The organism is Streptomyces sp. NPDC032091, from assembly GCF_055580265.1.
Genome location: NZ_JBVILR010000006.1, coordinates 29,298 through 83,995, shown reverse-complemented (window position 1 = coordinate 83,995; position 54,698 = coordinate 29,298). Strand labels below are relative to the sequence as shown.

The 54,698-nt window shown below is 74.3% G+C and carries 52 protein-coding genes, 1 tRNA gene, 3 pseudogenes and 1 riboswitch (1 of these 57 only partly in view); of the genes and pseudogenes, 19 read left to right on the top strand and 37 right to left on the bottom strand.

Annotation, left to right across the window (positions count from 1 at the left end):
* A protein-coding gene (locus tag ACZ5NJ_RS12305; RefSeq protein WP_468764718.1) for a LysR family transcriptional regulator ArgP crosses the window boundary here: on the bottom strand, positions 1-627 show its 5' portion. The gene continues 327 nt to the left of window position 1, outside the view; the window shows 627 of its 954 coding nt (coding positions 1-627); the start codon lies at positions 625-627; the stop codon falls past the left edge of the window.
* A gap of 69 nt (positions 628-696) precedes the next feature.
* Between ACZ5NJ_RS12305 and ACZ5NJ_RS12300 the strand changes: the two genes are divergently transcribed.
* From ACZ5NJ_RS12300 to ACZ5NJ_RS12285, 4 genes are all read left to right on the top strand, one after another.
* The gene (locus tag ACZ5NJ_RS12300; protein WP_468764716.1) at positions 697-1,320 is read left to right on the top strand and encodes a LysE/ArgO family amino acid transporter; all 624 of its coding nucleotides are present in this window, start codon (positions 697-699) and stop codon (positions 1,318-1,320) included.
* A 186-nt stretch (positions 1,321-1,506) separates the two neighbouring features.
* The gene (locus tag ACZ5NJ_RS12295; protein WP_468764714.1) at positions 1,507-2,544 is read left to right on the top strand and encodes an NUDIX domain-containing protein; all 1,038 of its coding nucleotides are present in this window, start codon (positions 1,507-1,509) and stop codon (positions 2,542-2,544) included.
* Positions 2,545-2,618: 74 nt separating this feature from the next.
* A complete protein-coding gene (locus ACZ5NJ_RS12290; protein WP_468764712.1) occupies positions 2,619-3,050 on the top strand; it encodes a DUF6153 family protein in 432 nt (143 codons plus the stop codon).
* 68 nt (positions 3,051-3,118) lie between these two features.
* Entirely contained in the window at positions 3,119-3,757 is a 639-nt protein-coding gene (locus tag ACZ5NJ_RS12285; protein ID WP_468764710.1) for a DUF305 domain-containing protein, read from the top strand.
* 91 nt (positions 3,758-3,848) lie between these two features.
* Here the strand turns inward: ACZ5NJ_RS12285 and ACZ5NJ_RS12280 are convergent, their stop codons facing one another.
* The gene (locus tag ACZ5NJ_RS12280; RefSeq protein ID WP_468764708.1) at positions 3,849-5,918 is read right to left on the bottom strand and encodes a SpoIIE family protein phosphatase; all 2,070 of its coding nucleotides are present in this window, start codon (positions 5,916-5,918) and stop codon (positions 3,849-3,851) included.
* Between the two features lie 192 nt (positions 5,919-6,110).
* Here ACZ5NJ_RS12280 and ACZ5NJ_RS12275 point away from each other — a divergent pair, with 192 nt between their 5' ends.
* The gene (locus tag ACZ5NJ_RS12275; protein ID WP_468764706.1) at positions 6,111-6,332 is read left to right on the top strand and encodes a hypothetical protein; all 222 of its coding nucleotides are present in this window, start codon (positions 6,111-6,113) and stop codon (positions 6,330-6,332) included.
* A 67-nt stretch (positions 6,333-6,399) separates the two neighbouring features.
* Positions 6,400-7,500 carry a carboxylate-amine ligase gene (locus ACZ5NJ_RS12270; RefSeq protein ID WP_468764704.1) on the top strand — a complete coding sequence of 367 codons (1,101 nt, stop codon included), beginning with the start codon at positions 6,400-6,402 and terminating at the stop codon, positions 7,498-7,500.
* A 7-nt stretch (positions 7,501-7,507) separates the two neighbouring features.
* Here the strand turns inward: ACZ5NJ_RS12270 and ACZ5NJ_RS12265 are convergent, their stop codons facing one another.
* The 7 genes from ACZ5NJ_RS12265 to ACZ5NJ_RS12235 are packed head-to-tail and all read right to left on the bottom strand — an operon-like array spanning position 7,508 to position 11,938.
* Positions 7,508-9,373, bottom strand: coding sequence for a complex I subunit 5 family protein (locus ACZ5NJ_RS12265; protein ID WP_468764702.1), 1,866 nt, complete (start codon positions 9,371-9,373; stop codon positions 7,508-7,510).
* A 33-nt stretch (positions 9,374-9,406) separates the two neighbouring features.
* Positions 9,407-9,796, bottom strand: a complete 390-nt coding sequence (locus ACZ5NJ_RS12260; protein WP_468764700.1) for an NADH-quinone oxidoreductase subunit K — start codon at positions 9,794-9,796, stop codon at positions 9,407-9,409.
* Positions 9,793-10,521, bottom strand: coding sequence for an MnhB domain-containing protein (locus ACZ5NJ_RS12255; protein WP_468764698.1), 729 nt, complete (start codon positions 10,519-10,521; stop codon positions 9,793-9,795). The genes ACZ5NJ_RS12260 and ACZ5NJ_RS12255 overlap by 4 nt, the downstream gene beginning before the upstream one ends.
* Positions 10,518-10,826, bottom strand: a complete 309-nt coding sequence (locus ACZ5NJ_RS12250; protein ID WP_468764695.1) for a hydrogenase subunit MbhD domain-containing protein — start codon at positions 10,824-10,826, stop codon at positions 10,518-10,520. Before ACZ5NJ_RS12250 ends, ACZ5NJ_RS12255 begins: the two co-directional genes overlap by 4 nt.
* On the bottom strand, positions 10,823-11,131 hold the full coding sequence (locus ACZ5NJ_RS12245) for a monovalent cation/H(+) antiporter subunit G (RefSeq protein ID WP_468764693.1): 309 nt from the start codon (positions 11,129-11,131) through the stop codon (positions 10,823-10,825). Before ACZ5NJ_RS12245 ends, ACZ5NJ_RS12250 begins: the two co-directional genes overlap by 4 nt.
* Complete coding sequence (locus tag ACZ5NJ_RS12240) at positions 11,118-11,450, bottom strand: MrpF/PhaF family protein (RefSeq protein WP_468764691.1); 333 nt, start codon at positions 11,448-11,450, stop codon at positions 11,118-11,120. The genes ACZ5NJ_RS12245 and ACZ5NJ_RS12240 overlap by 14 nt, the downstream gene beginning before the upstream one ends.
* Positions 11,447-11,938 (bottom strand): hypothetical protein, encoded by a 492-nt coding sequence (locus tag ACZ5NJ_RS12235; RefSeq protein WP_468764689.1) that lies wholly within the window; start codon positions 11,936-11,938, stop codon positions 11,447-11,449. Before ACZ5NJ_RS12235 ends, ACZ5NJ_RS12240 begins: the two co-directional genes overlap by 4 nt.
* Before the next feature lie 294 nt (positions 11,939-12,232).
* Between ACZ5NJ_RS12235 and ACZ5NJ_RS12230 the strand changes: the two are divergent.
* From ACZ5NJ_RS12230 to ACZ5NJ_RS12220, 3 genes and pseudogenes are all read left to right on the top strand, one after another.
* Positions 12,233-15,121: pseudogene (locus tag ACZ5NJ_RS12230) on the top strand (HAMP domain-containing protein); the annotation flags it as partial.
* A gap of 12 nt (positions 15,122-15,133) precedes the next feature.
* Complete coding sequence (locus tag ACZ5NJ_RS12225) at positions 15,134-17,434, top strand: SpoIIE family protein phosphatase (protein ID WP_468764687.1); 2,301 nt, start codon at positions 15,134-15,136, stop codon at positions 17,432-17,434.
* Between the two features lie 82 nt (positions 17,435-17,516).
* The gene (locus tag ACZ5NJ_RS12220; protein WP_468764685.1) at positions 17,517-18,554 is read left to right on the top strand and encodes a SigB/SigF/SigG family RNA polymerase sigma factor; all 1,038 of its coding nucleotides are present in this window, start codon (positions 17,517-17,519) and stop codon (positions 18,552-18,554) included.
* Here ACZ5NJ_RS12220 and ACZ5NJ_RS12215 read toward each other — a convergent pair.
* The gene (locus ACZ5NJ_RS12215) at positions 18,464-19,768 is read right to left on the bottom strand and encodes a phosphatase PAP2 family protein (protein ID WP_468764683.1); all 1,305 of its coding nucleotides are present in this window, start codon (positions 19,766-19,768) and stop codon (positions 18,464-18,466) included. The genes ACZ5NJ_RS12220 and ACZ5NJ_RS12215 overlap by 91 nt on opposite strands.
* A gap of 198 nt (positions 19,769-19,966) precedes the next feature.
* A tRNA-Pro gene (locus ACZ5NJ_RS12210) sits at positions 19,967-20,043 on the bottom strand.
* Between the two features lie 156 nt (positions 20,044-20,199).
* Here ACZ5NJ_RS12210 and ACZ5NJ_RS12205 point away from each other — a divergent pair.
* Both ACZ5NJ_RS12205 and ACZ5NJ_RS12200 read left to right on the top strand, forming a co-directional pair.
* Complete coding sequence (locus ACZ5NJ_RS12205; RefSeq protein ID WP_468764680.1) at positions 20,200-20,901, top strand: transketolase; 702 nt, start codon at positions 20,200-20,202, stop codon at positions 20,899-20,901.
* A 12-nt stretch (positions 20,902-20,913) separates the two neighbouring features.
* Entirely contained in the window at positions 20,914-21,813 is a 900-nt protein-coding gene (locus ACZ5NJ_RS12200) for a transketolase family protein (protein ID WP_468764678.1), read from the top strand.
* A gap of 15 nt (positions 21,814-21,828) precedes the next feature.
* Here ACZ5NJ_RS12200 and ACZ5NJ_RS12195 read toward each other — a convergent pair whose 3' ends face one another.
* The 8 genes from ACZ5NJ_RS12195 to ACZ5NJ_RS12160 form a co-directional block, all read right to left on the bottom strand.
* On the bottom strand, positions 21,829-22,374 hold the full coding sequence (locus tag ACZ5NJ_RS12195; RefSeq protein ID WP_468764676.1) for a GAF domain-containing protein: 546 nt from the start codon (positions 22,372-22,374) through the stop codon (positions 21,829-21,831).
* Positions 22,371-23,015, bottom strand: a complete 645-nt coding sequence (locus ACZ5NJ_RS12190) for a GTP-binding protein (RefSeq protein ID WP_468764674.1) — start codon at positions 23,013-23,015, stop codon at positions 22,371-22,373. The genes ACZ5NJ_RS12195 and ACZ5NJ_RS12190 overlap by 4 nt, the downstream gene beginning before the upstream one ends.
* Positions 22,993-23,334: a DUF742 domain-containing protein gene (locus tag ACZ5NJ_RS12185; RefSeq protein WP_468764672.1), complete on the bottom strand. Its 342-nt coding sequence runs from the start codon at positions 23,332-23,334 to the stop codon at positions 22,993-22,995. Before ACZ5NJ_RS12185 ends, ACZ5NJ_RS12190 begins: the two co-directional genes overlap by 23 nt.
* 83 nt (positions 23,335-23,417) lie before the next feature.
* A complete protein-coding gene (locus tag ACZ5NJ_RS12180; RefSeq protein WP_468764964.1) occupies positions 23,418-23,867 on the bottom strand; it encodes a roadblock/LC7 domain-containing protein in 450 nt (149 codons plus the stop codon).
* A gap of 47 nt (positions 23,868-23,914) precedes the next feature.
* Positions 23,915-25,651 (bottom strand): sensor histidine kinase, encoded by a 1,737-nt coding sequence (locus tag ACZ5NJ_RS12175; protein WP_468764670.1) that lies wholly within the window; start codon positions 25,649-25,651, stop codon positions 23,915-23,917.
* 216 nt (positions 25,652-25,867) lie between these two features.
* Complete coding sequence (locus ACZ5NJ_RS12170; protein WP_468764668.1) at positions 25,868-27,082, bottom strand: MBL fold metallo-hydrolase; 1,215 nt, start codon at positions 27,080-27,082, stop codon at positions 25,868-25,870.
* A 181-nt stretch (positions 27,083-27,263) separates the two neighbouring features.
* Positions 27,264-28,049 (bottom strand): SGNH/GDSL hydrolase family protein, encoded by a 786-nt coding sequence (locus ACZ5NJ_RS12165; protein ID WP_468764666.1) that lies wholly within the window; start codon positions 28,047-28,049, stop codon positions 27,264-27,266.
* Between the two features lie 164 nt (positions 28,050-28,213).
* Positions 28,214-29,221, bottom strand: a complete 1,008-nt coding sequence (locus tag ACZ5NJ_RS12160) for a LysM peptidoglycan-binding domain-containing M23 family metallopeptidase (RefSeq protein WP_468764664.1) — start codon at positions 29,219-29,221, stop codon at positions 28,214-28,216.
* Positions 29,222-29,224: 3 nt separating this feature from the next.
* Positions 29,225-29,374: riboswitch (cyclic di-AMP (ydaO/yuaA leader) on the bottom strand.
* Positions 29,375-29,695: 321 nt separating this feature from the next.
* Between ACZ5NJ_RS12160 and ACZ5NJ_RS12155 the strand changes: the two genes are divergently transcribed.
* Positions 29,696-30,514, top strand: a complete 819-nt coding sequence (locus ACZ5NJ_RS12155) for a tyrosine-protein phosphatase (protein WP_468764662.1) — start codon at positions 29,696-29,698, stop codon at positions 30,512-30,514.
* Positions 30,515-30,555: 41 nt separating this feature from the next.
* On the opposite strand, the gene ACZ5NJ_RS12150 is transcribed toward ACZ5NJ_RS12155, so the two are convergent.
* The 15 genes from ACZ5NJ_RS12150 to ACZ5NJ_RS12080 form a co-directional block, all read right to left on the bottom strand.
* Positions 30,556-31,971 (bottom strand): aspartate aminotransferase family protein, encoded by a 1,416-nt coding sequence (locus ACZ5NJ_RS12150; RefSeq protein ID WP_468764660.1) that lies wholly within the window; start codon positions 31,969-31,971, stop codon positions 30,556-30,558.
* On the bottom strand, positions 31,968-32,999 hold the full coding sequence (gene hpnH, locus ACZ5NJ_RS12145) for an adenosyl-hopene transferase HpnH (protein ID WP_468764658.1): 1,032 nt from the start codon (positions 32,997-32,999) through the stop codon (positions 31,968-31,970). The genes ACZ5NJ_RS12150 and hpnH overlap by 4 nt, the downstream gene beginning before the upstream one ends.
* Positions 33,000-33,004: 5 nt before the next feature.
* On the bottom strand, positions 33,005-33,628 hold the full coding sequence (locus ACZ5NJ_RS12140; protein WP_468764656.1) for a phosphorylase family protein: 624 nt from the start codon (positions 33,626-33,628) through the stop codon (positions 33,005-33,007).
* Positions 33,628-35,682 carry a squalene--hopene cyclase gene (gene shc, locus ACZ5NJ_RS12135; protein ID WP_468764654.1) on the bottom strand — a complete coding sequence of 685 codons (2,055 nt, stop codon included), beginning with the start codon at positions 35,680-35,682 and terminating at the stop codon, positions 33,628-33,630. The genes ACZ5NJ_RS12140 and shc overlap by 1 nt, the downstream gene beginning before the upstream one ends.
* A gap of 115 nt (positions 35,683-35,797) precedes the next feature.
* On the bottom strand, positions 35,798-36,898 hold the full coding sequence (locus tag ACZ5NJ_RS12130) for a polyprenyl synthetase family protein (RefSeq protein ID WP_468764652.1): 1,101 nt from the start codon (positions 36,896-36,898) through the stop codon (positions 35,798-35,800).
* 53 nt (positions 36,899-36,951) lie between these two features.
* Entirely contained in the window at positions 36,952-38,352 is a 1,401-nt protein-coding gene (gene hpnE / locus ACZ5NJ_RS12125) for a hydroxysqualene dehydroxylase HpnE (RefSeq protein WP_468764650.1), read from the bottom strand.
* 148 nt (positions 38,353-38,500) lie between these two features.
* Positions 38,501-39,451 carry a presqualene diphosphate synthase HpnD gene (hpnD, locus tag ACZ5NJ_RS12120; protein WP_468764648.1) on the bottom strand — a complete coding sequence of 317 codons (951 nt, stop codon included), beginning with the start codon at positions 39,449-39,451 and terminating at the stop codon, positions 38,501-38,503.
* Positions 39,448-40,386, bottom strand: coding sequence for a squalene synthase HpnC (hpnC, locus tag ACZ5NJ_RS12115; protein ID WP_468764645.1), 939 nt, complete (start codon positions 40,384-40,386; stop codon positions 39,448-39,450). Before hpnC ends, hpnD begins: the two co-directional genes overlap by 4 nt.
* A gap of 318 nt (positions 40,387-40,704) precedes the next feature.
* A complete protein-coding gene (locus ACZ5NJ_RS12110; protein WP_468764643.1) occupies positions 40,705-41,487 on the bottom strand; it encodes an ABC transporter ATP-binding protein in 783 nt (260 codons plus the stop codon).
* Positions 41,480-42,415 carry an ABC transporter permease gene (locus ACZ5NJ_RS12105; protein WP_468764641.1) on the bottom strand — a complete coding sequence of 312 codons (936 nt, stop codon included), beginning with the start codon at positions 42,413-42,415 and terminating at the stop codon, positions 41,480-41,482. The genes ACZ5NJ_RS12110 and ACZ5NJ_RS12105 overlap by 8 nt, the downstream gene beginning before the upstream one ends.
* A gap of 96 nt (positions 42,416-42,511) precedes the next feature.
* Positions 42,512-43,357, bottom strand: a complete 846-nt coding sequence (locus ACZ5NJ_RS12100) for a glycosyltransferase family 2 protein (protein ID WP_468764963.1) — start codon at positions 43,355-43,357, stop codon at positions 42,512-42,514.
* 35 nt (positions 43,358-43,392) lie between these two features.
* On the bottom strand, positions 43,393-44,172 hold the full coding sequence (locus ACZ5NJ_RS12095; RefSeq protein ID WP_468764640.1) for a CDP-alcohol phosphatidyltransferase family protein: 780 nt from the start codon (positions 44,170-44,172) through the stop codon (positions 43,393-43,395).
* Positions 44,150-45,211 carry an iron-containing alcohol dehydrogenase family protein gene (locus tag ACZ5NJ_RS12090; protein WP_468764639.1) on the bottom strand — a complete coding sequence of 354 codons (1,062 nt, stop codon included), beginning with the start codon at positions 45,209-45,211 and terminating at the stop codon, positions 44,150-44,152. Before ACZ5NJ_RS12090 ends, ACZ5NJ_RS12095 begins: the two co-directional genes overlap by 23 nt.
* Positions 45,199-45,951: a phosphocholine cytidylyltransferase family protein gene (locus tag ACZ5NJ_RS12085; protein ID WP_468764638.1), complete on the bottom strand. Its 753-nt coding sequence runs from the start codon at positions 45,949-45,951 to the stop codon at positions 45,199-45,201. Before ACZ5NJ_RS12085 ends, ACZ5NJ_RS12090 begins: the two co-directional genes overlap by 13 nt.
* Positions 45,948-47,738 carry a DUF5941 domain-containing protein gene (locus ACZ5NJ_RS12080; protein WP_468764961.1) on the bottom strand — a complete coding sequence of 597 codons (1,791 nt, stop codon included), beginning with the start codon at positions 47,736-47,738 and terminating at the stop codon, positions 45,948-45,950. The genes ACZ5NJ_RS12085 and ACZ5NJ_RS12080 overlap by 4 nt, the downstream gene beginning before the upstream one ends.
* Before the next feature lie 406 nt (positions 47,739-48,144).
* Here ACZ5NJ_RS12080 and ACZ5NJ_RS12075 point away from each other — a divergent pair, with 406 nt between their 5' ends.
* A complete protein-coding gene (locus tag ACZ5NJ_RS12075) occupies positions 48,145-49,395 on the top strand; it encodes a GNAT family N-acetyltransferase (RefSeq protein WP_468764960.1) in 1,251 nt (416 codons plus the stop codon).
* A 131-nt stretch (positions 49,396-49,526) separates the two neighbouring features.
* Positions 49,527-50,129: an isopentenyl-diphosphate Delta-isomerase gene (gene idi / locus ACZ5NJ_RS12070; protein WP_468764637.1), complete on the top strand. Its 603-nt coding sequence runs from the start codon at positions 49,527-49,529 to the stop codon at positions 50,127-50,129.
* A 38-nt stretch (positions 50,130-50,167) separates the two neighbouring features.
* On the opposite strand, the gene ACZ5NJ_RS12065 is transcribed toward idi, so the two are convergent.
* Together ACZ5NJ_RS12065 and ACZ5NJ_RS12060 are read right to left on the bottom strand one after the other, a co-directional pair.
* Complete coding sequence (locus ACZ5NJ_RS12065; RefSeq protein ID WP_468764635.1) at positions 50,168-50,698, bottom strand: ATP-binding protein; 531 nt, start codon at positions 50,696-50,698, stop codon at positions 50,168-50,170.
* 94 nt (positions 50,699-50,792) lie between these two features.
* The gene (locus ACZ5NJ_RS12060; protein WP_468764634.1) at positions 50,793-51,458 is read right to left on the bottom strand and encodes an HdeD family acid-resistance protein; all 666 of its coding nucleotides are present in this window, start codon (positions 51,456-51,458) and stop codon (positions 50,793-50,795) included.
* 80 nt (positions 51,459-51,538) lie between these two features.
* Between ACZ5NJ_RS12060 and ACZ5NJ_RS12055 the strand changes: the two genes are divergently transcribed.
* The 5 genes and pseudogenes from ACZ5NJ_RS12055 to ACZ5NJ_RS12035 all read left to right on the top strand — a co-directional run bounded on the left by ACZ5NJ_RS12055 (position 51,539) and on the right by ACZ5NJ_RS12035 (position 53,876).
* Positions 51,539-52,321: an enoyl-CoA hydratase/isomerase family protein gene (locus tag ACZ5NJ_RS12055; protein ID WP_468764632.1), complete on the top strand. Its 783-nt coding sequence runs from the start codon at positions 51,539-51,541 to the stop codon at positions 52,319-52,321.
* Positions 52,322-52,471: 150 nt separating this feature from the next.
* Positions 52,472-52,594 (top strand): annotated as a pseudogene (locus ACZ5NJ_RS12050) (transposase); the annotation flags it as partial.
* A gap of 24 nt (positions 52,595-52,618) precedes the next feature.
* Positions 52,619-52,732 (top strand): annotated as a pseudogene (locus tag ACZ5NJ_RS12045) (IS5/IS1182 family transposase); the annotation flags it as partial.
* A 110-nt stretch (positions 52,733-52,842) separates the two neighbouring features.
* Positions 52,843-53,235 (top strand): hypothetical protein, encoded by a 393-nt coding sequence (locus tag ACZ5NJ_RS12040; protein ID WP_468764631.1) that lies wholly within the window; start codon positions 52,843-52,845, stop codon positions 53,233-53,235.
* Between the two features lie 425 nt (positions 53,236-53,660).
* A complete protein-coding gene (locus ACZ5NJ_RS12035) occupies positions 53,661-53,876 on the top strand; it encodes a hypothetical protein (RefSeq protein ID WP_468764630.1) in 216 nt (71 codons plus the stop codon).
* Between the two features lie 63 nt (positions 53,877-53,939).
* Here ACZ5NJ_RS12035 and ACZ5NJ_RS12030 read toward each other — a convergent pair whose 3' ends face one another.
* Positions 53,940-54,584 carry a DJ-1/PfpI family protein gene (locus ACZ5NJ_RS12030; protein WP_468764629.1) on the bottom strand — a complete coding sequence of 215 codons (645 nt, stop codon included), beginning with the start codon at positions 54,582-54,584 and terminating at the stop codon, positions 53,940-53,942.
* Positions 54,585-54,698: the final 114 nt, after the last annotated feature.

Here is a 54,698-nt window from a genome sequence, read left to right as displayed (position 1 = left end):
GACGAACGCGTCCTGGAGGTCGTCGCGGCGGTCCGCGACGATGGTCGGCGCCGTGCGCAGGTCCGCCGCGGGCTCCCCGGTCAGGTGGCGGGCCGCGAAGCCGGGGGCGGCGACCGGCAGGTAGCGGACCAGCCCGAGCGCGCGCACGGTGCAGCCCGCCACCGGGTCCGGCGTGGAGGTGACGGCCGCCATCACCTGGCCCTCGCGCAGCAGCGCCGTGGTGTGGGCCTCGTCCTCGCGGTACAGCTCGAGGCAGACGGGCGGGTCCTCCCGCGGGATGCGGCGGAGCACGGGCAGGAACCAGGTGGCCAGCGAGTCGGCGTTCACCGCGACCGGCAGCCGGACCGGGCCCTGCCCGTCGGCGGTCCCCATGCCCAGCTCGGCGCGGGCGTCGCGCTCCAGCCGGGCGAGCTGGCGGGCGAAGCGGACCACCACCTCGCCGGACGCCGTGGCGCGCACGGGCTTGGTGCGCATCAGCAGGACCCGGCCGGTGCGCTGCTCCAGGGCCTTCACCCGCTGGCTGACGGCGGAGGGCGTCACGTGCAGGGCGGCGGCGGCCGCGTCGAAGGTGCCCTCATCGACGACGGCGAGCAGCGTCCGCACCTGTTCCAGGGGAAGCTCTTCCATCACGAGCGCTAAGGGTACGTAAAAATCTTTAGCTGTACTGAGCGGCGCGCGCTGCCTACGGTCGGAGGCATGAACAACGGCATCACCGCAGCGCTCCTGGCCGGTTTCGGCACCGGCCTCTCCCTCATCGTCGCCATCGGCGCGCAGAACGCCTTCGTGCTCCGGCAGGGCGCGCGGCGGCACGCCGTCCTGTGGGTGGTGGCCATCTGCGCGGTGTCCGACGCGGCCCTCATCGCGCTGGGCGTGGCCGGGGTCGGCGCCTTCGTCACGGCCTGGCCGGCCGCCCTGACGGCCGTCGGGATCGCCGGCGGCGGCTTCCTCGTCTGCTACGGGATCCTCGCGGCGCGCCGGGTGCTGCGCCCCGCTCCGGGCGCGGCCCTCACCACCGAGGGTGCCTCCTCCGGCTCCGCCCGCGCGGCCGTGCTGACCTGCCTGGCGATGACCTGGCTCAACCCGCACGTCTACCTGGACACCGTCCTGCTGGTGGGCTCGCTGGCCGCCGACCGGGGCGATCTGCGCTGGGCCTTCGGGCTCGGGGCCGTCCTGGCGAGCCTGACCTGGTTCTCCACCCTCGGTTACGGGGCCCGGCTGCTGAGCGGCCTGCTCGCGAAGCCGGGCGCGTGGCGGGTGCTGGACGGGCTGGTGGCCGCGACCATGGTCACGATGGGCGGCATGCTCCTGGCCCGGGCCTGAAGTCCTCCGGCACGGCACCGCGCGCAGCGCGGCGGGGTCCGGCCGTGGCGTCCCATCGGGGAGGGACGGTCCGCGGCGGCCGGCCTGCGCGGGCCGCGGACGTGGTAGGGATGCGCGGGTACCGCCCGAGGGGCGTGTTCCGTCCTCCGGGCCACCCGGTCCGCCCCACCCCCAGGAGCCGTCACCGTGCCCGACCGACCGTCGCCCGAGGCCCTGCGCGCCTATTACGCGGCCCAGCCGTCCCCGCTGGTCGCCGCGACCGGGATCGTCCTGGACCCCGGCGGGCGGGTCCTCGTACTGACCCCTTCCTACAAGGACGGGCTCGAACTGCCCGGCGGCACGGTGGAGGACACCGAGACCCCGGAGGAGGGGCTCGCCCGCGAGCTGAAGGAGGAGCTGGACCTGGGCGTGCCGGTCGGCCGGCTGCTCGCCGTCGACTCCTGCGCGCCCGGCGCGCTGGGGCGGGCGCTCGTGGTGCTCGTGTACCTGGTGGGGCCGCTGTCGGCCGAACGGGCCGGGGCGCTCTCCTTCCCGGACGGCGAGGTGTCCGAGGCCCGCTGGCTCCCGCCCGAGGAGGCGGTGCGGCAGCTGCCCGCGCGGATCGCGCCGCGGCTGCGCGCCGCGCTGGCCGCGCTGTACTCGGGGTCCCTGGCCCACCTCGTCGACGGCGTGCCGCAGCCCGGCTCCCCGGCCGGGTTCGACCCGGCGGACCGGGCGGCCCGGGAGCAGGCGGGCGGCTACGACGCGGCCGCCCACCGGGCCGCGCGGCCGAAGGCCCTCACCGCGGCGAACGTCCTCTTCACCGACGGGGCCGGCGGGGTGCTGCTGGTCCGGCCCGGTTACGGCGAGCCGGGCCGCTGGCTGCTGCCCGGGGGCGGGGTCGACAGCGACCTCGGCGAGACCCCCCGGGCGGCCGCCGCGCGGGAGGTGCGCGAGGAGATCGGCCTGGACCTCGCCCCGGGCCGCCTCCTGGCCGTCAACTGGTCCCATCGGCCGGGGTACCCGGCGCGGGTGCGGTTCCTCTACGACGGCGGGGTGCTCGACGCGGCGGCGCTGACCCGGATCCGGCTGGAGCCGACCGAGCTGCTGGAGTGGAGGACGGTTCGCCGCCGGGAGCTGCGCGGGCTGGTGAAGCCGCACCTGCGCCGGCAGATCAAGGCCTGCCTCACGGCCCTCGCCGAGGGCACCGGCCCCCTGGAGCTGCACCGGGGGCGGCCGGTCTGACGCCTCCCGCCTCGTCCGGCACATACCCCCTACCCCTTTGGAGTATCACCGGGCGCTCGCATACGATGCCCGGCATGAGGAAGCGAGCGGGACGCGTGCGGAGGCCTTCCGGCCCGTCCGCGCTCCCGCTCCTGGTCCTGGCGGTCCTCACGGGCCTGCTCGCCATGCACGGCCTGGGCCCGGGCGGCCTCCCCCACCCGACGGCCCCCACGACCGCCCACGCCGTGGCCGCCCCCCGTGCCACCGCGCACGCCGCGCCGGGAGACGACGACTGCGCCCATACGGGCGGCCCCGCGCACGACGGCCCCGGCGGCGGGCACGCCCGGCACGCCGACCCCGCCTGCGCGGCCTCCGGCACCAGCGCCGCCCCGGTCCTGCCCGCCCTCGCGCCCGCCGCCGGCGGGGCCCCCGCCGAGGCGGCGGCCGCGCTCGCGGCACCGGCCGGGGCGAGGGCGTACGGGCGCGCGCCGCCCTCCCTCAGCGAACTGCAGCTCCTGCGCATATAGGGCGGCTCCCCGGCGTTCCCGCCGGCCGAGCCCGTTCCGACACGCCCCAGTACAGGAGAAGCACCACCATGCACGTCAAGCGTTCCCCGATCCGCCGTACCGCCGCGCTGGCCGCGGCCGTCACCGCCGCCTTCGTCCTCGCCGCCTGCGGCGGAAAGTCCGACGCCCCCGCCGCCGGGCACGGCGCCGGCCACGACGCCTCCGCCTCCGCGGCCCCGTCGGCGTCCGCACGGGGCGCGGGCCCGAACAACGGCGCCGACACCGCCTTCGCCCAGGGCATGATCCCGCACCACCGCCAGGCCCTGGAGATGGCCTCGCTGGCCGCGACCCGGGCGGAGTCGGCCGAGGTCAAGGCGCTGGCCGACGAGATCCGCAGGGCCCAGGACCCGGAGATCAAGACCCTGTCCGGCTGGCTGACCGCCTGGGGCGAGCAGGTGCCCGCCGCGGAGGGCGGCGGACACGCAGGCCACACCATGTCCGGGATGATGACGGGCGAGGAGATGGACCGGCTCACCCGGGCCTCCGGCAAGGAGTTCGACACCGCGTTCCTGCGGCTGATGGTCAAGCACCACGAGGGCGCCGTGGCCATGGCCAGGACCGAGCAGAAGGACGGCGGCTACCAGCCCGCGAAGGACATGGCCGCCGCGATCATCGGCTCCCAGAGCGCCGAGATCACCCGGATGAACGGCCTCCTCGGCACGGGCTGACCCGCGCCCCGAGGGCCCCGCGGCGCCGCTTGCGGCCGCCGCGGGGCCCTCGTCACACCGCGCCGGGACCCCTCCGGTCACCCCCCCGTGTCTAGTCACCCACCCGTGCGACGAGGAGGGCGATGTCGTCGTCCGCCGCGGCCGGCACCAGGTGGGTGATCAGGGAGTCGCACACGTGGTCCAGCCGGCGCTGCGGGTCCGCGAGGAGTTGCGTGAGTTCGGACAGCCGCTCGTCGAGGTCGCTGCCGCGCGCTTCGATCAGGCCGTCGGTGTAGAGGACGAGGAGGCTGCCCGGCGGCACGTCGACCTCGGTCGGGGTGAAGGCGATGCCCCCGACCCCGAGCGGGACCCCGGGCGGGGTGTCGAGGATCCGGACGGTGCCGTCGGGGAGGGCCAGGGCGGGCGGGGGATGCCCGGCCCGGGTGACGGTGCAGCGGCCGGCGGCGGGGTCGACGACCACGTACAGGAAGGTGGCGAGCATCGGTTCGGCCAGGTCGGCCAGGGCGGCCTCCAGCTGGTGCAGCAGCCGCACGGGCGACAGGTCCAGGCGGGCCAGGGAGCGTACGGAGGCGGACAGCCGGCCCATGACGGCGGCGGCGCCGATGCCGTGGCCCATGACGTCGCCGATCAGCAGGGCGGCCTTGCCGCCGGCCAGGGGCAGCACGTCGTACCAGTCGCCGCCGACCTCGTTGACGTCGCTCGCGGGCAGGTAGCGGTGGCTGACGGCGATGCCCGGGGGCGGGGTGATGTGCTGGGGCAGCATGCTGCGCTGGAGGATGACGGCGGTCTCGTGCTCGCGCTGGTAGAGGCGGGCGTTGTCGATGCTGAGGGCGGCGCGGGCGGCGAGTTCGGCGGCCAGGGTGACGTCCTCGGAGCCGAAGGGGCCGAGCGGGCCGGTGCGGTAGAAACCGGCGACGCCGAGGACCCGGTCCCGGGCCACGAGCGGGGCCATGACGAAGGAGTGGACGCCCGCCTCGACCAGTTGCGCGGGCCGGGCCGTGTGCCGGGCGGCGGTGGCGACGGCCTGCCGGTCGAGCCGGGCCACCAGGAAGGGCTGGCGGCCGGCGAGGGCCTGGGTGTAGGGGGCGGTCGCGGGGAAGAGGAGGGTCCGGCCGAGGGGGGCGAGGATGTCCGTCACCCGGGATCCGCCGAGCGGGGCGCGGCCCAGCCGCCGCAGGGCCACGCCGCCGGTGAGGCCCATGCCGGGCTCGTCCCCGCGGGCCAGGGAGTCGAGGACGTCGACGGTGACGGCGTCGGCGAGGCGCGGCACGGCGAGGTCGGCGAGTTCCTGCGCGGTGCGCTCCAGGTCCAGGCTGGAGCCCATCCGGATGCTGGCCTCGCTGAGCAGGGCGAGGCGGCGCCGGCCCGCCGCCGCCTCGACGTGGTCGCGCTGCTGTTCGGTGACGTCGACGAGGGAGGCGATGACGCCGATGGGCATGTGGGCGGGGTCCTCGACCCGTACGTAGGAGCAGGACCACACCCGGTCCTGGTCCGGTTCGGCCGGGGTCCGCCCGACGCGGCGCAGGTCCAGGACCGGCTCGCCGGTCTCCAGGACCCGGAGCATGGCCTCCTCCATGTCGCGGGCGTTGACCGCGGGCAGGATCTCGGCGAGGCGGCGTCCCACGTGGGCCGACTCCGGCAGCCCGTTCATGGCTTCGAGGGCGGCGTTGACCTGGAGGAAGCGCAGCTGGGTGTCGAGGATGGCGATGCCGACGGGTGAGCGGGCGAACAGGCCGTCCCAGACCGCCGAGGAGCCGCGGATGCGTCGGGCGGCGGGGGCGTCGGCGGCGAAGACCAGGACCGTGGCGGCGCCGGGCCCCTGCCGGTCGGCGACGGGCGAGGCCCATATCTCCAGCTCCATCGGGTGCCCGTCGCGGTGCCAGGCGGTCACCGTGCCCATCACGCCCCGGCCGGTGGCGGCGGTCTCCCACAGGGAGCGGCCGAGGCTGCGGTCGGATCCGGGGTGGAGGAGGTCGGCGATGTTGTGGCCGAGCATCTGCGGCGGCGCGTAGCCGAGCAGCTGCTGCGCGACCTGGTTCCAGCGCACGATCGTGCCGGTGGCGCTGGTGGCCACCAGGGCGACCGGCAGGGAGCCCAGCCAGCCGCCGGCGGCCTGCGCCGCGCTGTCGATCAGGTCGTCGACCTGCATGTCCTCGTCCATCAGGCACGCACCCCACACCCGAGCCCGTTCCACTCCATCGTGGGCCGCTCCGCAGCCCACCGCCTCCCGGCCGGCGACAACGTGGTCCGCCCCGCGTTCGAGACCACGGGGCGGCACGTCGGCGTCTGCCCGGGGGCGGTACGGACAAACGCCGGGGAGTACGTTCGAAGGGGGGTGTGAGGAGGGCGTGTGATGAGTGGCCGGCAGGACAGGAGCGGGGACCGGGAACGGCAGCAGGACCAGGGCCGCGGGCGGCGGGTCCGGGTGCCGGGTCCCGGGCAGCCGAGGACGGGCGGGCGGCCGCGCAGCCCCGGCGAGGTGGCGCACGAGCGGGGCCGGGAGGACGCGACGCTGCGCGATGTGATGCGGGACCTGGAGGACGAGGACCTGGACGCCATGCGCGACGACCGCTGACGCGCCCTCGCGGGACTGCGCTCCCCCGCACCCGGGTATGCGCGGGGTCCGGAGCGAGGAGAGCCCGATGCGTGCGCTGACGATGGGAGTGGAGGAGGAGTTCCTGCTGGTCGACCGGGTCGGCAGGCGTCCGGCGGAGCGGGCTCCGGCCGTGATCGCCGCGGCCGCCGAGGAGCTCGGCGGGCAGGTCCAGACCGAGTTCTACGCCGCCCAGGTGGAGGTGTGCACCCTGCCCGTGGCCGACACGGCCGGGCTGCGGGCGGAGCTGGCGCGGCTGCGGCGCGTCGCCGGTGCGGCCGCGGCGGAGCACGGCTGCCGGCTGGTGGCGACGGGGACCCCGGCCGTGCCGCCGCTGCGGCCGCTGACCGTCACCGACACCGACCGCTACCGCCGCATGGCCCGCGCGTTCGCCTCGCTCGTGGGGCCGTACGACGGCCTGGTGTGCGGCTGCCACGTGCACCTGGGCACCATCGACCGGGCCACCGCCCTGTCCCTGTCCCACCGCATGCGGCCCTGGCTGCCGGTCCTCCAGTCCCTCACCGGGAACTCCCCCTTCGTCCTGGGCCGTGACACCGGGTTCGACAGCTGGCGCTACAAGGCGTTCTCCCGCTGGCCCACCGTCGGCCCCGCCCCGGTGATGCGCGAGGCGCAGTACGAGGCGTACGTGGCCGCGCTCGTCGAGCACCGGGTCCTGATGGACCGGCGGATGCTGTACTGGTACGCCCGCCCCTCCGAGCACGTGCCCACCCTGGAGATCCGGGTCGCCGACGCCAACGCCGACCTCGACACTGTGGTGCTGCTGGCGGCCCTCGTACGGGGCCTCGCCCAAACCCTGCTCACCGAGGCCGAACACCACCAGCCGCCCCCCGAGGTCTCCGACCGGCGGCTGCGCGCGGCGCACGACCTGGCCGCGGCCGACGGGCTCCACGGCTGGGGGCTGGACCCGCTGAACGGCGAGCGGCTGCCCGCCGGCACCCTGGTGGACCGCCTCCTGACCCGAGCGGCGCCGGGGCTGGAGGCCTCCGGGGACCTGGCGCTGGTCGAGGACCTGCTGCGCCGGCTGCGCCACGAGGGCAGCGGGGCCGACCGGCAGCGCGCCGTGCTGCGCCGGCACGGCCGTCTCGCCGAGGTCGTCGACGCCCTCGCCACCGCCACGGCCGCTTCGTGACGGAGGGTCAGGCGCACAGGGTGAACACCACCATCAGCACGGCCAGCCCGGCGGCGAGCCAGGCGACGTAGTCCCCGACGTGCCCGGAGTGCAGGCGCCGCAGCGGCACCACCGCGAGGGCGGTGGCACGGTCGGCGGTCGCCCGTACCGCCCGGGCCGCCGGCCCGCCCAGGGCCGGCCCCCACAGCGCGGCGGCGGCCAGGGCCGCCGCGAGCACGGTGCCGGCCAGGCCCAGCAGGGCCCCGGTGGCCGTCCAGTCGGCCGCGGGCACCGGCGGGCCCGGCGCGGCGGATGTGCCTCCGGTCACCGCGGCGGCGTAGCCGGCCGGGTCGCAGAACCGGGCGGCGGCCTCCGCGACCCGGTGCGCGAGCCCGGGCAGCAGGCCGACGGCCAGCGAGGCGGCGAGCAGCAGGGCGGGGACGACGAGCATGACGCGCGGCACCCGCCGGCTGGGGTCCCGTACCTCGGGCTCCTCGCCGCTTCCGGTGGTCTCGGGGCCCGCGTGCCGTTGCCGGGGCGTCGTCCCGGCGCCGGCGAACACGCGCAGCGCGGCCCGCAGGACGGCGCCCGCCGTGACGGCCGGGACCAGCAGGAACACCGGCAGCAGCCAGGGGGCCTCGCGGGCCGTGGCGTGCTCGGCGACCGCTTTGCCGAGGCCGGTGCCGAAGGGCGGCAGGCCGCCCAGTGCCAGCGCTCCGGCCACGGTCAGGGCTCCGGCCGCCACGAGGTCGCGGCCGCGGCCGTGCAGTCCGTGCTCGTCGACCGAGCCGAACCGGTCGAGGAGTACGCCGACGAGTGCGAACAGGGCGGCCTTGGCCCCGGCGTGGCCGAGGGCGTACAGGGCGGCTCCGGCGGTGCCCGCGGGGGTAAGCAGGGCGGCGGCGCACAGGAACAGCCCCATGTGCCCGACGGTGGAGTAGGCGAGCATCCGTTTGAGGTGCCGCTGCTGCCAGCAGAGCACCCCGCCGGTCAGCGCGGTCAGCGCGCCGAGGACGAGGAAGGTGGTGCGGAAGGCTTCGGCGGGGATGCCGCCGGGGCCGGAGAAGACCGTCCAGTAGACGCGCAGCAGCCCGTAGAGCCCGAGTTCGACCATGACCCCGGACAGCAGCATGCACACCGGGGAGGGGGCTTCGGCGTGGGCGTCGGGCAGCCAGAAGTGGAAGGGCACGGCGGCGGCCTTGACCAGCATGGCGGTGGCGATCAGGGCGAACGCCGCGGCGCCCACCGGTCCGGCCGGCTGTCCGTCGAGCGCCTCGCCGATCCTGGCGAGGGCCAGTTCGCCGGTGCGGGCGTAGAGCAGGCCGATGCCGAGCAGGGCGCAGTACCCGGCGACCGAGCCGGTCAGCGCGAAGGCGAGGGCGCCCTGGAGGGGGCGGGGCTCCTCGACGCGGTAGGCGGTGAGGGCGTACGCGGCGACGCCCATCAGCTCGAAGAAGACGAAGGCGTCGAACAGGTCGCCGGTGAGGGCGAACCCGCACATGCCGGCTTCGAAGAGGAGGAGCAGGGCCGGGAAGGCGCCGCCGCGGCCCTGCTCGGTCTCCGGTTCGTCGAAGTAGCGCCAGGAGTAGCCGAGGGCGGCCAGGACGAGCGCGGCCGCGAGGAGCGCCAGTCCGGTGCCGATGCGGTCGGCGGCGAGGACGATGCCGACGCTGTGGCCGCCGGACGGGGTCCAGCCGGCGACCCAGCCGATGATGCGGCCGTCGCCGGCGGCGGCCCACAGCCCGGCGAGCAGGGCGAGTTGGGCGGTGGCCCAGGCGGTGGCGAGGGCGTCGGCGGCGAGCCGGGTCAGCCACCGGCCGGGGCCGGCGAGCAGGACCGCTCCGAGCAGCGGCCAGGCGACGGTGAGCGGGAGCAGGGCGGGGGCGTGGGGCATGGCGGGGGCGTGGGGCATGGCGGGGGCCGGGCCTCAGCCCTTGAGGCCGGTGAGGGCGTCGGGGTCGGCGGTGCCGTGCCGTTTGGCGGTCTGCAGGACGAGGGCGAGGAGCAGGGCGCTGACGGCGGCGCCGACGACGACGTCGGTCAGGGTGAGGGCGTGGGCGACGGGGTCGGTCACAGGGGTGCCGGGCGGGATGTCGGTGAAGTACGGGGCGGTGCCGCCGCGGCGGTAGCCGACGGCCAGCAGCAGGACGTACGTGCCGGACTGGAGCACGCTCAGGCAGCCGATGGCGTGCACCGCGTGGCGGCTGGTGACCAGGCCGTGGAGGCCGGCCAGGAGGATCCAGCCGGCGGCGAGGTAGGGCAGGGGGTCGGTGGCGGGGCCGGTCGTCGGGGCGGCCGCCAGGTGGGTCGGGGTCATCCGGCTTCGATCTCCAGGGCCTGGTCGAGGAAGGCGGCGAGGAGCACGACGAGGGCGGAGCCGACCTCCACCCCGACGGCCGCGTTGAGCAGGGGCACGATGCCGCCGGAGGTGATCCGGCCCGGCGTGCCCCAGGGCAGGACGTTCTCCAGGTAGGCCGAGCCCCAGGCCAGGCCGGCCAGCCCGAGGGCGGCGAAGGCGCCGGCGGCCATCGCGTCGGCGAGGTCGAGGACGGTCCGGGGCCGGACGGCGCGCAGGGCGCGGTAGTCGGCCGCCAGGTAGGCGACGTGGAGCCCGGTGGCGAGGACGACCCCGCCCTGGAAGCCGCCGCCGGGGGTGAGCTGCCCGTGGGCGACGACGTACACGCCGGTGACCAGGGCGACGGGCAGCAGGACGGTGCCGGCCAGCCGGACGGTGGACAGGACGCGGCCGGGGCGGGGGCTGACGACGTGTTCGTCGCGGGCCCGGCGCAGCACGACCGCGGCGCCGAGGACGGCGGTGAAGAGGATGAACTCCTCGCCGAGGGTGTCGAATCCGCGCTGGTCGAAGTTGACGGAGGCGACGGCGTTCGCGGTCCGGCGGGCCAGGGCGGTGGGGACGGCCCGGTCGGCGTAGGGGTGGAACGGTCCGCCGAACGCGGGCAGGTACCCGCAGGCGGTGCCGTAGCAGAGGGCGATGGCCGCGGCCGCGCACCAGAACAGCAGGGTGCGCGCGGTGCGGCTCACCGGTTCCCGTCCCGGCCGCGCCGCCCCGCGCCGGTGCCGGCGCCCGCGCCCGGGCCCGCGCCGGGCCGGCGGCGGATCCTGCAGACGGTCAGCAGGATCAGCAGCGGGGTGACGACGGTGCCCACGGCCAGCTGGGACAGGGCCACGTCGGGGGCCTGGAGGAAGGTGAACAGGAGCGCGAGGAGCAGTCCGAGCTGGCTGAGCACGACGGCCTGGCGGACGGGGTCGCGGGTGCGGGCGGCCGCGGTGGCGACGGCGGCGACCAGCAGCACGGTGGCGTCGACGAGGAGCCCGGAGGGGGTCACGGCGGGGAGTCCCCGGGGACGCGGCCCTCGTCCACGGCGGTGGAGCGGCCGACCGCGAGGGTGGTGAGGGTGCCGCCCAGCACCGTCAGCGCGGCCACGACCAGCAGTTTGCCCGCCTCGCGGCCGGGCCCGGCGGCCACCGCGAGGGCGAGGGCGCACAGCGGGGCGCCGAGGGAGGAGGCGGGCGACAGGGCGTGCAGCCGCGCGTAGGGCCGGGGCAGGGCCAGCAGGGCGGCTCCCGACAGGAGCAGGACGCCGGTTCCGGCGGCGAGCAGGACGGCGGCGCAGACCTCACGGGGTCCCATCGTCACCCCTCTTCCCCGGCCGCGCCGGGCCGGTCCGGCCGCCGTGGGGGCGGCGCAGGACGCGGGCGAAGACCAGGACGCCGACCGGGCCCAGGACGGCCAGGACCAGGGCGAGGTCCTCGTAGCCGCTGCGGCCGAAGCCCCGCGCGGCCAGGAGCAGGACGGCGGTGGCGGTGGTGCCGGTCAGGGCCAGGCCGGCCAGCCGCTCCGGCGGTGTGCCCCGGCAGCCGGCCACGAGGCCGGGCGGCAGACCGAGGAGGAGCAGCACGGCGGCGGCGCCGAGCCAGACGTTCCACGCCTCTCCCGTGCCCCCGCTCATCCGCGGCCGCCGCTGGTCAGGGCCTTCTCCAGGGCGGTGCGGCGGCCGGGCAGGGTGTGGGCGAGCGCGGTGGGGCCGCCCGGTTCGAGGTCGACGACGTACAGGCCGGGGGTGGCGGAGAGCAGTCCGCAGACCCAGGCCGTTCCGCTGCCCCGGCGCAGGCGCACGGTGTGGAACCGGCCGGTGACGCGGTGGCCGCGCAGGACGCGCGCGGTGGCGGCGGCCAGCCGGCCGGTGTCGGCGAGCAGGGCGCCGGGGAACAGCAGCAGGGCGGTGAGGAGCCGGGCGCGGCCGCCGGTCCGGGCGGCCGCGGCGCGCCGTACCGCGCGGGCGGCCGCGGCGGCCAGGAGGGAGCCGGCGGCGGCGACGGCCAGTTCGGGCCAGGACAGGGTGCTGACGAACAGCACCTGGAGGACGAGGGCCGCCGCCCACCACCCGAACAGCTCCGCCGCGGCCGTGGCCGCCGCACCCGTCGCCGTACCCGCCATCGCGCCCCGCCTCCCCGCCCGTCCGCCCGTGCTTCCGTCCGTCCGACGGGTCCCCGGTGCCCGGTTCCCGCCTGCCGAGCCAGGTCTACCGCCCTGCCCCGCGCGGAGCCCCGGCCGGGCGGGAGGCACGCCGTGCGGCGGGCGTCACCTCACCGGTACGGAGTACGCGCGCCCGGCGCGGGCAAAAGCCCGGACGGGACCCACCCGTGTCACAGTGGAGGCGACGGCTCCTCTTCGGGACTGACCATGGACGAGACAGACAGAACGCTGGAGCAGTTGCTGGCGGGCCTGATGGCGGTCCGCGACGGCAATCTGGACACCCGGCTTCCGGAGGACGCCGGCGGCCTGCCCGGAAACATCGCGGCCGTCTTCAACGGCATGGTCGCCCAGCTGTCCCAGGTCACCACCGAGGTCACCCGGGTGGCCCAGGAGGTCGGCGGCGAGGGGCGGCTCGGCGGGCAGGCGCGCGTACCGCCCGTCGGGGGCGTCTGGCGGGAGCTCACCGACGCCGTCAACAGCATGGCCGGCAACCTGACCTCGCAGGTGCGCAACATCTCCCAGGTGGCCACGGCGGTGGCCCGGGGCGACCTGACGCAGAAGATCAGGGTGGACGCGCGCGGGGAGATCCTGGAGCTGAAGGAGACCATCAACACGATGGTCGAGCGGCTGTCCTCGTTCGCGGAGGAGGTCACCCGCGTGGCCCGCGAGGTCGGCACGGAGGGGAACCTGGGCGGCCAGGCCACCGTCCACGGCGTCTCGGGCACCTGGATGGACCTCACCAACAACGTGAACTCGATGGCCGACAACCTCACCAACCAGGTCCGCAACATCGCGCAGGTCACCACGGCCGTCGCCGAGGGCGACCTGACCCGCAAGATCGACGTCGACGCCCGCGGGGAGATCCTGGAGCTGAAGACGACCATCAACACGATGGTCGACCAGCTGGGTTCGTTCGCCGCAGAGGTGACCCGGGTGGCCCGGGAGGTCGGCAGCGAGGGCCGGCTCGGCGGCCAGGCGGAGGTGGCCGACGTGTCCGGCACCTGGCGCCGGCTCACCGAGAACGTCAACGAGCTCGCGGGCAACCTGACCCGCCAGGTCCGGGCCATCGCCGAGGTCACCAGCGCCGTGGCCCGCGGCGACCTGACCCGTACCGTCGCGGTCGAGGCACCCGGGGAGGTGGGGGCACTCAAGGACAACATCAACTCCATGGTGGAGTCGTTGCGCGCGACCACCCGGGCCAACGAGGAGAAGGACTGGCTCAAGACCCAGCTCGCGCGGATCTCCGGCGGGATCCAGGGCCGGCGCGACCTGACCACGGTGGCCCGCCTGATCATGCGCGAGCTGCCGCCGCTGGTCCACGCCCAGTACGGCTGCTTCTTCCTGGCCCAGGACGGCGCCGACGGCGGCGAGGGCACCGGCGGCCCGGAACTCGTCGCCATCGCCGCGTACGGGCTGCCCGACGACCCGACGGCCGCCTCCCGCCGCTTCCACGTGGGCCAGTCGCTGGTCGGCCAGGCCGCCGCCGACCACCGGGTGCTGGTCGTGGACGAACTGCCGCCGGGCTACGCGCCGGTCCTCACCGGCACGGGCTCCGCCGACCCCTGCACCCTGATCGTGCTGCCCATCGTCTTCGAGGGGCAGGTGCTCGGCGCCCTGGAGCTGGCCTCGCTGCGCCCGTTCGCCCCCCTGCACCGCGACTTCCTGGAGCAGTGCACGGAGCTGCTGGGCGTCAACGTCAGCTCCCTGACCGCCAACGCCCGCACCGACGAACTGCTGGAGCGCTCCCAGCTGCTGACGGCGGAGCTGAGCGCGCGGTCGGGGGAACTCCAGGCCCGCCAGCGCGAACTCCAGCGCAGCAACGCGGAGCTCCAGGACAAGGCGGCCCTGCTGGCCGACCGCAACCGCGACATCGAGCGGAAGAACCACCAGATCGAGCAGGCCCGCCAGGAACTGGAGGAACGCGCCCAGGAACTGGCCCGGGCCTCCCTCTACAAGTCGGAGTTCCTGGCCAACATGAGCCACGAGCTGCGCACCCCGCTCAACAGCCTGCTGATCCTGGCGCAGTTGCTCGCGCAGAACGCCGAGGGCAACCTGACGGAGAAGCAGGCGGACTACGCGGCCGTCATCCACTCGGCCGGCTCCGACCTGCTCCAGCTGATCAACGACATCCTCGACCTGTCCAAGGTGGAGGCCGGGCGGATGGACGTGCACCCGGAGCCGGTGTCCCTCCAGCGCGTCCTGGACTACGTGGACGTCACCTTCCGGCCCGTCGCCGACGAGCGGGGACTGGAGTTCACCGTCAGCCGGGCCCCGTCGGCGGGCGAGGGACTGGTCACCGACGAGGCCCGGCTGCGCCAGGTGCTGCGCAACCTGGTCTCGAACGCCCTGAAGTTCACCCGGACCGGCGGGGTCTCCCTGCGGGTGCAGCAGACCACCCCGCAGGAGGTGCCCGACCCGCTGCGGGGCACGGGCCCCGTCCTGGCCTTCCGCGTCATCGACACCGGCATCGGCATCGCCGCCGAACAGCTGGAATCGGTCTTCGACGCCTTCCAGCAGGGCGACACCGGCGTCGACCGGGCGTACGGCGGCACCGGGCTGGGCCTGTCCATCAGCCGCGAGGTCTCCAAGCTGCTCGGCGGGACCATCACCGCCGAGAGCACGATGGGCCGGGGCAGCTGCTTCACCCTCTACCTGCCGGAGCACGACGGCAGGGCGCAGTCCCGGCCGGCCCCGGGCCGGGCCGCCGAGGAGCAGGACGACGGCGCCCCCGTGGCGCCCCTGGCGGAGCCCGTGGACGAGGAGGGCCTGCGGGACCGGACGGTGCTCCTGGTCGACGACGACAACCGCAACGTCTACGCCCTCACCGAGGTGCTCAAGTCGGCGGGCATGCAGGTGCTGACCGCCGACAACGGCGAGGCCGGGATCCGGCTGCTGGCCGCGCACCCGGAGGTCGACCTGGTCGTCATGGACCTGATGATGGCCGGCCTCGACGGCTACGCCACCACCCGGGCCATCCGCGCCATGCCCCGGCTGGCGGAGCTGCCCGTGGTGGTGGTGACCGCGAAGGCGATGCCGGGCGACCGGGCGGAGGCGCTGGCCGCCGGGGCGTCCGACTACGTGGTCAAGCCCGTGGCGCCCGACCGGCTGCTCACCGCCCTGCGCACCTGGCTGACGCCCCGCTGAGGAGCCGCCGGTATGGCCCTGCCCGAAAGCGGACTGACCTCGGCCGTCACGGACCTGACGGCCGAGGTGGCCGCCCTGCACGCCGACCGGGCCCGGCGCAGCCTGCTGGACCTGGCCTGCGGGGTGCTGATGGCCCAGCTCTCCCTGTCCCCCGCCGAGGCGGCCGACCACCTGGTCCGGCTGGCCGTGTCGACGGGGCTGAGCGCGGCCGACCTCGCGGCGGACATCGTCAACGCGGCCGTCGGCCCGGACGTCGCCCGCGACCCGGTCCCGGGGGCCGCCCCCGAGGCGGTGCCGACGGCTGAGGCCCGCCGGATCCGCCGGGGCACCACCGCGGTGCTGACCTCCGACACGGCCGCCGCGGCGGCGTCGGCGCTGCTGGAGGGCGGGCTGCGGCGGCTCGGCGCCGAGTCCGTGTACCTGTGGCGGCGTACGGAGACCGACTGCCTGGAACTGGCGGGGCAGGCGGGGGCGACCCCGCTGGAGGCCGCGCACTGGCGGTGGGTGCCGCCGGAGACCGGCGGGCCGCTGCACCGCACCCTGACGGTGGGCCTGCCCGCGTGGTTCCCCGACGGGCCGGGAGCGGAGGGCCGGCTGCCCGGTCCGCGCCCCGAGGCGGCCCGGGGGCTGGTCCCCCTCGACCGCGGCGGGCAGGGCGTCGGGCTGGCGCTGGTGGTCTGGTCCGGTGCCCGGCTCCTCGACAGGGAGCTCCGCGCCACCGTCGCCGCCCTGTGCCGGCCGGCCGGGCAGGTCCTCGAACGCACCGACTCCGGCTCCGCCGCGGCGCCCCGCCTCACCGCCGTCCTGTCGGAGCTGGTGCTGCCGGCGATGCTGGTGAGCGTGGCGCTCCCGGCCGGGGACCGGGAGGCCGCGGGCTTCGGCCGGGCCCACACCGTGGACTACCTCAACCCGGCCGCGGTGCGTGCCCTCGACGCCCCGCCCTCGCCCGAGGGGCGGCCCGTCGCCCAGCTCTTCCCCGCCGTCTACGAGGAGCTGGTCGGGCTGCTCGCGCGGGCGAACGCGACCGGCGCCCCGCAGTACGTCCCCGCCCTGCCCGCCGCCCCCACCCACGCCCCGCCGCCCAGGGCCGGGACGCCGGCCGAGCCCCTGATGGCCGAGGTCCGGGTGCTTCCGCTGGGCGGGGGCCGGGCCGCGGTGATGTGGCACGCCGACGACCGGCGCGGCCCGCCGGTGACCCGGGCGCTGGCGCGGCTGGACCAGCTGGCGGTCTTCGAGGAGGACCTCGTCGCGGGCACCACCGTGTGGAGCGCGCACGCGTACCCGGTGTTCGGGCTGCACCCCGAGGACCCGGCGGTGCCGCTGCGGGCGCTGGAGGCGCGGCTGCACCCCGAGGACACCGGCCGGCTGGGCGGTCTGCTGGCCTCGCTGACCGACCGGCACGAGGGCGGGCAGGTCCTGGTGCGGGTGGTGCGGCCCGGCGGCGGGGTGCGCCGGGTCCGGGTGGCGGCCGAGCCGGTGCTGACGGGCAGCGCGCTGACCGGGATCGTCGGCGTGTTCCAGGACGTCTCGGCGCAGCACCACACGGAGGTGGCGCTCACCGCCACCTACGACCAGCTGTCCGCCGCGCGGACCGAGGCGGAGCTGCGCGACCACCTGGTCCTGGGCCTCCAGCACGCCATCGTCCCGGAGGCCCCGGCCCTGGAGACCCCGCCCGGGCTGCGGGTGGCGGCCCGCTACCGGCCGGCCGCCTCGGAGTACCGGGTGGGCGGCGACTGGTACGACGTGCAGTCCCTGCCGGACGGGAAGGTGCTGGTCACGGTGGGGGACATCGCCGGACACGGCATCGGGTCGGCCACCGCGATGATCGCCCTGCGCGGGGCGCTGCACGGTCTGGCCTTCACCGGCCACTCCCCCGGCCGGCTGATGGAGTGGCTCAACGAGGTGGCCCTGCGCACCACCGGGCAGCCCACCGCGACCGCCGTGTGCGCCCTGTTCGACCCGCAGGACCGTTCGCTGTTCTGGTCCGGCGCCGGCCACCCCCCGATCCTGCTGCTGCGCGGCGGGCGGGCCCGCTTCATGGAGGGCGCGCCGAACATCCTGCTGGGCGCGGTGCCGGGGGCCGGGTACGGGGAGACGTACACCGAGCTGCGCTCCGGGGACACCCTGCTGCTGTACACGGACGGGTTCATCGAGCGGCGGCACGTGGGGCTGGACGAGAGCCTGGAGGCGCTGCGCGGAGCGGCGGAGCGGCTGCGGCCGGGGCCGGCGGAGGAGCTGGCGGACCGGCTGATGGCGGCGGTCCTCGGGGACACGGACGACGACACCAGCCTGGTGGTCGTGCGGGTCTCCTGAGGCACCGGGGAAAGGAAAAGGGTCATATCTGTAGGAACGGGTATGAATCATCTGATACCTACACGGGCCGGAGGTCCGTTCCATGACCCGAACCCAGCAGACCAGCACCCGGCAGACCCGCACCCGCCCCGCCGACGAGGCCCCCTGCGCCTGCCGTACCCGCCCGCCGCAGGAGCCCCCGGCGGCACGCCTGGGGGAGCCGGTGGCGGACCTCCTGGCCGAGCCGCTCAAGGCCAGCACCGCCGACGCCAGGACCCTCTCGCGGGCCCTGTTCCGCCGGCTGGCCACCCTGGAGGAGGGCACGCCCGAGTACTCCTACGTGCGCAACACCCTCGTCGAGCTGAACCTCAGCCTCGTCAAGTACGCGGCCCGCCGCTTCCGGGGCCGCAGCGAGCCCTTCGAGGACATCGTGCAGGTCGGCACGATCGGCCTGATCAAGGCCATCAACCGGTACGACGTCACCCGCGGGGTGGAGTTCACCACCTTCGCGCTGCCCACCGTCACCGGTGAGATCAAGCGCTTCTTCCGCGACACCAGCTGGGCCGTGAAGGTCCCCCGCCGGCTCCAGGAGCTGCGGCTGAACCTGGCCAAGGCCTCCGACGAGCTGGAGCAGGACCTGGGCCGGGGCGCCACCGACACCGAGCTGGCCGACCGGCTCGGGCTGACGGAGGCCGAGCTCGCCGAGGGCCGCCGGGCCGCCCAGGTGTACGCCTCTCGTTCGCTCGACGCGCCGGCGCAGGACGACGCCGACTCCGGCACGGCCCAGCGCCCGCTGGGCGAGGAGGAGCCGGTCTACGAGCGCATCGAATGCCTGGAGTCCCTCAAGCCGCTGCTGGCGGAGCTCCCCGAGCGGGACCGGGAGATCCTGTCCCTGCGCTTCGGCCAGGAGCTCACCCAGTCGCAGATCGGCGAACGGCTCGGCATCTCGCAGATGCACGTGTCCCGGCTGCTGACCCGGACCCTGGAGACCCTGCGGACGGGCCTGCTGACGGACGCGCCCCCGGAACCCGCCGAGGACGCCTCCGCGGCTCAGACCAGCTCGGGCTGCGGCTCGCGCCGCGGCTGCGGCACGGCCGCCGGCAGGGGCTCGCGGTCCCACGGCCCGGTCGTGCGGACGTAGCCCCAGACCACCGAGGCCGCCGCCAGGACGAGGAGCGGTCCGCCCAGCCACGGCAGCGCGGCGAGCTCCTGCGACAGGAACCGGTACGAGAGCAGCAGCCCGGCGAAGACGGCGGCCCCGTAGCAGGCGAGCAGCGTTCCGGCCCGCTCCCAGCCGCGGTCGAAGGCGCGCAGGGCCGTTTCGATCGTGAGGGTGAACACGACTCCGGCAAGGATGTCGGCGCCGTAGTGGTAGCCGAATCCGAGGGTCGCCCCGAGCGTGGCGACCAGCCAGAACGCGCCGAGCCACCGCAGGGCCCGCGGTCCCTTGCGGGAGTGGATGAAGATCGCGGTCGCCCACGCCGTGTGCAGGCTCGGCATGCAGTTGCGCGGGGTGAACCCGTCGAAGAGCATCGCCTGCGGGGTGCCGAGCGGCGGCGGGGTGTTCGGCCAGAGATCGGCCAGCGCCCACTGCCCGCCGTCGGTGCCGTAGGCGAGGATCGGCCCGACCACGGGGAAGAGCATGTAGATGCCGGGCCCGAGCAGACCGATCACCAGGAACGTGCGGACCAGGTGGTGGGCCGGGAAGCGGCGCTCGGCGGCCACCCGGCGCAGCTGGTACAGGGCGACGACGACCGCGCCCACCGCGAGCTGGATGTAGACCCAGTCCAGGACGTGCTCGCCGACGGCGCCGGTGGCCCGCACGATCCTCCCGGCCACCCACGAGGGGTTGCCGAGCGCGTGGTCGGCGGTCGCCACGTACTGGTCGAGCACCATCGGGCGGGTCTTCGCGGTGATGTCCAGCCAGGTGTAGCCGGTCTTGCGGCCGGTCACCAGCAGCAGGGCCAGGCCCACGCCCTGGAGCAGCAGGACGCGCTCCCGGCCGGTGCGGCGGGTGAGGGCGATCACGGCGCAGGCCAGGGTGACGATCAGCGCGCCGTTGCCGAACATCGTCGGGACGCCGGCCGCCCAGCGCGCGAGCCAGAAGACCAGGTCGATGCCGACCGCCGCGCCGACGGCGAGGAAGCGCTGCCGCCAGGTGAGCACCACGAGCATCAGCGTCATCGCGGCGTAGAGCACCGTCCCGGACCGGGGCGGGAAGACCACCTCACGCGCCTGGGCGGTGATCGGACCCGGGGTGCCGTAATGGCGCGAGGCGATCTCCAGGGCGACGAGGAACGCGAGACCCACCAGGGCCACGGCAGCCCACAGCACGACCCGGGGCCGGCGCCACACGGAGGGCTCCGTTCCGCCGCCATTTCCTGAAAACACGCGCGATACCGCAGATATCAATTTTTCAGCCGATGTTCATGTTTCGACGTGATCGTTATTAGGCCGAACATGCTATCGGAGTGAGGGGCCCGCCCGGGGCCCGGGTACGCGAAAGGCCGCTCCCTCACGAAGAGAGAACGGCCTCCGACCTGCGTTTCCGCATGGTCGGGACGACAGGATTTGAACCTGCGACCCCTTGACCCCCAGTCAAGTGCGCTACCAAGCTGCGCCACGTCCCGATGCCGCTGACCTGGGGTTTCCCCCGGCTGAACCGGCATGAGAACCATACCGCACTTCCATGGGTGGTCGCGCGCACCTTTCGCGGGGCGGCCGGATCCGACGTGCGGCAGCTGCCCCTTGACCTCAAGTGCGCTTGAGGTCACATGGTTTCCCGCATGACACACGCAACCGCGGACACCGGCTTCCGCCACGAGGACCTGGGCCGCCTGATGGCCCTCATGACCGGGGACGAGAAGCACGGGCCCGCCGCCACCTCCACCCTCGACGTGCTGTGGGTGCTGTACGACCGGGTGCTGCGGGTCGGCCCCGAGAGCGCGCGGGAGCCCGGGCGGGACCGGTTCCTGCTGTCCAAGGGGCACGGGCCGATGGCCTACTACGCCGTGCTCGCCGCCAAGGGCTTCTTCCCCGTCGACTGGCTGCCCGGCTTCGGCACGTTCGACTCCCCCCTCGGCCACCACCCCGACCGCGTCCTGGTCCCCGGCGTGGAGATCGCCAGCGGCTCCCTCGGGCACGGCCTGCCGCTCGCCGTCGGCAGCGCGCTCGGGCTGCGGGTCCAGGGGCTCGACGAGCCCGCCGTCTGGGTGCTGATCGGGGACGCGGAGCTCGACGAGGGCAGCAACCACGAGGCCATCGCCTACGCCGGCGCAGCCGGGCTGGAGGCCCTGCACACCGTGGTCGTCGACAACGACTCCGCCACCCACGGCTGGTCCGGCGGGATCGCCTCCCGCTTCGAGGCCGCGGGCTGGAGCACGGCGACGGTCGACGGACGCGACCACGCGGCGCTGCACGCCGCCTTCACCGCACCGCACCCCGGCCGGCCGCACGCCGTCGTCGCCCGGGTCGAGAAGAAGTACTGAGGGGGAAACGTCATGGACACCATGCGGGAACGGTTCGTCTCGGTCACGTCGGAGCTGCTCGACGAGGACCCCCGGCTGGCCGTGGTGCTCGCCGAGATCACCATGGACGGGTTCCGGCCCGCCCAGCGGCGCCACCCCGACCGGGTGATCAACGTCGGGATCCGCGAGCAGCTGCTCGTGGGCGTGGGCGGCGGGCTGGCCCTGACCGGGCTGCGGCCGGTGCTGCACACCTTCGCCAGCTTCCTGGTGGAGCGGCCGTTCGAGCAGCTCAAGCTGGACTTCGGGCACCAGGACACGGGCGGGGTCCTGGTCAGCTCCAGCGCCAGCTACGACTGGCCCGCCGGCGGGTACACCCACATGGCCCCCGGGGACGTGGCCCTGCTGGACACCCTCGACGGCTGGACCGTGCACGTCCCCGGCCACCCCGACGAGGCGGAGGCCCTGCTGCGCCACGCGTACGCCGCCGGGGACGACCGGGTCTACGTCCGGCTCTCGCAGATGTCGAACGCGGCCCCGCGGCCGGGCGCCGACGGCCTGCGGTTCCAGACGGTGCGGGAGGGCCGCGCCGGCGTAGTGCTCGCCGTCGGCCCGATGCTCGACGGCGTCCTCGCCGCGACCGAGGGCCTCGACGTCACCGTGCTGTACGCCGCCACCGTGCGCCCCTTCGACGACGCGGCCCTGCGCGCCGCCGCCGGAAGGGCCTCGGCCGACGTCGTCCTGGTGGAGCCGTACCTCGCCGGCACCTCGGCGGCCGCCGCCGGGCGGGCGCTGCTCGACGTCCCGCACCGGGTGCTGCCGCTGGGGGTGGGGCGCGCCGAGCTGCGCCGGTTCGGGACGATCGAGGAGCACACGGCGGCCCACGGCCTGGACGCCGCCTCGCTGCGGGGGCGGATCACGGCCTTCCTGCGCTGAGTCCGCGCGGGCCCGTCAGGCGGAGCGGTCCGCGCGCTCCTGGAGCCGCTCCACGAGCTCGGCGGCGAGCGCCTTGACCGTGGTCAGACCGGCCAGCCCCCACCGCCGGGGCACCACGTCCGCCGCGCACACCGTGCCGAGGACGATGCCCCGCCGGTCGGTGAGCGGCGCCCCCAGGTAGGAGCGCACCCCACTCTCGTCGACGACGGCGTTGCCCGCGAAGCGCGCGAAGTCCCGTACGTCCTCCAGGACCAGGGCCCGGCGGCGCACCACGACGTGCGGGCAGTAGCCGTGGTCGCGGGGCAGCACCCGCGCCGGGTAGCCGTGCGGGGCCGCGTCGGGCCCGTGGTGCAGTCCGGCGAAGAACTGGCGTTCCTCGCCGATGAAGTTGACCCCGGCGGACGGGGCGTCCAGGGTCTGCGCGATCCGGCGGGCGAAGGCGTCGAGCTCTTCGTCCACCCGCTCGCCCAGGTTCATCTCGCGCAGCCGGACGACCCGTGCGGGTGCCTCCCGGTCCACGGGGGTGAGCAGCAGGTGGCCGGTGGATTCGTAGCGGTTCACGGTGGTCCCCCCGGTGGGTGGTGGTGTGCGGACGGGTGCGGGGCCGGCGGACCGGCCGCCGCGGCGCGCTGCGCGGTGGACAGCAGGTGGTGGACGAGGGCGGCGAGCGTCCCCGTACCGGAGCCGGTGAGGCGGGCGTCGCAGCGGACGACGGGCACCTCGGGGGCGAGCCCCACGGCCGCGCGGACCTCCTCGGCCGTGTAGCGGTGGGCGCCGTCGAACTCGTTGACGGCGACGATGAAGCCGATGCCGCGCCGCTCGAAGAAGTCCACGGCGGGGAAGCAGTCGCCGAGACGGCGGGTGTCGGCGAGGACGACGGCGCCGAGCGCGCCCGCGCAGAGCTCCTCCCACAGGAACCAGAAGCGCTGCTGGCCGGGCGTGCCGAACAGGTAGAGCACGTGCCGGTCGTCGAGGGTGAGCCGGCCGAAGTCCAGGGCGACGGTGGTCGCCGTCTTGGCCGCCACCCCGTCGAGCGGGTCGGCGGCCTCGCCGGGCCCGCTCAGCAGCTCCTCCGTGCACAGCGGCTCGATCTCGCTGACCGCGCCCACGAAGGTGGTCTTCCCCGCCCCGAACCCGCCCGCGACCAGGATCTTCAGGGTCGCGGGCAGGGCCGGGTCCTCAGAGCCTGCGGCGTAGGCCATCGAGCACCGCCCTCAGCAGGGACTGGTCGTCGGCGGCGAAGGAGCCCCCGCCGCCCGGGAACCTCGGCGCCTGCGTCCGTACCGCCCCGTGCTCCACCAGGTCGGACAGCAGCACCTTGACCACCACCGCCGGCAGCCGCAGCTGGCCGGCGACCTCGGCGACCGTCACCGCCGGCGCGGCCGCGCAGCAGCGCAGGGCGAGGGCGTGTTCGGCGCCGAGCGGGCCCCTCGGCCGGACCCCGGTGGCGCTCACCAGGGACAGCAGGTCGAGGGCGACGGCGGACCGGGTGCGGCCGCCGCTGGCCGTGTACGGGCGCATGACCCGGCCGGCCGAATCATCGAGCCAGGGCGTGTCCCGCAGTACCCCGGCCCCGGTCGCGCGGACCCCCCCGGTCCAGGCCCTCACCGCCCGGCTTCGGCGTCGGCGAGGGCGACCGGGCGGCGGGGCGGGGCCGCCAGGTACGGCCGTACGCTCTTGACCAGCATCGCCATCTCGTAGCCGAGCACGCCCGCGTCGGCCTCCCGGTCCGCGAGGACGGCCAGGCAGGTGCCGGAGCCGGCCGCGGAGACGAAGACCAGCGCGGTGTCGAGTTCGACGACGACCTGGCGGACCTCGGCTCCGTCGCCGAAGCGGGCGCCGGCGCTGCGGCCGAGGGAGTACAGGCCGGAGGCGAGGGCCGCCATGTGGTCGGCGCTGTCGGGGTCGAGGCCGTGCACGCAGGTGACGAGCCCGTCGTTGGTCAGCAGTACCGCGGCACGGGTGTAGGGGACGCGCTGGACCAGGCCGCCGAGCAGCCAGTCGAGGTCCGAGAGGCTGGGTGTCTTCGTCTGCGTCGCCACTTCGCCGGCCATGGGGGTGTGCTCCTTGCTGGGGTTGGTGCGGGTGTTCGCGCGGGGGGTCATGACTGCTGCTCGGACGACTGGGCGAGGCCGAAGCCCCGCTGGAAGGCCGCCATCAGGCCGGGGTCGTGCAGGGGCTGATCGGCGTCCCCGTCCGCGGGGCGGGGGGCGGGTTCCTCGCGCAGTTGCGGCGCGAGGTGCGTCTGAGCCCGCCGCCGGGGCAGCGGCGGGCGGTCCTCGGAGTCCGCCCGGGCGGCGGGCACCCGGCGCGGCAGGGGGACGGGGTGGGCGGGGCCGTGGTCCTCCTGCGGCTCCTGGGCCTGCTGCGGCCCCCGGGCCCAGGCCGGGCTCCGTCCGGCCTCCGCGCCCGGGCCGGTGATCCCCTCCGGGGCGGCGGGCACGAGGCCGAGGTCCAGGCCGGGGGCGGGGGTGGGGCGGGGGGCGCGGGGGGCCGGGTCCGGGGGCCGGACGGGGTGCGCGGCGGGGGCGGGCGCCGGACGGGGCGGGGCGATGCGGGCCGGCTCCAGCGGCGGGGCCGCCTCGGCCGTGCCCCAGGAGGTGGGACGGGAGCCGTCCAGGGCGTCGGCGGCGTCGGGGGCCTCCGCTCCCAGCAGGCCGTGGGGCAGGACGAGCACGGCGAGGACCCCGCCGTAGATGTTGGACTTCAGCTCGACGGCGATCCCGTGCCGCCGGGCCAGCACCGAGACCACGAACAGGCCGATCCGCCCGTCCGCCAGCAGGTGCCGGACGCTGACCTGTTCGGGGTCGCCGAGCAGGGTGTTCATCCGGTACTGCTCCTGCGGCGGCATGCCCAGCCCGCGGTCCTCCACCTCGACGGCGATACCGGCCGTGACCCGCTCGGCCCGCACCACCACGTCGGTGTCGGGGGCGGAGAACACCGTGGCGTTCTCGACGAGTTCGGCCAGCAGGTGCACCACGTCGGCGACGGCGTGCCCGCGCACGGTGCCGCCGGCCGGGGGCACCACCTTGACCCGGGTGTACTGCTCGACCTCGGCCACCGAGGACCGCAGCACCTCGCTGAGGTCGATCGGCCGCGTCCACTGGCGCCGGGAGGCGGCCCCGCCGAGCACGGCGAGGTTCTCGGCGTGCCGGCGGATCCGGGTGGCGAGGTGGTCGACGTGGAAGAGCTGCCGGAGCAGGTCCGGGTCCTCGACCGTGTCCTCCAGCTCGTCGAGGAGCGAGATCTCGCGGTGCACCAGCGACTGGAGCCGGCGCGCGAGGTTGACGAAGACCTCCACCTTGCGGTCGCTGTCGGTGGGCTCCGCCGGGGCGGCCAGCCGTACGAGGGTCTCGTGCGCCTGGTCGCGGGCACCGCGCAGCTCCTGGGCGAGGAGCCAGAACTCGTCCGCCCCGGACGGGCCGGCCTGTGGCGGCGGGGTGGTCCGGCCGGCCCGCGCGGGGCGGCCGGACCGCTCCCCCCGCTCCAGCCGTTCGGCGGCCGTGCGCAGCTCCTGGCGGCCGCGCATGCTGGAGCGCCGCAGGGCCTCGCACCGGTCACGGACGGCCTTGGCCGCGCGCCGGGCCCCCAGCAGGGCGGCGGCGAGGGCGCCGACGGCCAGCAGGGCGCAGCCCGCCAGCACCGGCCACAGCCGCGCGTCCCGTGCCCCGGCACCGCCGCCGAGCTGGAGGGTGAAGATCACCGCGGCGGTGCCGCTGAGCCCGGCGGCGAGCGTGGGCAGCACGGCGGCGCGGACCAGCTGCGGCCTTATCTGCCGGCCGGAGCCCGTGGCGGCGTGTCTCGACGGGGCGTGGCGGGCGGCGCGGAGTCCGGACATCGGCGTCCTCGGTACGTGGGGCCGGCCCCCGGGTCGACTGCCCGGGGGCCGGTGTTGATCACCGGATACCCACGCTAGACCGCGCGCTCCCACGGTCGTTGCCCAGTTGGGGAACTTCGCCGGGCTGCTTCCCGCTCCCGATGGAGCGCTCGTACGACAGCCCGAATGCGCCGGGAGCGCGCACGCCCGGGCGGCTCGGGGCGTGCGCGCCCGGGGTCACGAACCGACGGCCTCCGGCTCCCCGAGGCCGGCCGCCGGGGCCGGTGCCGGGTCGTGGGCGCCCGTCGCGGCGGGGGTGGCCGGGGCGGCCGCGGGGGTCGCGGCGCCCGTGACGAAGGGGCGCCACCAGGGGGCGGCCGGGGCGTCGGGGGCGCCGGGTTCGAAGGGCTGGCCGGGGATCGGCAGGGCGATGGCCGCGCCGGCCGCGCCGGCGGCGGCCACGGTGCCCTCGCCGGGCTCGTCCCACGGGTGCGGGGCCAGGTTGAAGGTGCCCCAGTGGATGGGCAGCATCGTGCCGGCCGGGGCGCCGCCCTGGAGGTCGAGGTGGGCCCGCATGCCCTCCTCGGGGGTCATGTGGATGTCGGGCCAGTACTCCGAGTAGGCCCCGATCTGGATCATCGTGGCGTCGAACGGACCGTGCTCGGCGCCGATCTCCTTGAAGCCGGGGAAGTAGCCGGTGTCCCCGCTGTGGAAGATCCGGTGCTCCTCGCCCGCGACCACCCAGGAGGCCCACAGGGTGAACTGCTGGTTGCGCAGTCCGCGCCCGCAGAAGTGGCGGGCCGGGGTGGCCGTCAGGGAGAGGCCGGCGACCTCGGTGGACTCGTTCCAGTCCAGCTCGCGCAGCCGGCTCGCCGGCACGCCCCAGCGCTCCAGGTGCGCGCCGACGCCCAGCGGGACGGCGAAGACCGTGCCGGTGCCGGCCAGGGCCTTGATGGTGGGCAGGTCCAGGTGGTCGTAGTGGTCGTGGGAGATGACCACCACGTCGACCTCGCCGAGGGAGGCAAGCGGCACCGGTACGGGGTGCAGGCGCTTGGGGCCGGCGAAGGGGAAGGGGGAGCAGCGGTCGCCCCAGACGGGGTCGAAGAGCACGCGGCGGCCGTCGATCTCGGCGAGCACGCTGGAGTGCCCCATCCAGGTCAGGCGCAGTCCGCTCGCCGGCGGCTTGGCCAGCTCGGCGAGGGTGGTGGGGTGGACGGGGATCGGCGCGCCGGGGACGCGCCGGATCCGCTGCTCCTTGTGGAAGTAGATCCTGGCGAACTCCAGCATCGAGCCGGAGGGCCTGGTCCTGGCCCCCACCGGGTTCTGGAAGACGCCGTCGGCGAAGTTCGGCGAGCGCAGGATGCGCTCCAGCCGCGCGCCGGACGGGTCCGCGCCGAAGGCTTCGGGCCGCAGGGCGCGCAGCCGGGGACGCAGGGGAAGGGAGCCGGTCAAGGCGCCTCCTGGGGAGTGCGGGTGGGGTGGGGCGGGGTACGCCCACGACCATCCCAACGCGCACCGGCTTCCCAGGATTCCGCCGCGCGGCCCCCGGTCGGTCCGGTCCGGCCCCGCCGGTCCGCCCGGCCGGCCCGGCCGGCGGCGGGCCCGGCGGGAGGGCCGGGCCCGGCCGTCCGGGCTACAGCGGGAGCAGGTCCGGGCGCTTCGCCTCGACGTTGTCACCGGAGGACTCGCCGCGCAGCCGCCGCCCGATCCAGGGCACGAGGTGCTCGCGCGCCCACTGGATGTTGTCGCGGGTGACGTCCACGGAGCCGCGCGGAGCGGCCGGCGGCCAGGGCTGGTCGGGGTCGGCCGGGACCTCGTAGCCGAGGACCTGCGCGGCGCGCAGGGCGACGCGGGTGTGCCCCTCGGGGGAGAGGTGCAGGCGGTCGTCGTCCCAGGCGCGCCGGTCCTGTACGGTCTTGAGCGACCAGAGGTCGAGCACCGGGCAGCCGTAGCGGTCCGCGATGGCGCGCACGTGGACGTTGTACGTCGCGATCTTGCCGCGCAGGTGCTTGAGGACCGGCACGCCCCGGGTGTCGAAGCCGGTGGTGATCATGACGAGGCCGACGGAGGCCGTGAGGTCGGCCACGGCCGCCTCGAAGCGCTCGGCCACGTCGTCGGGGTCGCTGCCGGGCCGGATGATGTCGTTGCCGCCCGCGCAGAAGGAGACGAGCTCGGGGGCCAGTTCCTTGGCCCGCGGCACCTGCTCCTCCACGATCTGGTCGAGCACCTTGCCCCGTACCGCCAGGTTCGCGTAACGGAAGTCGTGCTCGTCGCGCTGATCCGCCAGGAGTACGGCGAGGCGGTCCGCCCAGCCGAGGTACGAATCCCCGGGTCCCGGGTCCCCCACGCCTTCGGTGAAGCTGTCCCCGATCGCCGCGTACGAGCCGATGGTCTTGAGTGTCGTCTTCGTCGCTGCCACGGGAACCCATCCTTCACCCCCGCCGCCAACCTACGCCAACGTAATGAGGGGTTGACGGACCGTGATCTATACCACGCGGGGGATAAGGAATAAGTACAAGCGGGGCCGGGACCCCCCTCGGGTCCCGGCCCCGCACGCGCCGGCGCTCCGCCGCCGGGGCGGCCTCAGACGCTGACGCCCTTCGAGCGGAGGTAGGCCAGCGGGTCGATGTCGGAGCCGTACGACGGGCCCGTACGGATCTCGAAGTGGAGGTGCGGGCCCGTCACGTTGCCGGTGGCGCCGGAGAGTCCGATGGTCTGGCCGGCGGTGACGGTCTGGCCCGTGGAGACGTTCAGCTGGGACAGGTGGCCGTACTGGGAGTACTTGCCGTCGGCGTGCCGGATGACGACCTGGTTGCCGTACGCACCGCCCCAGCCTGCGGAAACCACGGTGCCCGCGCCGACGGCCCGGACGGTGGTGCCGGTGCTCGCGATGAAGTCCACGCCGGTGTGGTAGCCCGAGGACCACATGGCGCCGGGGGTGCGGTACTGGGTGGAGATGCCGCCGCCGACCGGGGCGACGAAGCCGGCGGCGCTCGCGGGCGCGGACTGCGCGGCGGGCGCGGACTGCTTCATTCCGCGGGACGGGGCGGCGGCGCCCTTCAGCTGCGCGGCGCCGGACGCGCCGGCCGCGCCCGAGCCGGTGGCGGCGGCAGAGGAGGGCGTCGCGTCGGCCGCGTCCTCACCGGCCGCCGGAGTTCCGGTCGAGGATCCCTCGGCCGGTGCCGCAGCCGCCTTGGGAGCGGGGGCCGCGGCCTGCCCGCCGAGGGTCAGACGCAGGCCCGGGTGGATCAGGGAGGGGTCGTCGCCGACGGCCTCGCGGTTGTCCGCGTACAGCTGCTCCCAGCCGCCGGAGAGGCCGCGCTCGGCCGCGATGGTCGAGAGGCAGTCGCCGGACACGACGGTGTACGCGGACGGGGCGGCGGCGGGCGCGGCGGCGGGGGCGGCCGCCGTGAACGCCGCCGGGGCCTGGGCGGGGGCCGCGGCCGGGGTCACGGCGGCGGGGGCGGCCGCGTGGGCGCCGGCGGCGCCCATGAGCGGCAGCGCGAGGGCGGCGCCCCCGGTCCCGGCGAAGGCGAGTCCGCGGGATATGGAACGGGACTTCGGGCGGCGGTGCTTACCCTTTCCGGGCATGACGCATTTCCTCTCCGGCGCCTGCGAGGTGAGCTGTCGGGTTCGGACTGGAGATGTCCGGCCGTACGCGTACGGCTTCACCCCGAGCCGCACCGGATGCGATCCGGTCCGGCGGCCTACCTGGTTCCCCCGCTCCTGCCGCGCGTGGTTGTCGGGTGCGGTTTCCCGGGCGGCGGCAGGATTAGGCGGTCCACCCGGATCGCTCGCGAAGGTAATCCAGCGGGGGCGCGGGCAACAAGCCGTGAATTCCCTGACGGAATAGCAGGTATGAGGGATCAACGGAATTCCGGTCACCCTGCGTCCATTCCGGACCGGCAACGGCCGTTCCGGCCAGGGAATTCGACTTTCGCGATCAGGCACGCACGGTCACCGTATGATCTGGCTCACGGAGTTCGGCCCGATCTCGCGTCCACCCATGGCAAGTTGGTCCCAACCAGAGCAATTCGGACACGCTGCACGCACGGAGGAGCACACGTGACCCAGCAGATACCGCAGGACCTTCCGGCGCACCCCGAACCGGCGCCCGAGATGACCGGAGTGCGCAATTTCCGCGACGTGGGCGGCCTGCCGACCACGGACGGACGGAGGGTCAGGCCGGGACGACTGTTCCGAAGCGGACATCTGGCACATGCCACCGAAACCGATGCGGAATTCCTCACCTCCCTCGGTCTGCACACCGTCTTCGACTTCCGCAACGGTGCCGACCAGGCCGTGGAGGGCCCGGACGTCGCACTCCCGGGCGTGCGCAACGTGAACATCCCGCTCTCGGACCCGGCCGACGGCGGGGAGTTCTGGCGGATGGTCCGCGAGGGAGGCCTCGACCTGCTCCGGGGGCTCCTGGGCGGGGGCAGGGCCGCCGCCCGCATGGCGGCGTCGTACCGCGAGATGGTCCGCGGCCGCACCGCCGAGCACAGCCGGGTGGTGCACGCCCTCGCCGAGGGCAGCGTGCCGGCGCTCCTGCACTGCGCGGCGGGCAAGGACCGGGCGGGGCTGTCGGTCGCGGTCACCCTGCTGGCGCTCGGAGTCGACCGCGAGGCGATCCTGGCGGACTACCTGGTGTCGGGCGCCCCCCACAACCGCTACCGGATGCGGCGCGGCGGCGACGTGCCGGAGGCCCGCTCCGCCGAGGTGGCGGAGCTGCTGGCGCCGCTGTTCGACGCCCGCGCCGAGTACCTCCTCGCCGCGTTCGAGACCATCGACACCCACTGGGGCGGGGTCGACCGCTACCTGGCCGAGGGCCTCGGACTCGCCCCGGCGACGCTGGAGGCACTGCGGGACCGGCTGCTGGACTGAGGCCGCGCGGGGCCCCGGCGGACCGGGGCCCCCACGGCCGGCTAGCGGTTGCCCACCGCCTGCTTGACCAGGGTCCGGCCGAAGTCCCACATCAGCGAGCCCCCGCCGTGCGCCTCGTCCATGACCTCGCGGAAGGCGCCGACGAACCGGTCCACGTCCGCCTCGTCCACGATCAGCGGCGGGATCAGCTTGATGACCTCCAGGTGGTCCCCCGAGACCTGGGTGAGGATCCGGTGCCGGTTCAGCAGCGGCACCACGACCATCTGGGCGAACAGCCCCTTGCGGGCCGCCTGGAGCATCGTCCAGCGGCTGCGCAGGCCCAGCGAGGACGGGCGGCCGAACTCGATGCCGATCATCAGCCCGCGCCCGCGCACCTCGTGCAGCATCTCGTACTCGTCGACGAGCGCGGCCAGCCTCCCGCGCAGCAGGTCGCCCATGGCCCGGGCGTTGGCCACCACCTCCTCGCCCTCCATGACGTGCAGGACCGCCAGCCCGGCCGCCATCGCCTGGGCGTTGGAACCGAAGCTCGCGGAGTGCACGAGGACTCGGTCCATCGACGAGTAGACCTTCTGGAAGATCCAGTCCTTGCCCAGGGTCGCACCGACGGGCACGTAGCCCCCGGACAGGGCCTTGGCCACGCACACCAGGTCCGGTTCCACGCCCGGTTCGTTCTGGTACGCGTAGAAGTCCCCGGTACGGCCCAGGCCCGTCTGCACCTCGTCGGCGATCAGCAGCGCCTTGTGCCGGTGCAGGAGCTCCTGGGCGGCGGCCAGGAACCCCGGCGGGGCGGCGTGCACCCCCTTGCCCTGGATCGGCTCCACGACGAAGGCGGCCACGTCGCCGCGGCGCAGTTCGCGCTCCAGGGCCGCGAGGTCCCCGAGGGCGATCTTCGTGTCGGGCAGCAGCGGCGCGAATCCGTCGCGGAAGCCGCCCTCGCCGTTGACCGACAGCGAGCCCGTGGTGAGCCCGTGGAAGGCGTGGTCGCAGTAGAGGATCCTGGGCCGGCCGGTGGCGTACCGGGCGAACTTCAGGGCGGTCTCGACGGCCTCGGTGCCGCTGTTGCCGAAGAAGACCCGGTCCAGGTGGGGGCTGTGGGACAGCAGCTTCTCGGCCAGCAGCCCGGGCAGCGGCGGGCAGTCGAAGCGGGTCAGGTCGGCGAGGCCGGCGTCCAGGACGTCGTGCAGGGCCCGGCGGACCACGGGGTGGTGGCGGCCCAGGCCCATCACCCCGAAGCCGGCGAGCATGTCGAGGTAGTCGTTGCCCTCGTCGTCCCAGAAGTGGGCGCCCTCGGCGCGCACGTAGACCTTGTCGAAGCCGATGGTGCGCAGCATGCGGGGCAGCTGGTGGTTGAGGTGGCGGGCGTGCAGCTCGTAGCGCTCCCCGCCGCGCCCGGCGAGCAGCGCGGCGAGGTCGAAGCCCCCTCCCCCGCCGGCGGCCCCCGTCCGCGGCGCCGTCATGCCGACGCGTCCCGGTTCCCGGCGATCGTCTCGCGGGCGGCGCGCAGGGACTCCTTGAGGGAGCCCATGGTGGCGAGGACGGCGGTCGGCTCGTAGCCGCAGTGCGCCATGCAGTTGGCGCAGCGCGGGTCCTTGCCCCGGCCGTACTTGCTCCAGTCGGTGTCGTCGACCAGTTCCCGGTAGGTGGGCACGTATCCGTCGCTCATCAGGTAGCAGGGGCGCTGCCAGCCGAAGAGGGAGTAATTCGGAATGGCCCAGGCCGTGCAGGGGAAATCGGCCTTTCCTTCCAGGAAGTCCAGGAAGAGCGGGGAGTGGTTGAGCCGCCAACGGCGCCGGTTCCCGCCCGCGAAGGCCTTCTTGAAGAGTTCCCGGGTCTGTTCGACGCCCAGGAAGTGTTCCTGGTCGGGGGCCTTTTCGTAGGCATAGGCGGGCGAGATCATCATCTCGTCGACCTGGAGGTCGTCATTGAGGTAGTTCAGCACCTCGATGACGGTCTGGGGGGTGTCGGTGTTGAAGAAGGTGGAGTTGGTGGTCACCCGGAAGCCGCGCCGCTTGGCCTCCTTGATGGCGGCGACGGCCTCGTCGAAGACGCCTTCCTTGGCCACGGATTCGTCGTGGCGTTCGCGCAGTCCGTCGATGTGCACGGCGAAGGCGAAGTAGGGGGACGGGGTGAACTTCTCGATCTTCTTGCGGAGCAGCAGGGCGTTGGTGCAGAGGAAGACGTACTTCCGCCGGGCCACCAGCTGCCGGACGATCTCGTCGATCTGCGGGTGCATCAGGGGCTCGCCGCCCGCGATGGACACCATGGGCGCGCCGGACTCCAGGACGGCGCCCACCGCCTGGGCGACGGGCATGCGCTGCTTGAGCACCCCGGCCGGGTGCTGGATCTTCCCGCACCCCTCACAGGCCAGGTTGCAGGCGTAGAGCGGCTCCAGCTCGACGATCAGCGGGAACTTCTCGCGCTTGCGGAGCTTCTGTTCGAGAAGATAGGTCCCGACCCTGATGGACTGTCGCAACGGCATGGCCATCTGGTTCACCTCCTGGGAAGCAGCAACGAACGGTGCCAGTCATGGAAAGCGGGAAGTACGGCACGTAGGACACGGAAGGCAGATATTCCACCGCGCACCGTGCCGATACGGACGAGCTCGTGCTCGGGAGCGTCCACGATCACCCGGACGGCGGCAACGGGGCGGCCCGCGCCGGATGCGGTCCACAGGGTGGCCGCGGACTCCATGTCGACCGCGAGGGCGCCGGAGGCGCGCAGCCGGTCGCGCTCCTGGCCGCGGACGACGTGGTCGGAGCCGGTCAGCGCGCCGGTGTGCACGGTCCGCCCGGGGACGGCGCGGGCCAGGGCCTCGGCGAGCAGGGCGGTGCCGGTACAGGTGACGGCCCCTCGGGGGTCGCGGGTCTCCTCGGCGACGACCAGGTCGCCGGGGTTCATGCCGGGCAGCAGGCCGGCGCAGAAGCCGGTGGCGAGGACGGCGGCGCGCTCCATCCCGGGCCGTCCCAGCGCCCGGGCCACGGCCCGGTCGGCGGCGCGCGGGCCCATGCCGGTCCGCAGCACCGTGCCCCCGGCGCCGCCGAGGGCCGCCCGCTCGATGCGCAGGGCGCAGGCGATCAGCAGCGGCGGCGGGGCCGGGGCCGCCCGGGCGGACATCAGGCCCCCTCGGCGGTGACGGCGGCGGGCGCGGCCCCGCCCGTGTGCCGGGCGGCGGCGGCCGGGGCGAAGGGCTCCCCGTGGAGGTAGCGGCCCAGGGCGGTGAGCGGGAACACCTGCCGGTAGAGGTGGTAGTTGATGGAGAAGTCCCAGGGGAAGCCGGTGCCGGTGAAGTACGGCTCGTCCCAGGTGCCGTCGGCCCGCTGGGTCCGGACCAGGTACGCGAGCCCGCGCCGGACGGCCTCGCCCTCCCGCTCCCCCGCCGCGAGCAGGGCCATCAGCGCCCAGGCGGTCTGGGAGGCGGTGGAGGCGCCCTTCCCGGCCCAGGAGCGGTCCCGGTAGGAGCGCTGGTCCTCGCCCCAGCCGCCGTCCCCGTTCTGCACGGACTCCAGCCAGCCGACGGCCCGCCGGACGGCCGGGTGGCCCGGGGAGATCCCGGCGGCGGTCAGGGCCGGCACCACCGAACCGGTCCCGTAGACGTAGTTGGTGCCCCAGCGGCCGAACCAGCAGCCCTCCGGCTCCTGTTCGGCGAAGAGCCAGGCGATGCCCCGCCGGGCGCGCGGGTCGCCGGCCTTCCCCTCGGCGGCGAGCATCTCCACGACGTGGGCGGTGACGTCGGCGGAGGGCGGGTCGATGACCTCCCCGAAGTCGCAGAAGGGCAGCCGGTTGGGGAGGGGGCTGGTGTTGTCGGCGTCGAAGGCGGCCCAGCCGCCGTCCGCGGACTGCATCCCGAGGGTCCAGGAGACGCCGCGGTCGATGGCGGCCTCCACCTTCCCCGGCTCGGGGTGGCGGATGCGGCGCAGGGCGAGGACCACCTCGGCGGTGTCGTCGACGTCGGGGTAGGTGTCGTTGTGGAACTCGAACGCCCAGCCGCCGGGGGCCAGTCCGGGTCGGCGCACGGACCAGTCGCCGCTGCGGCGGATCTCCTCGCCGAGCATCCAGTCGGCGGCCTTCACCAGCGCCGGGTGGTCGGGGCGGACGCCCGCGTCGGCCAGGGCGATGGCGGCGAGGCAGGTGTCCCAGACGGGGGACTGGCAGGCCTCGACCATGCGGGCGCCGTCCTCGCGCCAGACGGCGAAGCGGTCGAGGGACTCCAGGCCGGCCCGCATCACCGGATGCCCGAGGTCGTAGCCGAGCAGGTGCAGGGCGATGACGGAGTACACGGCGGGGGGCTGGATCCCGCCCCAGCAGCCGTCGTTCTCCTGGCGTTCGACGATCCAGCGGCCGGCGGCGGCCATGGCCGCCTTGCGCAGCCGGCGCGGGGCGACGCGCCGGTAGAGGTGCAGGGCCTTGTCCATCCGCTGGAAGGCCCCGTCCCAACTGGCCGCCGGAGCCAGCGGTTTGACCGGGTACGGGTCGCGGGCGTCGGCGTGCAGCTCGTCGAGGGCGAAGGGGGCGGGGCGGACGGGCCGCAGCGCGGAGACGACGGTCAGGGGGACGATCGTCTGGCGGGCCCAGCAGCCGAAGTCGTAGATGTTCAGGGGCGCCCAGGACGGCAGGAAGACCAGTTCGGGCGGGAGTTCGGGCAGGTGGTCCCAGCTCCACCAGCCGAAGAGGGCCAGCCAGATCCGGGTGAAGACCCGGGCGGAGGCGAGGCCGCCCTGGTCGCGGATCCACGCCGAGGCGAGGGCCATGTGCGGGGCGTCGGGCGGGTCGCCGGCCAGGCGCAGGGCCACGTACGCCTCGATGGTGGCGGAGAGTTCGGGCGGCCCGCCGTGGAAGGTGGCCCAGGTGCCGTCGGGCTGCTGCTCGCCGCGGATGAAGAGGGCGGCGGCCCGGGTGGTCTCCTCGTCCCGGATGCCGAGGAACTGGCGCAGCAACAGGTCCTCGGCGTCCATGGTGACGTTGGTCTGGAGGTCGCCCTTCCACCACCCGGCCGGGTCCTGGCGGTCCAGCAGTTCCCGGACGGCCCGGTCCGCGGCCTCCCGGACGCCCTCCGGCAGGCCGGTGTCCTCGCCGGACGGGCCGGCCGCGGCGGCCGGGGCCGCCGCGGCGTCGTGTCGCGGATCCGCGCCGTCGGTGAGCGCACCGGCGCCGTCGGTCGTCGCTGTCATGGCTTCCCCTTCGTACAGTGCGTCGGCTGTGCCCGGGTCTGCCGTCGGCCGGTGCCGCCCTCAGGAGGGCTGCCCGGCCGGCGACTCGCGATTCATATCCACTTTCCGGCGGGGATCACCTCTTGCGCACGACGACGAAGTCGGCGAGGGCGACGAGCTGCTCGCGCACCCGCTGCGGCATGTCCACCTCGTCGAGGGCCCGGACGGCGATCGCGTGCTGGCGGCGGGCCTCGTCGGCGGTCCACTGGCGGCCGCCGGCGGCCTCGATGAGGGCGGCGCGGTGGGCGAACTCCTCCTCGGAGAAGTTCTCGAAGTCGTTGCTCTTGGCGTCGGCCGCGAGCAGCCGGGCGAGTTCCTCACATGCGGGTCCGCCCGCGGCGAGGGCCGCGACGACGGGCAGGGACTTCTTGCGCTGGCGCAGGTCGCTCCAGGTCTGCTTGCCGGTGGACTCCGGGTCGCCCCAGATGCCGAGGAGGTCGTCGACGGCCTGGAAGGCGAGGCCGAGGTGGTAGCCGTACTCCTCCAGCTTGTCGGCCGTGCGGTCGTCCGCGCCGCCGAGGACGGCGCCGATGGAGACGGCGCACGCGAGCAGGGCTCCGGTCTTGTTCCCTTCCATCTCCAGGCATTCCTGAACGCTGACGCGCTCGCGGTGCTCGTAGGAGATGTCCTGGGCCTGGCCGTCGATGAGCTTGCGGCTGGCGGTGGTCAGCCGGCGGGTGGCGCGGCCGGCCTCGACGGTGCCGAGTTCCAGCAGCACCTCGTTGGCGAGGGCGAAGAGGGCGTCGCCGACGAGGATGGCGAGCGCGGGGCCGTGGACCTTCCACACCGTGTCGCGGTGGCGGCGCTGCTCGTCGCCGTCCATCAGGTCGTCGTGCAGCAGCGAGAAGTTGTGGACGAGTTCGACGGCGACGGCACCCGGGACGCCGACCTCGGCGGCGGCGCCGGCGGCCTCGGCGGAGAGCAGCGCGAGGGCGGGGCGCACGGCCTTGCCGCCGTCGCCGTCCGCGGGATTGCCCTGGGCGTCGATCCAGCCGAAGTGGTAGGCGGCGACGGTGTCCATGGGCGCCGCGAGCCGGTCCACCGCCGCGCGGAGCACGGGGGTCGACAGCGTGCGGCCGCGTTCGAGGAGGGCGAGGGTGTCGGCCTTCTCCACTCCCCCGCCGGCCGAGCCGGCGCCGGCATCCGTGTTCTCGCTAGCCGGGTTCCCCGGGTTCACTGGCTCTCCTCTGGTTCCTGTACGTGCTGTGCTGGTGGTGCTCGTGGTGGTCGTCATACCGCCTCCTGCAGAGGATGTTCCCGGGGGCGGCCGAGAGCGGCGAGCGCGGCGTGTGCCGCGCCGAGGCCGCTGCGGACGGCGCTCTCCATGGTCGCGGGCCAGCCGGTGGCGGTCCACGCACCGGCGAGATAGAGCCCCGGCGTGTCGGTTCGGGGGCCGGGGCGCAGCCGGCCGACGCCGGGGCTGGGGGCGAAGGTGGCGGTGCGCTCGCGGGTGACGAAGAAGTCGCGGACCTTCGCGCCCCGGGCGGCGGGCAGCAGCCGCTCCAGTTCGGGCAGGTACTTGGCGCGCAGGACGGAGACCGGCTCGTCGATGTCGTCCTGGGCGACGGACTGGGACAGGGCCAGGTACTGGCCGCCGTCGGTGAGTCCGGAGGAGTCGGTGCGGTCGAAGACCCACTGCACGGGGGTGCCGAGGGCGGCGAAGAAGGGCTGCCGGAGCACCTTGCGGTCGTAGACGACGTGGACGTTGAGGATGGGGGCGGTGCCGATGTCGAGGAGCTTGTCGGGGTCGGCGAGCGCGCCGGCGGGCAGCAGGCCGTGGGCCTCGCGCTGCGGGACGGCGAGGACGACGGTGCCGGCGTCGAGGGACTCCCCGTCGGTGTCGACCCGCCAGTTCCCGTCGTCGGTACGGGAGATCGCGCTCACGCGGGTGCGCAGTGCGGTGCGGACGCCGGCGGAGTCGAGGGCCTTGCGGGCGAGGGTGTCGTGGAGTTCGCCGAGCGGGACGCGGGCCCAGCCGATGTCGGCGGCGCCGTTCTCGGAGAGCAGTCCGGTCTTGAAGACCATGGCGGCCAGGCCCAGGGAGGACTGCCGGGCGGTGGCATTGAGGGTGGCGATGCCGACGAGGTCCCACAGGGCCTCGATGGTGCGCGGGCTCTGGCCGTAGCGGGCGAGCCAGGTGGCGAAGTCGAGGCCGTCGAGCGCGGGGTCGGCGGGGTCGAGGCGGCGCAGCGCGAGGGCGGCGCGGCCGACGGACGCCCGCTCGGCGAGGGAGAGGTGCGGGTAGCGGGCCAGGGAGGAGGCGAGGTGCAGGGGGACGGGCAGGGCGCTGCGGCGCAGCCGGCCCAGGCGGGGTCCGGAGGGGTGGGCGACGTCGAGGACGGGGACGTCGAGCCGGTCCTGGAGCGGGGCGAGGGCGGCGCCGTCGACGCGGTCGAGGAACCAGCGGTAGGCGGTGCAGCAGCGGAGGTAGACGTGCTGGCCGTTGTCGACGGTCAGGTCGCCGCGCTTGAAGGAGAAGGCGAGGCCGCCGAGGCGGGGGCGCCCTTCGAGGAGGGTGACCCGCAGTCCGGCGTCGGCGAGTTCGAGGGCGGCCGTGACTCCGGCGAGCCCGCCGCCGACGACGACGGCGCGGCCGTCGCCGGCTGCGCCGCCGGTTGCGCTGCCGCTCATGAGGCCTCCCGGGTGGTACGCCGGCCCGCCGGGCCGGGATGTGCTGGGGTGCGGGCGGACCCCGCACGGAGGGACGCGCCCGCGCGCCCGCGGGTTGACCGGGCGGGGCGCGCCGCTGCGCCGGCGGGCGGGGCCGGGGTCCGGGGCATCAGGCGCGCCTCCGGGCGGTCTGGCGGGAGATGGTGCGGGCGTCGAAGCCGGACAGGCCGCGCACGGCCACGTACGCCTTCTCGTGGGTCGGCAGCGAGACGCGTCCGCGCAGGACGGCCATGGGCTCGCGTTCGATGCGGTCGAGCAGGCGGCGGTAGATGCCGGCCATCGCGGCCACGCAGGCGCCGCTGCGCCGGTCGAGCATCGGCAGCAGCCGGTAGCCCTCGGTGAACAGGGCCCGCGCGCGCCGGACTTCGTGGTGGACCAGGCCGGGGAAGTCGGAGCCGGCGGGGAGCCGGCCGCTGCGGAAGCCCTCGGAGCAGCCGAACTTGGCGAGGTCCTCGGCGGGCAGGTAGGTGCGGCCGTTGCCGGCGTCCTCGCGGACGTCGCGGAGGATGTTGGTGAGCTGGAGGGCCAGGCCGAGGGTGTCGGCGTACTCGTCGGCGTGCTCGCCGGGGCCGACCGTGCCGAACACGCCGAGCGAGAGCCGGCCGATGGCCCCGGCGACGCAGCGGCAGTAGGCCTTGAGGTCGTCCCAGGTCTCGTACTCCTCGCCGCGGACGTCCATCAGGACCCCGTCGATGAGCTCGTCGAGGCCGCCGAGGGGGATGGGGAAGCGGCGGGCGGCGTGCGCGAGGGCCACGGCGACCGGGTCGGTGTCGTCCTCGTCGATCTCCTCGGCGCGGATCCGGCCGAGGAGCGCGCGGGTCTCCTCCAGGCGGGCCAGTTTGGCGCCGGGGGCGAGGGTGCCGTCGCCGATGTCGTCGACGCGCCGCGAGAAGGCGTACAGCGCGGACATCGCCTGCCGCTTGTCGGTGGGCAGCAGCCGGATGCCGTACGCGAAGTTGCGCGCCTGGGTTCCGGTCACGGCCTCGCAGTAGCTGTAGGCGGCGAGGACGGGGGCGGACGGAGCGGACGCGTGGTTGGGGCCCTCCACGTTCGGGCTCACCCCTTTCTCGGCGCTGTGCGCAGGACGGCGGCCACCTCGCGGAGGAGCAGGCCTCGGGTGGGCTTGGGCGGACCGGGCAGGACGTCGAAGCCGGCGGCCGAGATCGCCCGCAGGGCGGCTCGCCCCCCTCCCACGAAGCCCGCGAGCAACAGCCGTAGCCTGCCGTGGACGCTCCCCACGAGCGGGGTGCCTTCGTTCAGGAGCCCGTACGCGCGTTCTGTTTCGAAGGCGACCAGGGAGCGTACGGAGGCTCCGGCGGTGGGGGCCGCGAGGTCGGCCTCGGCGACGTGGAAGCGTGCCATGTCCTCAGCCGGGAGGTAGATCCGGTCGCGGCCGAGGTCCTCGGCGACGTCCTGGAGGTGTTCGGCGATCTGCAGGGCGGTGCAGATCGCGTCGGAGCGGCGGATCCGCTCCGGGGTGGCGGTCCCGGTGAGCTCCAGCACGAGGCGGCCGACGGTGTTGGCGGAGAGCTCGCAGTAGGCGAGGAGCTGTCCGTACGTCTCGTAGCGGGCGACCCGCTGGTCCTGGCGGTTGGCCTCGATGAGCCCGAGGAAGTGCTCGGGGCTGAGGCGGTGCTCGCGGGCGACGGGCTGGAGGGCGAGCAGCAGGGGGTGGCGCGGGGGGCCGTCGGTGCCGCCGAAGACGCGCAGCAGGTCGGCCTCGAAGGCGTCGAGCATCGCGAGGCGGTCGTCGGCGGCGTCCGGGTCGAGGCCGAGGAGGACGGCGTCGTGGCCGCCCGGGGCGAGGTCGCCGTCGCCGATGTCGTCGACGAGGCGGGCGTAGCCGTAGACCGCCATGAGGCCCTGGCGCCAGGCGCGGGGCAGGAAGGCGGGGGCGACGGGGAAGTTCTCCGAGGCGGCCTTGGCGAGGGTGGCGCCGGCGTGCGCGCCGGGGGCCGGGGCCGAGGGGGGACGGAGGCCGTGCCCGGGGGTCACCGCCCGCCGCCCGGGGCCGGGACGGCCGCTGTGCCTGGGGGCCGCAGAATTCCCGTAGCCATTGCCGTCACGTCTCCCGTTCTACACTGCCGACCCAAGTCATCCCATTTCGGACACGCCGCGGAGTTTACCGGGGAGTATCCCGGGCGAACCGGCTGCGGGGAATCGTCCCCTCTTGGCGCGATTGAGAACTGGTCCAGCTTACGCTGTACAACACCGCGGGGACCTATCGGGTGCCCATCACGCCCGGAATGTCGGCCGCATGGCGAGGCCCCCGCCGCGGGGAGCGGCAGGGGCCTGGCGCGGCGGCGCGGCCGGTCAGTGGCTGCTGGCCTTCTCGTACGCCGCGACGACCTCTTCGGTGGGGCCGTCCATCAGGAGCTCGCCCTTCTCCAGCCACAGCACCCGGTCGCAGGTGTCGCGGATGGAGTTGTTGTTGTGGCTCACCAGGAAGACCGTGCCGGCCTTCTTGCGCAGCTCGCGGATGCGCTCCTCGGAGCGGACCTGGAACTTGCGGTCGCCGGTGGCGAGCGCCTCGTCGATCATCAGGACGTCGTGGTCCTTGGCGGCGGCGATCGAGAACCGCAGGCGCGCCGCCATGCCGGAGGAGTAGGTGCGCATCGGCAGGGAGATGAAGTCGCCCTTCTCGTTGATCCCGGAGAAGTCGACGATGTCCTGGTAGCGCTCCCTGACCTGCTCGCGGCTCATGCCCATCGCGAGACCGCCGAGGACGACGTTGCGCTCGCCCGTGAGGTCGTTCATCAGGGCGGCGTTGACGCCGAGCAGCGAGGGCTGGCCGTCGGTGTAGACCTTGCCGGACTCGCAGGGCAGCAGGCCCGCGATGGCGCGCAGCAGGGTGGACTTGCCGGAGCCGTTGGAGCCGATGAGGCCGATGGCCTCGCCGCGGTACGCCGTGAAGGAGACGCCGCGCACGGCGTGGACCCGGCGGACGCCGGGGGCGTCGCGCTTGCCGCGGCGCATTATCTTGCTCAGCGCGGCGGTGGCGCTGCCCCTGCCGGAGCTGCCGGTGTTGACGCGGTAGACGATGTGCACGTCGTCGGCGATGACGGTGGGGACGTTGTCCCGGTTGTTCTCAGCCACGGCCGTAACGCTCCTCAGCCTTCCAGAAGTACACGAAACCGCCGAGGCCGATCACGACGGCCCAGCCGACGGCGAAGGCCCAGACGTGCGGCGGCAGGTTGTGCCGGCCGTAGTCGTCGATCAGCGCGTAGCGGATCAGGTCCATGTAGATGGCGGCGGGGTTCCACTGGAGCACGTCCGTGACCCACCCGGGCACGTGCCGGTCCTTGAGCGCACCGCTGATCGAGAACATGACGCCCGAGGCGTACATCCACGTACGGGTGAGGAACGGCATCAGCTGCGCGAGGTCGGGGGTCTTCGAACCCATCCGCCCGAAGATCAGCGCGAGGCCGGTGTTGAAGGCGAACTGCAGCGCCAGCGTCGGGATGACCAGCAGCCAGGACAGCCGCGGGTAGTTGCCGAACGCCACCGTGACGATCAGCACGACGATCATCGAGTAGAGCAGCTGCTGGAGCTGCTGCATCGAGAAGGAGATCGGCAGGGAGGCGCGCGGGAAGTGCAGGGCGCGGACCAGGCCGAGGTTGCCGGGGATGGCCCGGACGCCGGCCATCAGCGAACTCTGGGTGAAGGTGAAGACGAAGATGCCCGTCACCAGGAAGGGGATGTAGACGCCCTTCGGCATGCCCCGGCCCGCGTTCATGATCAGGCCGAAGATCAGGTAGTAGACGAGCGCGTTGAGCAGCGGGGTCGCCACCTGCCAGATCTGGCCGAGCTTCGCCTCGCTGTACTGGGCGACCAGCTTGGCCCGGGAGAACGCCATGATGAAGTGGCGCCGGTCCCAGAGCTGGCGCACGTAGGCGGCCAGGGTCGGCCGCGCGCCGCTGACGGACAGACCGTACTTCGCGGCGAGGTCCGCCGGGGTCAGCCCCGCGTCGTCGGACGGCGGCTTGCTCGTGGCGAGGGCGCCGTCGGGGGTTGTGTCACTCACAAGTTGAAACTTTCCGTCTTCCAGATGCGCAGGTGGGGCATCGGGCCTGGAGCGCCGGACCCGTGGTCGGGGCCCATGGTCCCAGACGCGAGCTTCTCAGATGACAGGCGGTCGGCCCAGTCGCGTCAGCCGCCAGACCGTACGCCACCGCATGGGGCGACGGGGACCGCAGGGGGTGGTCCAGCCCTCCTTGAACCCGCCGAACCAGGCCTTGAGCGCCGGCGCCGAGGGCCTGCGCACGAGCGTCAGCCCGAGCCAGACGCCCAGGTAGACCGGGACCAGCGGGGCGGGCAGGTTGCGGCGGGCGAGCCACACCCGGTTGCGGGCCACCATACGGTGGTAGACGGCGTGCCGCGAGGGCGCGGTGGTCGGGTGCAGCAGCACCATGTCCGCGCGGTAGTCGATCAGCCACCCGGCGTCGAGGGCCCGCCAGGCCAGGTCGGTCTCCTCGTGGGCGTAGAAGAACTCGGCCGGCAGGGTGCCCACCTGCTCGAAGACCTTCGTGCGGACGGCGTTGGCGCCGCCCAGGAACGTGGTCACGCGGGAGGAGCGCATCGGGTCGGAGGCGCGCAGCCGGGGGACGTGGCGGCGCTGGGTCGCACCGGTGTCCGGGTCGGCGATGCGGAAGCTGATGATGCCCAGCTCGGGGTCCTCGGCGAAGGCCTGCCGGCACAGCTCGGCGGTGTCGGTGCGCTCCAGGAGCCCGTCGTCGTCGAGGAAGAGCAGCACGTCCACGTCGCGGCCGGCGGGTCCGAAGGCCTCGATGCCGACGTTGCGGCCGCCGGGGATGCCCAGGTTCTCGGGGAGGTGCACCGTGCGCACCCCCTCGGGCAGGCCGGTGACCTCGACGCCCTGGCCGACGACGACCGTCTCGACGGGGCCGCCCTCCTGCCGGGCCACCGAGTCCAGGAGCGCCTTGAGCTCGTCGGGGCGGTTGCCCATGGTGATGATCACCGCGCCGACGCGCAGCGGGGCGCTCACCGCAGCCTGCTCGACACGAGGATGGACACCAGGTGCAGCACCGTCTGGAGCAGCGCGATGCCGGCGAGCACCGCCACGCCGAGGCGGGAGAAGAACAGGTCGCCGCGGACCTGGTCGAGGACCGCCAGCACCAGGATGAGCAGCGAGGCCTCGATCCCGAGGACCAGGCGGTGGAACTTCAGGGCGGCGGCGGCCCGGCGGGCCAGGGCCATGCCGGAGGAGCGCGGCTCGGCGGCGGACTCCTGGACCACGGGCTTGCCCGCCTGGTGGCGGGCGACGCCGACCAGGTCGGTCTCGGCCTTGATCAGGATCGCGCCGAGGGCCGCCAGGGTGCCCAGGAAGGCCCACAGCCAGTCGATCCGGCCGCCGCCCCACAGGTCGGCGGCGCGCAGCCCGAAGCCGACGAGGACCGCCGCGTCGCACAGGTAGGCGCCGACGCGGTCCAGGTAGACGCCGGACAGCGAGAACTGCTTCTTCCAGCGGGCCACCTCGCCGTCGACGCAGTCGAGCAGCAGGTAGCCCTGGACGGCGAGCACCCCGAGGACGGCGCCCCAGACGCCCGGCACCAGCAGGGCCGGCGCGGCCAGGACCCCGCTCAGGGTCATCACGTAGGTCAGCTGGTTGGGCGTGACCCTGGTGGTGACCAGCAGGCGGGTGATGCGCAGGGAGATCTCGCGCATGTAGAGGCGGCCGCCCCAGTGCTCGCCACTGCGCCGGTCCTTGACGCCCGCCGGGTGAACGACGGGGCGCAGTTCAGCTACGGATGGTCTGGGCATAGTCGGCGTAAGCGTCCCTGATCTCGGCTGCGGACAGGTTGAGGTGCTCCAGGATGGTGAACCGTCCCGGGCGGGTCTGGGGGGCGTACTCCACGGCCGCCACGAACTCGTCGGCGCTGAAGCCGATCTCCTGGGGCAGCACGGGCAGGCCGTGGCGGCGCAGCACCTCGACGAAGAGCCCGGACTGCTCGCGGGCGCCGCGCAGGTGCATGGCGAAGGCGGCGCCGATGCCGACCTGCTCGCCGTGGAGCGCGGAGCGCCCGGGGTGGAGCAGGTCGAAGGCGTGGCTGATCTCGTGGCAGGCGCCGGACGAGGGGCGGCTGTCACCGCTGATCGACATGGCGATGCCGGAGAGCACGAGGGCCTCGGAGAGCACGGTGAGGAACTCGTCGTCGCCGCAGCCGCCGGGGTGGCGCAGGACGGACTCCCCCGCGGTGCGGGCCATGGCCGCGGCCAGGCCGTCCACGGACTCGCCCGTGATCCGGTGCGAGAGCTCCCAGTCGGCGATGGCCGAGATGTTGGAGATCACGTCGCCGATGCCGGCGCGCACGAAGCGCGTGGGCGCCTCGCGGATCACGTCGAGGTCGATGACCATGGCGATCGGCGTGGGCACGCCGTAGGAGCCGCGGCCGTTGTCGTTGTCCAGGATGGACACCGGGGAGCAGATGCCGTCGTGGGAGAGGTTGGTGGCGATGGCCACCATGGGCAGCCCGACCCGCGCCGCGGCGTACTTCGCCACGTCGATGATCTTGCCGCCGCCCAGGCCCACGACGGCGTCGTAGCGGCGGCCCTTTATGTCGTCGGCGAGTTTGACCGCCGAGTCGATGGTGCCGTCGACGACCGGGTACCAGTCGGCGTGCGGCAGGGCCTGCTCCAGACGGGCGCGCAGCGCCTGCCCGGAGCCCCCGCTGATCGCGATCGCGAGCCGGCCGGAGGCGGAGATCCGCTGGTCGGCCAGGATGCCGTCCAGCTGGTCCATCGCCCCGCGGCTGATGTCGACGACGACCGGCGAGGGGATCAGCCGCGTCAGTACTGGCATGCGATCGTCCGGCCCTTGGCGAGGTCGTCGTGGTTGTCGATCTCGACCCACTTCACGTCGCCGATGGGGGCCACGTCGATGGTGAAACCGTCGTTGACGAGCTGCTGGTAGCCGTCCTCGTAGTAGAGGTCGGGGTCGCGCTCGAAGGTGGTCTTCAGCGCCTCGGCGAGGGCGTCGGCGGCCTCCGGCTCGATGAGGGTGACGCCGATGTACTCGCCGGTCGCGTCGGACGGCTCCATCAGCTTGGTGATCTTCCGCACGCCCGCGGCGCCGTCGACCACGACCTTCATCTCCTCGTCGGCCAGGTTCTTGACCGTGTCGAGGGCGAGGATGATCTTCCGGCCGTCGCCGCGGGCGGCGAGGAGGGTCTTCTCGACGGAGACCGGGTGGACGGTGTCGCCGTTGGCGAGGATCACACCCTGCTTGAGGACGTCACGGGCGCACCACAGGGAGTAGGCGTTGTTCCACTCCTCGGCCTTGTCGTTGTCGATCAGCGTGATCGTGACCCCGTACTTGGCCTCCAGGGCCTCGCGGCGCTCGTACACGGCCTCCTTGCGGTAGCCGACGACGATGGCGACCTCGGTGAGGCCGACCTCGGCGAAGTTGCCCAGGGTCAGGTCGAGGACGGTGAGGCTGTCCTCCTGCCCTTCGGGACCGACGGGCACGAGGGCCTTGGGCAGGGTGTCGGTGTAGGGACGCAGACGGCGTCCGGCACCGGCAGCGAGGACAAGGCCGATCATGCGGGTTCTCCTTCGTCGTGTACGGCGGGTGCTCCGGCGGAGACCCAGAAGCGGATGCTCTCCACGAGCACCACCAGAGCCACGAACACGGCCACGGCCGTGAGCGCGACGGGGAACGCGTCACGGGCGAGGACGGCGGCCAGGACCACGGTCAGCAGGACCCTGCCCTCGTGGCCGCCCGTCGTCCGCACCAGCCAGTGCGGCGGAGCGCCCGAGCCACCGCGGATGCGGTAGACCGTGTCGTAGTGATGGTAGGCGACCGCCGCGACCAGTCCGAATGCGGCCGGGAGGGCCCCGGGGACGTCCGCCTTGACGGCCAGGACGAGGACGGTGGAGTACTCGGCGGCCCGGAACAGCGGGGGCAGCAGCCAGTCCAGCGGCCCGCGCGGCGGCACGCCGACCGCGTCGCCGCTGATGAGGGCGTACACCAGGGCGGCGTAGATCACCGTCGTGCTGCCGAAGGGCTCGTACCAGGCGACGGCAACCACCAGCACCGCGCCGAGCACGGCGAAGGGCAGCCGCGGGAGGGGCGTGCGGCGGGAGGCCGCCTTGGCGACCAGCTCCGCGATCGGCCCCGAGTCCGTGAGGTCGGACAGCGCCCGCGCGGCCCGGTCCGTGCGCTTCGCCTTGCGGGTCACCGAGCGCAGGACGCGTCCGGCGGTGGTGTAGAGCGCGCCGAAGGCGCAGCCGACCAGCAGGGCGTAGAAGACGATCCGGGGGGTGGTGGCCGCGGTCAGGACCGCGATCATCGCCCAACGCTCGCCGATCGGCAGGATGATCATCCGCCGGACCCAGACGGTCCAGCCGACGCTGTCGAGCCGGGTGGAGAGGGCGGCCGTGGGGCTGCCGGTGACGGACTTGCCCGCGGCGGTGGCGTCGACGTTGGCCTCGTTGAAGGAGAAGTCGACCACGTGCCGGCAGGTCATCAGGATCATCGAGCCGAGCGCGAGCGCCCAGACGTCATCCCCGTTCCGGGCCGCTCCGAGCGCGAGACCGGCGTAGAAGGAGTACTCCTTCACCCGGTCGAAGGTGGCGTCCAGCCAGGCGCCCATCGTCGAGTACTGGAGCGAGTAGCGGGCGAGCTGCCCGTCGGTGCAGTCCAGGACGAAGGAGACGAGCAGCAGGACGCCGGCGACGACGTAGCCCCAGCGCTCGCCGGTGGCCGCGCAGCCCGCCGCGAGCAGCGCGGTGAGCAGGGACGCGGTGGTGACCTGGTTCGGGGTCAGTCCGCGGCGCGCGCACCAGCGGGCGATGTAGCGCGAGTACGGGCTGATGAAGAAGGTCGTGAAGAACCCGTCGCGGGCCTTGACGGCGCCGCGCAGCCGGACGGCCTCGTCGTCCACGGCCGCGACGGCGGCCAGGGCCTCGGCGCGCTCCGCCTCCCCGGCGGGGACGGCGGCGACCAGGCTGCCGAGCTCGGGCCGCTGGACGGGGGTGCCGGAGGCCTCGACGGAGGCGGCGAGCCGGTCCGCGTACGGCCCGTCGCCGTCCGGGGCCTGCCGCGCGGCCCGCTCCAGGGCCGCGCGGGCCCCGGCCTGGACGGCGAAGGCGCCGGTCACGGCGCAGGCGTCGAAGCGCGGGTCGGTCAGCGCGAGGCGCAGCGCGTGCGCGTGCCCGACGAAGGCGCTGTCGACGACGGCCACCCGCTGCCCGGCCGGCACGGCGGCCAGGGCCGCGGCGGTGTCTTCGGGAGCGGGGACCGGACGGACGTCGAACCCGAGCGAGCGGAGCTCGTCTTCAAGCGGTGATCCGGGGACCGGCAGGCCGGTGAGGATGACGGTCGACAGACGGACTCACTCCTTGCAACGAACGTTCCGGGCGGCGCCTGTGGGCTGCGGCGAAGAAAGCGCGGCGGCACGGCGGCTGCGGCTGTCGGCAGAGGCTATCGGATGAATGGAAGAGGCCATTCATCAGCCTTTCGGCCCCCATCCGTCCGGTTTGAGAGCGGATGTTAGGGTGGACGCCGACTCCGAACGTGGAAGAGGTGGATCGATGACCGTGGCAGCTGTCGCCGCCGTGCGCGGCGAACTCCGGTACGTCTCCCCGTCTTCCCGGGCGTCCGGCCGGGCCTGATCCCTCTCCTTACAGCGACAGGCCCCGTCGGCCGGAGCCCCCGTTCAAGGGTTCACGTTGACCGACACCACCAGCACCACCCACCACGACAGCTCCGCCGACGAGGTCTTCGCGGCGTTCATGGAGCTGCACCGCGGGCTGCCCCGGCAGTCCCCCGGTTCCGACACCACCACCCGGCACCTGCTGTCCCTGTGCGGACCGCTGCCCGAGCGGCCGCGCGTCCTCGACATCGGCTGCGGTCCGGGCCGCAGTGCCCTGCTGCTCGCCGCCGAGGCGGGCGGGGCGGGCCTCGCCGAGGTGACCGCCGTCGACCTCTACGAGCCCTTCCTGGAGGAGCTGCGCACCGCGGCCTCGGCCCGGGGCCTCGACGGGCGCGTCCGCGCGGTGCGCGCCGACATGGGCGCGCTCCCCTTCGAGGACGGCTCCTTCGACCTCGTGTGGGCGGAGGGCTCCGCCTTTGTCCTCGGCTTCGACCGGGCGCTGGCCGCGTGGAAGCGGCTCCTCGCCCCCGGAGGCCGGCTCGTGCTCAGCGAGTGCGAGTGGACCGCCGAGGAGCCCTCGGCCGGGGCCCGGGCCTTCTGGGACCCGCAGTACCCGCTGCGTTCCACCGCCCGCAACACCGCGGCCGTGCAGGCGGCCGGCTACCGGCTGCTGGGCGGCGTCCTCCAGCCGGACTCCGACTGGGACGAGTACTACGGGCCGCTCGGCGAGCGGGCCGCGGCGGCCGTCGCCGCCACCCCCGCCGAGGCGGCCGCGCTGGCCGGCGTCCGCGAGGAGCTCGCCGTACGGGAGCGGCACGGGCACGAGTACGGCTACCGGGGCTGGGTCCTGGCCCCGGTGACCGCCGGGGACGGGGCCCCGGACGGGGGCCGCTGGCGGACCCGGCCCGAGACCCCGGCCGACGCGGCGGCCGTGCGGGGCGTCAACCTGGCGGCCTTCGAGACCCCGCTGGAGGCTGATCTCGTGGACGCGCTGCGCGCCGACGGGGCCTGGCTGCCGAGGCTCTCGTACGTGGCCGAGGGCCCCGACGGGACGGTGGCGGCCCACGCGCTGCTGACCCGGTGCGAGGTCGGCGGCGTACCGGCGCTCGCGCTCGCGCCGGTGGCCGCCGATCCCGCGCTCCAGCGCACGGGCGCCGGCAGTGCGGTCGTACGGGCGCTGCTCGCGGCCGCCGCGGCGCGCGGGGAGGCGTTGGTGCTGGTCCTGGGGCATCCGTCGTACTACCCGCGCTTCGGGTTCGTGCCGGCGTCGCGCTACGGGATCCGGGCGCCCTTCCCGGTGCCGGACGAGGCGATGATGGCCCTGGTACTGGACGATTCCGTTCCGGTGCCGGTGGGCACGATCACGTATCCGTCCCCGTTCGGGATCTGAGGTCCTGACGGACCCTCCGCCCCCCGCCGTGTATCACGCGGCGGGGGGCGGACATGCGCAGACGGCCGAAGTGGGGACAAGCCTCTTTTGTACGGCAGACTGAAGACCGAAGTCCGAAGCGAAGGATGGGTATGCCGACCACATCAGCCACTGACGCCACCAACAGCGCGTCCGCCGGCACCGGCGCTCAAGAATCGATCATGCTCGAACTGGTCGACGAGTCCGGCAACACCATCGGCACGGCGGAGAAGCTCTCCGCCCATCAGCCCCCCGGTCTGCTGCACCGGGCGTTCTCCGTGTTCCTCTTCGACGAGCAGGGCCGGCTGCTGCTCCAGCAGCGCGCCCTCGGGAAGTACCACTCCCCTGGCGTCTGGTCGAACACCTGCTGCGGCCACCCCTACCCCGGCGAGTCCCCGTTCGCGGCGGCGGCCCGGCGCACCCACGAGGAGCTCGGCCTGTCGCCCTCCCTGCTCGCCGAGGCGGGGACGGTGCGCTACAACCACCCGGACCCGGCGTCGGGGCTGGTGGAGCAGGAGTACAACCACCTGTTCGTGGGACTGGCCCAGGCGTCGCTGGACCCGGATCCGGAGGAGGTCGGGGACACCGCGTTCGTGACCGCCGAGGAGCTGGCGAAGCGGCACGCGGAGGTGCCGTTCTCGGCCTGGTTCATGACGGTGCTCGACGCGGCCCGTCCCGCGATCCGCGAGCTGACCGGCGACGCGGCCGGCTGGTAGCCGCTGCGCCGTTCGGGGTGCGGAGTGCGGGACGGGGGTCAGAGGGGGCGGGCCGGGGGCTGCAGCGGCAGGGCGGCCCAGATCACCTTGCCGCCGGTCGAGGTGTGCTCGACGTCGCACACCCCGCCGGCCTCCAGGGTGATCTCGCGGACCAGCAGCAGGCCCCGGCCGCCGGTCTGGCCGAAGTCCGCCTCCAGCGCCTTGGGCCGGTAGGGGTGGTCGTCCTCGACGGCCACCCGGACCCACTCCCGGCCCACCGCCACCTCGACGGCCACCTCCGGGGAGAGCAGGGCGGCGTGCCGGACCGAGTTCGTCACCAGCTCGGAGACGATCAGCAGCAGGGAGTACACGAGGTCCTGCGTGGCCGGCACCCCCTGGCGGCCGAGCAGGTCGCGGACCGCGCGGCGGGCCTGCGGAACGGATTCTTCTACCGCCGGCGCGGTGAAGCGCCACACCCCCTCGTACGTGAGGGGGTCGGCCGGAGCCGCCGTCTCACCTCCCCGGGCCTGCGGGATGCTCCCGCCGTCGTCCATCTTCCGGCCCCCGTCTTCACGCTCGATCGTCTCCACGCGTCAAGAGTGGCGAGCAGCCTGGTCCGGACCGCGCCACTGACCAGAAGTCAGCGGCAATCGGACGCTTTCTGACCACTGGCGTATGACGGAGTCAGTTGTTGGACTGTTCCTGATCCGCCGCGCTCCGCTTGGCAGTGGCTGCCGCGTCCGACGCCTGCACGCCGGCGCCCTCGTCCTCCCTGACCAGCCCCAGGATCCGCCGGGCACCGAGCCCCGCGGCCACCAGGCTCAGCCCGTCGAACAGCAGGGCGAGGGAGAAGAAGGTCCCGATCACGTACAGGCTGCTGCCGGGCCACCGCGCGAGGATCAGGAGGCCGAGCAGGATGCCGAAGGCGCCCTGGACCAGGGACATCCCGAAGTTGCTCCCGCGCACCACCAGGGAGCCCACGAGGCGGAACACCCCGCCGGTGAGGAAGAGGAGCGCGGCGAACATGGTCAGCGCCTCGGCGCTCGCCTCGGGGCGGCGCAGGATCACGAAGCCGGCGGCGAGGTTGACCGCGGCGACGACCACGGCGAGCCAGAAGTAGCTGCTCCCGCGCGACTGGACGGCCTGGGCGAGGCCGACCACGCCGCCGATGAGCAGCAGCCAGCCGAAGAGGAACATCGAGGTCAAGGTGGCCACACCGGCGTAGACCAGGCCCACCAGCCCGGCCAGCACCAGGACCACCCCGAGCAGCGCCAGCAGCCCGAAGCTCCGGTTCAGCTTCTTCTTCTCCTGCTGCGGCTGCTTCCGCGGGACCTTGCGGTCGGCGCCCATGGGCCTGCCACCTCCTCGCACCCCCCGGGGACGGAGTCCCCTTGATCATAGGATCGTCGCCCCGGGATAGCATCCCGCGCATGGACCACGCCGAGGAAGCAGCCCTCCACCACACGGTGGCCGACGGGGTGGCCACGGTCACCATCTCCCACCCCGCGAAGCGCAACGCCATGACGGCCGCGATGTGGCGGGCCCTGCCGGAGCTGCTCCCGGGGCTGGCCGCCGACCCGGCCGTACGGGTGCTGGTCCTGACCGGGGCCGGTGCCACCTTCTGCGCGGGCGCCGACATCTCCTCCCTCACCGGGGGCGAGGATCCGCAGGCCCTGGCGGTGGCAGCGGAGGAGGCCCTGGCCGCGTTCCCGAAGCCGACGGTGGCCGCGGTGCGGGGCTTCTGCGTGGGCGGCGGCAGCCAGCTGGCGGCGGCGTGCGACCTGCGGTTCGCGGAGGAGGGGGCCCGGTTCGGGGTGACCCCGGCGAAGCTGGGCATCGTCTACCCGGCGTCCTCCACCCGGAGGCTGGCCTCGGTGGTCGGGCCCGCCTGGGCCAAGTACCTCCTCTACTCGGCGGAGCTGATCGAGGCGGAGACCGCGCTGCGGGCCGGGTTCCTGCACGAGCTGCTGCCGGCCGGAGAGCTGGACAAGCGGGTGGCCGGGTTCACCCGGATCCTGACGACGCGGTCACGGCTGACGCAGGCCGCGGCGAAGGAGTTCGCGGACGGGCGCACGGACCGGGACGCCTACTGGAGCGGCCAGGCCGCCGCGAGCGGCGACACCGCGGAGGGGGTCGCCGCCTTCCTCGAACGCCGCGCCCCGGTCTTCGGCTGGCACCCGGCCCCGGCGGGGGACGGTCTGTCGTCAAACTGATCTTGGATTGTGGATCATGGTGTGGTGATACGTCGCCATGAACGGTCCGATGCCGAGTGGGAACGCGTGGAGCCGCTGCTGCCCGGCCTGTTTTCGGGCGGCCGCGGCTGGATGACCGGACGGTCCTGAACGGGATCGTGGTGGAAGTTCCGGACCGGGGTGGCATGGCGGGACGTGCCTGAGCGGGACGGGTCGTGGGCCGGCCTCCACACCCGTTTCCGCCGGTGGGCGGCGGACGGGACCTCAACGACTGCACTCAGTTCACCGCCGTGATGGACGCGATACGGGTGCCTCGAACGGGCCCGGCGTGGCAGCCGAGGCGGCCGCCCGCCCGTCTTCGACAAACAGGTCTACGCACGCCGCAACGTGGTGGAACGGCGCTTCAACCGTCTCAAGCACTGGCGCGGCCTCCTGCACCTGGCCGACGTGGAACCCGGTCGCGGTTCGCACGCCGCCGTCGCCCGGCGGCTGGCTTCAGTGCATGAAACCGCGGGTGGAACGGGGCTGTTACCTTCGGCCGCATGAAAGCGCTGGTCTACGACAACGCATTCCGTGAGCGCGCCCGGCGCAAACAGGCCTGGGGTTTTGGACTGCTGGCCGCCTCCGCCGGCATCTGGCTCTGGATCGCCTCCCAGTTGCTGCTCCCCTACCCCGTGACGGGACGCGACGGCGAGTGCCAGTCCCGGGTGTTCTACACGAAGCAGAACGAACGGGGCCGCCCCTACGAGGGCTACGCCGCCGCCGAGGGCACCCGTTGCGCCGCCGAACGCGACTGGGCAGGCCTCCTTGCCCTGCTGCTGCTCTCGCTCCCGACCGCCGTGGTGGGCACGGTCCTCTACACCTCGGGCAGCACCGGGCACCGGCTCAGCGAACACGCCGCAGAGGTCAACCGGCTGAAGGAGTCCTCGACTTAGAAGCCTCTTCGGGGAGGGACTGTCCCGGCTGAGGGTCCGATCGACCGTGTCCCTCGCTGCCCGTCAGGACGCCGCTTCCGGCGTGTGCGCCGTAAAGGTGTCAGCGATGCGACTCCACAGCGGTCGCGCGTCTGAGGGAACCGTCGGCAGCGCGTTCCACCTGTACTGGCTTCCGCCCCACCAGCCCAAGCACGGCAGCATGGAGGCTCATCCAGGCGGGGGTCGGTGAACGTCCTGGTCCAGCCATCTACATCGACGTGAACCTTTGACCGCCGGGGCGGGGCGGAGGCGCTGCGACTGAGCGCCGCAGTTGCCACGAGGCGTTTCAGTTGGTCCGGTGTGTGCTGAGGTGCCCAGTGTGCTGGCGGAACGTGGTTCAGGGGTGTCCACGTGCGGTTGCAATCGTTGATCAAGGTATGACGAACATGCGCACCCTGCTCACTTCTTCTGCACTTTCGGCACTCGTCCTCGGAGCCATGGCCTTGGCTGCGGTCCCGGCCAACGCGGACGGCATCACAGGCGGCGCCTTCAGCCCCATCCCGAGCGGCGCCCACAAGGCCAGCGAGCTGCGTCCGAAGGGCACCATTTTCCCCCTTCCGGCGAACAAGATTGTTGAGATCTCCATGCCGGCATTCCGGTAGCCGCGGGATTCCTGTCATCCCGGTACCTGTGAGCCTCACAGCCTGCTTCCCCAGGTCAGAGCGCTAGGCCGACGGGCCGGCCGTCAGGGGGTTGGCGGAACGCAGCCGGGCGACGATCTCGGCCGGGGCCTTGGCCGGGGAGCCGGCGTCGTAGGGCGGCTGGGGGTCGTACTCGCACATCAGCTGCACCGTCTGGGCGTACGTGTCCCCGGCGATCCGGCCCAGCAGGCCGAGCCCCATGTCCAGGCCGGAGGAGACCCCGGCGGCGGTGACGTACTTCCCGTCGAAGACCACCCGCTCGCCGGTGGGCTCGGCGCCGAAGGGGGCGAGGCGGTCGAGGTACAGCCAGTGGCTGGTCGCCCGGCGCCCGTCGAGCAGCCCGGCGGCGGCCAGGAGCAGCGAGCCGGTACAGACGGAGGTGGTCCAGGTGGTGGTGGCGTCGACGGAGCGGAGCCAGTCCAGGACGGCGGGGTTCTTCATCTCGACCTCGGGGTGGGGGCCGCCGGGGACGATGACGACGTCGGGGCGGGTCACCTCGTCGAGCGACTTCTCGGCGACCAGGACGGCCGCGCCGTTGTCCGTGCGCACCGGGCCCCTGCGCTCCGCGACGAAGACGGTCTCGGCGCCTTCCAGGCGGCTGAGGGTCTCGTAGGGGCCGATGGCGTCGAGGGCGGTGAAGCGGTCGTAGAGCAGGACGGCGATCTGCATGTCTCCTCCGGAGGGTGTGCTGTGACGTGACGGCCGCCCCGGCGGGACGGCCCGTGCCGCGCCGGGACCCAAAGCCCAACCCAACTCCCCAAGGTGGGGGGCTGGGCAAGCCCC

What these genes read in the sequence shown, in the direction of transcription:
- ACZ5NJ_RS12265 (WP_468764702.1), bottom strand. Translation starts at nt 9,373, where the DNA reads ATGCCCCACGCCCCCGCCCTGCTCCCGCTCACCGTCGCCTGGCCGCTG.
- ACZ5NJ_RS12290 (WP_468764712.1), top strand. Translation starts at nt 2,619, where the DNA reads ATGAGGAAGCGAGCGGGACGCGTGCGGAGGCCTTCCGGCCCGTCCGCG.
- ACZ5NJ_RS12095 (WP_468764640.1), bottom strand. Translation starts at nt 44,172, where the DNA reads ATGCCCAGACCATCCGTAGCTGAACTGCGCCCCGTCGTTCACCCGGCG.
- ACZ5NJ_RS12220 (WP_468764685.1), top strand. Translation starts at nt 17,517, where the DNA reads ATGACCCGAACCCAGCAGACCAGCACCCGGCAGACCCGCACCCGCCCC.
- ACZ5NJ_RS12150 (WP_468764660.1), bottom strand. Translation starts at nt 31,971, where the DNA reads ATGACGGCGCCGCGGACGGGGGCCGCCGGCGGGGGAGGGGGCTTCGAC.
- ACZ5NJ_RS12180 (WP_468764964.1), bottom strand. Translation starts at nt 23,867, where the DNA reads ATGGCCGGCGAAGTGGCGACGCAGACGAAGACACCCAGCCTCTCGGAC.
- ACZ5NJ_RS12260 (WP_468764700.1), bottom strand. Translation starts at nt 9,796, where the DNA reads ATGACCCCGACCCACCTGGCGGCCGCCCCGACGACCGGCCCCGCCACC.
- ACZ5NJ_RS12225 (WP_468764687.1), top strand. Translation starts at nt 15,134, where the DNA reads ATGGCCCTGCCCGAAAGCGGACTGACCTCGGCCGTCACGGACCTGACG.
- ACZ5NJ_RS12100 (WP_468764963.1), bottom strand. Translation starts at nt 43,357, where the DNA reads ATGGGCAACCGCCCCGACGAGCTCAAGGCGCTCCTGGACTCGGTGGCC.
- ACZ5NJ_RS12040 (WP_468764631.1), top strand. Translation starts at nt 52,843, where the DNA reads ATGAAAGCGCTGGTCTACGACAACGCATTCCGTGAGCGCGCCCGGCGC.
- ACZ5NJ_RS12235 (WP_468764689.1), bottom strand. Translation starts at nt 11,938, where the DNA reads ATGGCGGGTACGGCGACGGGTGCGGCGGCCACGGCCGCGGCGGAGCTG.
- idi (WP_468764637.1), top strand. Translation starts at nt 49,527, where the DNA reads ATGCCGACCACATCAGCCACTGACGCCACCAACAGCGCGTCCGCCGGC.
- ACZ5NJ_RS12245 (WP_468764693.1), bottom strand. Translation starts at nt 11,131, where the DNA reads ATGGGACCCCGTGAGGTCTGCGCCGCCGTCCTGCTCGCCGCCGGAACC.
- ACZ5NJ_RS12055 (WP_468764632.1), top strand. Translation starts at nt 51,539, where the DNA reads ATGGACCACGCCGAGGAAGCAGCCCTCCACCACACGGTGGCCGACGGG.
- ACZ5NJ_RS12240 (WP_468764691.1), bottom strand. Translation starts at nt 11,450, where the DNA reads ATGAGCGGGGGCACGGGAGAGGCGTGGAACGTCTGGCTCGGCGCCGCC.
- ACZ5NJ_RS12160 (WP_468764664.1), bottom strand. Translation starts at nt 29,221, where the DNA reads ATGCCCGGAAAGGGTAAGCACCGCCGCCCGAAGTCCCGTTCCATATCC.
- ACZ5NJ_RS12075 (WP_468764960.1), top strand. Translation starts at nt 48,145, where the DNA reads ATGGAGCTGCACCGCGGGCTGCCCCGGCAGTCCCCCGGTTCCGACACC.
- ACZ5NJ_RS12280 (WP_468764708.1), bottom strand. Translation starts at nt 5,918, where the DNA reads ATGGACGAGGACATGCAGGTCGACGACCTGATCGACAGCGCGGCGCAG.
- ACZ5NJ_RS12035 (WP_468764630.1), top strand. Translation starts at nt 53,661, where the DNA reads ATGCGCACCCTGCTCACTTCTTCTGCACTTTCGGCACTCGTCCTCGGA.
- ACZ5NJ_RS12175 (WP_468764670.1), bottom strand. Translation starts at nt 25,651, where the DNA reads ATGTCCGGACTCCGCGCCGCCCGCCACGCCCCGTCGAGACACGCCGCC.
- ACZ5NJ_RS12190 (WP_468764674.1), bottom strand. Translation starts at nt 23,015, where the DNA reads ATGGCCTACGCCGCAGGCTCTGAGGACCCGGCCCTGCCCGCGACCCTG.
- ACZ5NJ_RS12030 (WP_468764629.1), bottom strand. Translation starts at nt 54,584, where the DNA reads ATGCAGATCGCCGTCCTGCTCTACGACCGCTTCACCGCCCTCGACGCC.
- ACZ5NJ_RS12085 (WP_468764638.1), bottom strand. Translation starts at nt 45,951, where the DNA reads ATGATCGGCCTTGTCCTCGCTGCCGGTGCCGGACGCCGTCTGCGTCCC.
- ACZ5NJ_RS12270 (WP_468764704.1), top strand. Translation starts at nt 6,400, where the DNA reads ATGCGTGCGCTGACGATGGGAGTGGAGGAGGAGTTCCTGCTGGTCGAC.
- ACZ5NJ_RS12205 (WP_468764680.1), top strand. Translation starts at nt 20,200, where the DNA reads ATGACACACGCAACCGCGGACACCGGCTTCCGCCACGAGGACCTGGGC.
- hpnE (WP_468764650.1), bottom strand. Translation starts at nt 38,352, where the DNA reads ATGAGCGGCAGCGCAACCGGCGGCGCAGCCGGCGACGGCCGCGCCGTC.
- ACZ5NJ_RS12300 (WP_468764716.1), top strand. Translation starts at nt 697, where the DNA reads ATGAACAACGGCATCACCGCAGCGCTCCTGGCCGGTTTCGGCACCGGC.
- ACZ5NJ_RS12200 (WP_468764678.1), top strand. Translation starts at nt 20,914, where the DNA reads ATGGACACCATGCGGGAACGGTTCGTCTCGGTCACGTCGGAGCTGCTC.
- hpnH (WP_468764658.1), bottom strand. Translation starts at nt 32,999, where the DNA reads ATGGCCATGCCGTTGCGACAGTCCATCAGGGTCGGGACCTATCTTCTC.
- ACZ5NJ_RS12185 (WP_468764672.1), bottom strand. Translation starts at nt 23,334, where the DNA reads ATGCGCCCGTACACGGCCAGCGGCGGCCGCACCCGGTCCGCCGTCGCC.
- shc (WP_468764654.1), bottom strand. Translation starts at nt 35,682, where the DNA reads ATGACAGCGACGACCGACGGCGCCGGTGCGCTCACCGACGGCGCGGAT.
- ACZ5NJ_RS12275 (WP_468764706.1), top strand. Translation starts at nt 6,111, where the DNA reads ATGAGTGGCCGGCAGGACAGGAGCGGGGACCGGGAACGGCAGCAGGAC.
- ACZ5NJ_RS12060 (WP_468764634.1), bottom strand. Translation starts at nt 51,458, where the DNA reads ATGGGCGCCGACCGCAAGGTCCCGCGGAAGCAGCCGCAGCAGGAGAAG.
- ACZ5NJ_RS12140 (WP_468764656.1), bottom strand. Translation starts at nt 33,628, where the DNA reads ATGTCCGCCCGGGCGGCCCCGGCCCCGCCGCCGCTGCTGATCGCCTGC.
- ACZ5NJ_RS12285 (WP_468764710.1), top strand. Translation starts at nt 3,119, where the DNA reads ATGCACGTCAAGCGTTCCCCGATCCGCCGTACCGCCGCGCTGGCCGCG.
- ACZ5NJ_RS12090 (WP_468764639.1), bottom strand. Translation starts at nt 45,211, where the DNA reads ATGCCAGTACTGACGCGGCTGATCCCCTCGCCGGTCGTCGTCGACATC.